This is a genomic window from Bifidobacterium catenulatum PV20-2 (assembly GCF_000800455.1).
Taxonomy (GTDB): domain Bacteria; phylum Actinomycetota; class Actinomycetes; order Actinomycetales; family Bifidobacteriaceae; genus Bifidobacterium; species Bifidobacterium kashiwanohense_A.
Window position 1 is genome coordinate 2,301,884 of record NZ_CP007456.1, and the last position, 57,671, is coordinate 2,359,554.

Annotated in this window: 39 protein-coding genes, 1 tRNA gene, 3 rRNA genes and 2 pseudogenes (2 of these 45 running past the window's edge); 20 read left to right on the forward strand and 25 right to left on the reverse strand. The window is 56.8% G+C overall.

The window, feature by feature from the left end:
* Together AH68_RS09780 and AH68_RS09785 are read left to right on the forward strand one after the other, a co-directional pair.
* On the forward strand, nucleotides 1–453 hold the 3' portion of the coding sequence (locus AH68_RS09780; protein WP_039199541.1) for a LytR/AlgR family response regulator transcription factor. The gene continues 264 nt to the left of window position 1, outside the view; 453 of the gene's 717 nt are visible here — the last part of the coding sequence; its start codon lies beyond the left edge, outside the window; it ends in the stop codon at nucleotides 451–453.
* A gap of 89 nt (nucleotides 454–542) precedes the next feature.
* Nucleotides 543–1,886 (forward strand): sensor histidine kinase, encoded by a 1,344-nt coding sequence (locus tag AH68_RS09785; RefSeq protein WP_039200103.1) that lies wholly within the window; start codon nucleotides 543–545, stop codon nucleotides 1,884–1,886.
* A gap of 42 nt (nucleotides 1,887–1,928) precedes the next feature.
* Here AH68_RS09785 and AH68_RS09790 read toward each other — a convergent pair whose 3' ends face one another.
* Complete coding sequence (locus AH68_RS09790) at nucleotides 1,929–3,269, reverse strand: chloride channel protein (RefSeq protein WP_052189226.1); 1,341 nt, start codon at nucleotides 3,267–3,269, stop codon at nucleotides 1,929–1,931.
* A 318-nt stretch (nucleotides 3,270–3,587) separates the two neighbouring features.
* On the opposite strand from AH68_RS09790, the gene AH68_RS11130 reads away from it, so the two are divergent.
* Nucleotides 3,588–4,208: a helix-turn-helix domain-containing protein gene (locus AH68_RS11130; RefSeq protein ID WP_236682417.1), complete on the forward strand. Its 621-nt coding sequence runs from the start codon at nucleotides 3,588–3,590 to the stop codon at nucleotides 4,206–4,208.
* On the forward strand, nucleotides 4,162–4,944 hold the full coding sequence (locus tag AH68_RS11135; protein ID WP_236682418.1) for an IS3 family transposase: 783 nt from the start codon (nucleotides 4,162–4,164) through the stop codon (nucleotides 4,942–4,944). Before AH68_RS11130 ends, AH68_RS11135 begins: the two co-directional genes overlap by 47 nt.
* Before the next feature lie 244 nt (nucleotides 4,945–5,188).
* Here the strand turns inward: AH68_RS11135 and AH68_RS09800 are convergent, their stop codons facing one another.
* From AH68_RS09800 to AH68_RS09810, 3 genes are all read right to left on the reverse strand, one after another.
* Nucleotides 5,189–5,746: a GtrA family protein gene (locus AH68_RS09800; protein WP_039199545.1), complete on the reverse strand. Its 558-nt coding sequence runs from the start codon at nucleotides 5,744–5,746 to the stop codon at nucleotides 5,189–5,191.
* Nucleotides 5,739–8,168 carry a beta-glucosidase GluB gene (gene gluB, locus AH68_RS09805; RefSeq protein WP_039199547.1) on the reverse strand — a complete coding sequence of 810 codons (2,430 nt, stop codon included), beginning with the start codon at nucleotides 8,166–8,168 and terminating at the stop codon, nucleotides 5,739–5,741. The genes AH68_RS09800 and gluB overlap by 8 nt, the downstream gene beginning before the upstream one ends.
* Nucleotides 8,169–8,432: 264 nt before the next feature.
* A complete protein-coding gene (locus tag AH68_RS09810; RefSeq protein ID WP_039199549.1) occupies nucleotides 8,433–9,134 on the reverse strand; it encodes a phosphatase PAP2 family protein in 702 nt (233 codons plus the stop codon).
* A gap of 213 nt (nucleotides 9,135–9,347) precedes the next feature.
* On the opposite strand from AH68_RS09810, the gene AH68_RS09815 reads away from it, so the two are divergent.
* A complete protein-coding gene (locus AH68_RS09815) occupies nucleotides 9,348–9,785 on the forward strand; it encodes a GNAT family N-acetyltransferase (RefSeq protein ID WP_080755314.1) in 438 nt (145 codons plus the stop codon).
* A 245-nt stretch (nucleotides 9,786–10,030) separates the two neighbouring features.
* Here the strand turns inward: AH68_RS09815 and AH68_RS09820 are convergent, their stop codons facing one another.
* The 5 genes from AH68_RS09820 to AH68_RS11370 form a co-directional block, all read right to left on the reverse strand.
* Nucleotides 10,031–10,666 carry an ABC transporter ATP-binding protein gene (locus AH68_RS09820; RefSeq protein ID WP_039199550.1) on the reverse strand — a complete coding sequence of 212 codons (636 nt, stop codon included), beginning with the start codon at nucleotides 10,664–10,666 and terminating at the stop codon, nucleotides 10,031–10,033.
* 12 nt (nucleotides 10,667–10,678) lie between these two features.
* On the reverse strand, nucleotides 10,679–11,902 hold the full coding sequence (locus AH68_RS09825) for an ABC transporter permease (RefSeq protein WP_039199551.1): 1,224 nt from the start codon (nucleotides 11,900–11,902) through the stop codon (nucleotides 10,679–10,681).
* Nucleotides 11,899–13,266, reverse strand: coding sequence for an ABC transporter permease (locus AH68_RS09830; RefSeq protein WP_039199552.1), 1,368 nt, complete (start codon nucleotides 13,264–13,266; stop codon nucleotides 11,899–11,901). The genes AH68_RS09825 and AH68_RS09830 overlap by 4 nt, the downstream gene beginning before the upstream one ends.
* A gap of 286 nt (nucleotides 13,267–13,552) precedes the next feature.
* Entirely contained in the window at nucleotides 13,553–15,070 is a 1,518-nt protein-coding gene (locus AH68_RS09835) for a glycoside-pentoside-hexuronide (GPH):cation symporter (RefSeq protein WP_039199554.1), read from the reverse strand.
* 100 nt (nucleotides 15,071–15,170) lie between these two features.
* Nucleotides 15,171–15,290, reverse strand: coding sequence for a hypothetical protein (locus tag AH68_RS11370; protein WP_472924262.1), 120 nt, complete (start codon nucleotides 15,288–15,290; stop codon nucleotides 15,171–15,173).
* A 94-nt stretch (nucleotides 15,291–15,384) separates the two neighbouring features.
* Between AH68_RS11370 and lacZ the strand changes: the two genes are divergently transcribed.
* Complete coding sequence (gene lacZ / locus AH68_RS09840) at nucleotides 15,385–18,450, forward strand: beta-galactosidase, LacZ type (protein ID WP_039199556.1); 3,066 nt, start codon at nucleotides 15,385–15,387, stop codon at nucleotides 18,448–18,450.
* A 369-nt stretch (nucleotides 18,451–18,819) separates the two neighbouring features.
* Here the strand turns inward: lacZ and AH68_RS09845 are convergent, their stop codons facing one another.
* The 8 genes from AH68_RS09845 to AH68_RS09880 all read right to left on the reverse strand — a co-directional run bounded on the left by AH68_RS09845 (nucleotide 18,820) and on the right by AH68_RS09880 (nucleotide 28,484).
* The gene (locus AH68_RS09845; protein WP_039199558.1) at nucleotides 18,820–21,171 is read right to left on the reverse strand and encodes a glycosyl hydrolase family 95 catalytic domain-containing protein; all 2,352 of its coding nucleotides are present in this window, start codon (nucleotides 21,169–21,171) and stop codon (nucleotides 18,820–18,822) included.
* 26 nt (nucleotides 21,172–21,197) lie between these two features.
* On the reverse strand, nucleotides 21,198–22,091 hold the full coding sequence (locus AH68_RS09850; RefSeq protein ID WP_025299929.1) for a dihydrodipicolinate synthase family protein: 894 nt from the start codon (nucleotides 22,089–22,091) through the stop codon (nucleotides 21,198–21,200).
* A complete protein-coding gene (locus tag AH68_RS09855; protein ID WP_039199564.1) occupies nucleotides 22,088–22,909 on the reverse strand; it encodes an amidohydrolase family protein in 822 nt (273 codons plus the stop codon). The genes AH68_RS09850 and AH68_RS09855 overlap by 4 nt, the downstream gene beginning before the upstream one ends.
* 10 nt (nucleotides 22,910–22,919) lie before the next feature.
* Nucleotides 22,920–23,711: an L-fucose dehydrogenase gene (locus AH68_RS09860; protein ID WP_039199566.1), complete on the reverse strand. Its 792-nt coding sequence runs from the start codon at nucleotides 23,709–23,711 to the stop codon at nucleotides 22,920–22,922.
* Between the two features lie 15 nt (nucleotides 23,712–23,726).
* Nucleotides 23,727–25,004, reverse strand: a complete 1,278-nt coding sequence (locus AH68_RS09865; RefSeq protein WP_033501881.1) for an enolase C-terminal domain-like protein — start codon at nucleotides 25,002–25,004, stop codon at nucleotides 23,727–23,729.
* 91 nt (nucleotides 25,005–25,095) lie between these two features.
* Nucleotides 25,096–26,481 (reverse strand): ABC transporter substrate-binding protein, encoded by a 1,386-nt coding sequence (locus AH68_RS09870; protein WP_039199569.1) that lies wholly within the window; start codon nucleotides 26,479–26,481, stop codon nucleotides 25,096–25,098.
* Nucleotides 26,482–26,595: 114 nt separating this feature from the next.
* Nucleotides 26,596–27,573 (reverse strand): carbohydrate ABC transporter permease, encoded by a 978-nt coding sequence (locus tag AH68_RS09875; protein WP_039199571.1) that lies wholly within the window; start codon nucleotides 27,571–27,573, stop codon nucleotides 26,596–26,598.
* The gene (locus AH68_RS09880) at nucleotides 27,573–28,484 is read right to left on the reverse strand and encodes a carbohydrate ABC transporter permease (RefSeq protein WP_039199572.1); all 912 of its coding nucleotides are present in this window, start codon (nucleotides 28,482–28,484) and stop codon (nucleotides 27,573–27,575) included. Before AH68_RS09880 ends, AH68_RS09875 begins: the two co-directional genes overlap by 1 nt.
* 356 nt (nucleotides 28,485–28,840) lie before the next feature.
* On the opposite strand from AH68_RS09880, the gene AH68_RS09885 reads away from it, so the two are divergent.
* From AH68_RS09885 to AH68_RS09895, 4 genes are all read left to right on the forward strand, one after another.
* Nucleotides 28,841–29,884 (forward strand): LacI family DNA-binding transcriptional regulator, encoded by a 1,044-nt coding sequence (locus AH68_RS09885; RefSeq protein ID WP_039199574.1) that lies wholly within the window; start codon nucleotides 28,841–28,843, stop codon nucleotides 29,882–29,884.
* Nucleotides 29,885–30,113: 229 nt separating this feature from the next.
* The gene (locus AH68_RS11200; RefSeq protein WP_260847210.1) at nucleotides 30,114–30,236 is read left to right on the forward strand and encodes a hypothetical protein; all 123 of its coding nucleotides are present in this window, start codon (nucleotides 30,114–30,116) and stop codon (nucleotides 30,234–30,236) included.
* A gap of 239 nt (nucleotides 30,237–30,475) precedes the next feature.
* On the forward strand, nucleotides 30,476–30,787 hold the full coding sequence (locus AH68_RS09890) for a type II toxin-antitoxin system RelE/ParE family toxin (protein WP_033501891.1): 312 nt from the start codon (nucleotides 30,476–30,478) through the stop codon (nucleotides 30,785–30,787).
* Nucleotides 30,781–31,074 (forward strand): addiction module antidote protein, encoded by a 294-nt coding sequence (locus AH68_RS09895; protein WP_033501886.1) that lies wholly within the window; start codon nucleotides 30,781–30,783, stop codon nucleotides 31,072–31,074. The genes AH68_RS09890 and AH68_RS09895 overlap by 7 nt, the downstream gene beginning before the upstream one ends.
* Before the next feature lie 65 nt (nucleotides 31,075–31,139).
* Here AH68_RS09895 and AH68_RS10810 read toward each other — a convergent pair whose 3' ends face one another.
* From AH68_RS10810 to AH68_RS09925, 7 genes are all read right to left on the reverse strand, one after another.
* Nucleotides 31,140–31,328, reverse strand: coding sequence for a hypothetical protein (locus AH68_RS10810; protein ID WP_158333004.1), 189 nt, complete (start codon nucleotides 31,326–31,328; stop codon nucleotides 31,140–31,142).
* A 52-nt stretch (nucleotides 31,329–31,380) separates the two neighbouring features.
* On the reverse strand, nucleotides 31,381–33,147 hold the full coding sequence (locus AH68_RS09900) for an FAD-dependent oxidoreductase (protein WP_039199576.1): 1,767 nt from the start codon (nucleotides 33,145–33,147) through the stop codon (nucleotides 31,381–31,383).
* Between the two features lie 103 nt (nucleotides 33,148–33,250).
* Complete coding sequence (gene ahpC, locus AH68_RS09905) at nucleotides 33,251–33,814, reverse strand: alkyl hydroperoxide reductase subunit C (protein ID WP_033501889.1); 564 nt, start codon at nucleotides 33,812–33,814, stop codon at nucleotides 33,251–33,253.
* A gap of 373 nt (nucleotides 33,815–34,187) precedes the next feature.
* Nucleotides 34,188–34,305 (reverse strand): 5S ribosomal RNA (gene rrf / locus AH68_RS09910).
* Nucleotides 34,306–34,508: 203 nt separating this feature from the next.
* Nucleotides 34,509–37,589 (reverse strand): 23S ribosomal RNA (locus AH68_RS09915).
* 447 nt (nucleotides 37,590–38,036) lie between these two features.
* A 16S ribosomal RNA gene (locus AH68_RS09920) occupies nucleotides 38,037–39,565 on the reverse strand.
* The 16S, 23S and 5S rRNA genes sit together here, the layout of an rRNA operon.
* 768 nt (nucleotides 39,566–40,333) lie before the next feature.
* On the reverse strand, nucleotides 40,334–43,270 hold the full coding sequence (locus AH68_RS09925; RefSeq protein ID WP_039199578.1) for a glycoside hydrolase family 3 N-terminal domain-containing protein: 2,937 nt from the start codon (nucleotides 43,268–43,270) through the stop codon (nucleotides 40,334–40,336).
* 473 nt (nucleotides 43,271–43,743) lie between these two features.
* Between AH68_RS09925 and AH68_RS09930 the strand changes: the two genes are divergently transcribed.
* From AH68_RS09930 to AH68_RS09960, 7 genes and pseudogenes are all read left to right on the forward strand, one after another.
* Nucleotides 43,744–45,807 (forward strand): serine/threonine-protein kinase, encoded by a 2,064-nt coding sequence (locus AH68_RS09930; protein ID WP_039199580.1) that lies wholly within the window; start codon nucleotides 43,744–43,746, stop codon nucleotides 45,805–45,807.
* Between the two features lie 167 nt (nucleotides 45,808–45,974).
* Entirely contained in the window at nucleotides 45,975–46,958 is a 984-nt protein-coding gene (locus AH68_RS09935) for a DsbA family protein (protein ID WP_039199582.1), read from the forward strand.
* 153 nt (nucleotides 46,959–47,111) lie between these two features.
* Nucleotides 47,112–47,185, forward strand: a tRNA-Thr gene (locus tag AH68_RS09940).
* Nucleotides 47,186–47,461: 276 nt separating this feature from the next.
* Nucleotides 47,462–48,963: pseudogene (locus tag AH68_RS09945) on the forward strand (aggregation-promoting factor C-terminal-like domain-containing protein).
* Between the two features lie 74 nt (nucleotides 48,964–49,037).
* Nucleotides 49,038–49,967, forward strand: coding sequence for a 16S rRNA (adenine(1518)-N(6)/adenine(1519)-N(6))-dimethyltransferase RsmA (gene rsmA / locus AH68_RS09950; protein WP_052189230.1), 930 nt, complete (start codon nucleotides 49,038–49,040; stop codon nucleotides 49,965–49,967).
* Nucleotides 49,964–50,872: a 4-(cytidine 5'-diphospho)-2-C-methyl-D-erythritol kinase gene (locus AH68_RS09955; RefSeq protein ID WP_039199584.1), complete on the forward strand. Its 909-nt coding sequence runs from the start codon at nucleotides 49,964–49,966 to the stop codon at nucleotides 50,870–50,872. Before rsmA ends, AH68_RS09955 begins: the two co-directional genes overlap by 4 nt.
* A gap of 43 nt (nucleotides 50,873–50,915) precedes the next feature.
* Nucleotides 50,916–51,539 carry a LytR C-terminal domain-containing protein gene (locus AH68_RS09960; protein ID WP_039199586.1) on the forward strand — a complete coding sequence of 208 codons (624 nt, stop codon included), beginning with the start codon at nucleotides 50,916–50,918 and terminating at the stop codon, nucleotides 51,537–51,539.
* A gap of 105 nt (nucleotides 51,540–51,644) precedes the next feature.
* Here the strand turns inward: AH68_RS09960 and AH68_RS09965 are convergent, their stop codons facing one another.
* Nucleotides 51,645–53,066 (reverse strand): CCA tRNA nucleotidyltransferase, encoded by a 1,422-nt coding sequence (locus AH68_RS09965; RefSeq protein WP_039200109.1) that lies wholly within the window; start codon nucleotides 53,064–53,066, stop codon nucleotides 51,645–51,647.
* 73 nt (nucleotides 53,067–53,139) lie between these two features.
* Between AH68_RS09965 and AH68_RS09970 the strand changes: the two genes are divergently transcribed.
* From AH68_RS09970 to AH68_RS11375, 3 genes and pseudogenes are all read left to right on the forward strand, one after another.
* A complete protein-coding gene (locus AH68_RS09970) occupies nucleotides 53,140–53,802 on the forward strand; it encodes an NUDIX hydrolase (RefSeq protein WP_003833496.1) in 663 nt (220 codons plus the stop codon).
* Entirely contained in the window at nucleotides 53,766–55,928 is a 2,163-nt protein-coding gene (locus tag AH68_RS09975) for a DUF6049 family protein (RefSeq protein ID WP_052189231.1), read from the forward strand. The genes AH68_RS09970 and AH68_RS09975 overlap by 37 nt, the downstream gene beginning before the upstream one ends.
* A pseudogene (locus AH68_RS11375) lies at nucleotides 55,925–57,671 on the forward strand (lipid II flippase MurJ) (it continues 2,035 nt past the right edge of the window). The gene AH68_RS09975 and the pseudogene AH68_RS11375 overlap by 4 nt, the downstream one beginning before the upstream one ends.

A 57,671-nucleotide genomic window follows, 5' to 3' on the forward strand; every position in this document is an offset into this window, starting at 1 on the left:
GCCCCGCAGTATGCAATCAGCGGGTATGAGGTGCGTGCGTTGTCGTACTTGCTTAAACCTCTACCGTGGTTCGCGTTTTCGCAGGAGCTCAAGAAATCGATCGACATGGTGCGACGCAATGGCGACGATTCCATGCTCATCGAAACCGGCAACGGGCAGATGCGTCTGAATCTTGCCGACATTCTGTATCTTGAATCGATTCGGCACACCATCGTCATCCACACGCTGGAAGGCAAACTGTCGATCAACGGAACGCTCAAAGACATGGAAGCCAAGCTTGCCGACCATCATTTCTTCCGCTCGAATTCCTGCTATCTGGTGAACCTCAAGCATGTGACGGGCGTTGCCGACCAGGATTGCGTGATGTCGAATGGTGAGCAGCTGCGCGTGAGCCGCCCACGCAAGAAGGCGTTCATGGCCGCACTGACTGACTATATGGGAGGTGGCAGGTGATCGGCACAGTATTGCCGAATATGCTGGCCGGATTGGCAAACGCACCTTTCGTGTCTTCCGCTGTGGTAACCGTGCTTTCGGTGCCGTCGATGACGCCGATCACCAATGCCCTGCCCGACATTCCCCGTTCATATACGGCGATCTGCGAATGGGCCGCCTGTATGGTGTATATCGCGGTGCTGTATCGGCGCGTTCCACTCCAGCGGTCGATCATCGTCAGCGCGGCCGGGCTGCTGCTGCTGACTGCAGTGCAGTATTTTGACGGCAGTATGCCGATCTGGTTTTGGATTATCGGCATGCTGCTCGCCTTCGCCTGCATGTATGCGACGATTCTGCTTGGCGCGGGCACCGGCAAGCGCGAGGGCCTGTACATTACGGCGCGCGCGTTCGTGTTGGCGGAATTAGTAGCGTCACTACATTGGCAGATCGTTACGTTCATTGGCATGCGCGATGGTTTCACCGATTACGATTGGCGTGCGATCGCGCTGCTGGTCGTTACGTATGCATTGTGCTTCAGTTTGGCTTGGCTGGTTGAACGCGGCAATTTCAGCCAGACCGCGCCGACTTTGCCGACCGCTTCCGCCGCGATTGCGACGATGGCCATCATGATCGTCACATTCGCCATGAGCAATTTGAGTTTCGTATCGACGAACACACCGTTTTCCGGTTCGGTCGGCCAGGAGATCTTCTACATTCGCACGCTGGTTGATTTCTGCGGTTTCGCGATTCTGTATGCACAGCAGGAGCAGGTGCGCCGCATCGAAGCGAATACGGAACTCGCGTCGATCAACGCGCAACTGGAAAGCCAGCATCAGGAATATCTGCAATCGAAGGAAAACATCGAATCGTTAGGCCGCCTTGCGCACGATCTGAAGCATCAAATCACCGCATTGCGTGCCGAAGTCGATCCAAAGCATGCCGCAGCCGGCTTCGAGCAATTGGAGAAATCCGTGCAGCGCTACAGCGCGCAGCAACATACGGGAAATCCCGTGCTTGACGTTATTCTGACTACGAAAGAGCGCACGTGCGCCGATCGCGGAATCACGTTCACCGCGGTCGCGGACGGATCGCTGTTAAGCGGCATGTCGTCGATGGATATCGCGTCGCTGTTCGGCAACGCGCTCGACAATGCGATCGAAGCGACGTCGAAACTGCCGAAACGTGAACAACGACTAATCAAACTTGCGTTATACGAGCAAAATCACTTTATCGTCATCCGTGTTGAAAATTATTACGATTCCCGACTGAAGAAAGATGCGGAAGGCAATTTGCGCACCACCAAGCGCGACGATCAGCACCGGCACGGATTCGGCGTAAAGTCAATTCGTCATATCGCGCAACAGTATGGCGGCGAAGTGACGATCCGCACCGAGGACCACTGGTTCGTGCTGACCGCTCTCATTCCGCGAAAAACCGGCCTTATGGCCATGTGAGGATGGTGTCCATGTGAGGATTGCGAGCCGGCACTGCGAAGGCTAACGATCTACAGCCTTCACCCACGGCAGATGCCAAGCGGCAAGCGGTTTGGCCAGACGGGAGGAGGTGAACGCGCTGACGGCCACCGCGAGTCCGATTGGCACGAACAGGTTAATCGGAGTGTCAGCCAACTCCATCACCAGGCAGATCGCCATCAACGGCGCCTGCTGAGAGGCGGCGAGCAGCGCGCACGCACCCAGCAGAGCATACATGCCAATCGAATTCGTGTGGAATACCTGCATCCACAGAATGCCGAGCAACGCACCCCCCGAAGCACCGAGCGCAATACCCGGTTGCAACACACCGCCGGAAGCGCCGGAACGGATCGTCAACAGTGTGACAATCGCCTTCGCAAGGAATGAAACCAACAAAATCGGCAGCACAGCCAAATCAACGTCGGATGAGAAACTCAACTGCGCGGTGGCGCGACCATTGCCCATAACCTGCGGCACCCAAATCGCCACCACACCGGTCAGCAAGCCAACGATCGGCAGCATCCACAGAATGCCAACGCCCGACGGCTTGGATTTCTCAGCCCACTGCGAGCCGCGACGGAACAGCGCGCCGGCAACGCCGAGAATCATGCCGGCAACCAGTGCGAACGCCATGTAATCGGGGGTAAACAAACCGTCGGTTTCACCGATCAAATAGAACGTGTGCGTGCCCTTGACCAGCGACGCCACCCACGAAGCCAGCGCGGAACAGGCGAATGCGAGCGTCACCGTTTCGAGGGTTATGTCGGCGAGCAGAATCTCGACCGCGAAAAACGTGCCCGCAAGCGGCGCGTTATACACGCCCGCAAGGCCAGCCGCAGCCGTGATCGCCACCAGCATGCGAGTGTCTTTCGCATCAAGATGCACCCAACGCGCGAACCGTTGACCGAACATCGCACCCAACTCGCGCGGCGCCACTTCTCGACCAATCGACATGCCCGTACCGACAATGAAAATCTGCAGCAGCACATGCACGACGGTCTGCCAAATCGGCATAATATCGCCATTTACCGCCTTTTTAACGGACGGCACTCTCGTGCTGCGCGTACGCAACAGCCACCAAATCACGGCCGCAATGGCCGCACCCGCGGTCACGGAAATCAGTCGACGAATCACAGGAACGTTGAACGGGCCGGATTCCTGCGAATTCTCAACATAGCCGAGCGCAAGATGCTCGACGCCGTACAGCATCAACGTCAGCAGACCAGCGGCCGCACCAATGGCCACTCCCACAATCACCACCGCCGCAATCAACGCCGGGATTCTGCCAATCTTTGGCTGCGTTCCGTGAGAATTCTGCGACTCCTGCGATTCTCGTGTTTTTTGCGATTCCTGCGATTCCCGCATCTGCCGCACTCCTTGCACACCGTCTCCTTCGTTCAATCCACCCCCAATTGTCCCACCTGCCGCAACGTCCATTTGTTACGCCCCAAGCGTGGCGATCGGCAGCACCACCGAGCCACATCCATAATGCCCGTCTTGTTTCTGGAAGGTGCAAATTCGCCTTCAAAAAGTTTGCCGAGGCTTACGCTTCCTGTTGATTCACTGGATTCAGCCAAGCTCATCGGACGCATATGAAGTCTCGCAATGCGAGATGATATTCCGCCATTTTTAAACCACGGGGCTGCGGACGTTTTCTTGGAGACCGAACGAAAGGATTTTCGTATGTTCAGTCCCGAGGAACGACAGCGCGCGGTGGAGCTGTACTTCACCACGCCGATGACAACGGCCCAGGTGGTGAGGCATCTGGGATACCCGACCAGGCAGTGCCTGGAACGCTGGCTGGCGAAGGATTCCCGGTATGCCGGCCATATGGCCAAACCCATCATCCCACTGGAGACAAGGACCAAGGCGATCGAACTGGTGCTGGGCGGCATGCAGCAGAAGCAGGCCGCCCGACAGCTCGGCGTGAGCATCGGAGCGGTCCACAACTGGGTCAAGGCGTACCGTGAGGGCGGCATGGCCGCGCTGCGACCCAGGAACAGGAACGCCGGCCAGGCCAACAAGCCAGCGCCGCGACGAAGCCGGAACGCCGGAGCCGTCTGCGATGACGCGGAGGCGTTGCGTCGCAGGGTCGAGGAGTTGGAGCTGGAGAACGCGTTGATGCGGGAGGTGGTGGAGGTCATAAAAAAAGACCCAGGCGCCGACCTGCGGCGCCTGTCGAACCTGGAGAAGACGCTGCTGATCGACAGGCTGCGCCCGACGTATTCACTCAACTCGATGGCATGCTTGCTCGGCATTGCACCGAGCAGCCACCTACTGCCACCACGCCAGGCTCGGGGCTGACAAATACGCCGGTCTGCGCGTCCGAGTGGCCGAGGCGTTCGCCGCCTCCAAGGGCAGGTACGGGTACCGCCGCGTCAAGGCCGCGCTCAGGACCCGCGTCTCGGAGAAGGTGATCCGCAGGATCATGAAGGAAGACGGTCTGACGGCGCATGTCCCCAAAAGGCGCAGGTACAGCTCCTACGAGGGCGAGACCACGCCGGCTCCCGACAACCTCGTCAACCGCGACTTCACCGCCAAGTCCCCGAACGAGAAGTGGCTCACGGACATCACCGAGATCAAGGCCCGGGACGGGAAGGTGTACCTCTCGCCGATGATCGACTGCCACGACGGCAGGATCGTCGCGTACACCGCCGGTTTCAGCCCCAACGCGGAGCTCGCCAACAGGATGCTCGTCAAGGCCGCGGAAACGCTGCCGGAGGGGGCGAAGCCCTTGGTGCATTCCGACCGCGGCTGCCATTACCGGTGGCCCGGATGGCTGGACCTCATGGAACGGTACGGCCTGACGCGCTCGATGAGCGCGAAGGGCTGTTCGCCGGACAACGCCGCCGCGGAGGGGTTCTTCGGCAGGATGAAGACGGAATCCGTCTATCCCGAGCATTGGGAGGAACGTACCCGTGACGAGGTGCTCGTCCTGATCGGCGATTACATCCGCTGGTACAACCACGAGCGCATCAAGCAATCACTCGGTTGGATGAGTCCGGTACAATACCGTCAGAGCCAAGGAATGGCTGCGTGATCATCTCCAAGAAAACGTCCGCAGCCCCCACTCATCATTCCGCACTTTCGATTTTACGCCAATTGTATTTTCGATTTTACGCTGTTTTGACTTTCGATTTTACGCCGACAGCACTGCTGACGATTGCATTGCGATATTGAGAAATCACGAGAAAGCAGCAAAAGTCATAAGAAAACCCGCCCGGGAAAAGGAGGAAGACCGGGCGGGTTGAGGAGAGGAAGAAAGGGAAGTCAGCTATGAAGGGTTACTTGGTGGCCTCCTTGGAGTCCTTGCTCTTCGGCATAACCCAGAACTTGAGCAACGGGTAGCTCACGATCACGGCGAGCAGGGTGTTGACCACGGAAGCGATGGTGCCGGCGATGCCAGCGCCCATGCCCCAACCCTGGCACAGACCGGTCACATAGCCCGGCAGCACGAGGTTCACAACCACGATGATCACGGCGAGAATCACATACTTCCAAGCGGCGTCCTTGAAGCTGGAGTCAGACTTGAACACCCACTTCATCTGCACGAAGAAATTCACCACCTGGGCGAGCACCTCGGCAAGCAGGAAGGTGAGGAAGCCGCCCAGACCGTTTCCCTGGGTGTCGTAGTTGAAGATCAGTAAGTGGAACGGCTGAGTCAGGCCCATGCCGCTGATGAAGATGGCAGTGCCGATCCACGTCACCACAAAACGGGTGATGGTGGAGATGTTCGACAGCAGGTTGAACAGGATGAATTCCCAGATGTTCGGATGATCCTTGATCCACTGGCGGATTGGACCGACCTTCCTGGCCGGCTGCGTTGCATTGTTATCAGTCATTGTTCAGCCCCCTTGCAGTGCGCTTGTTTGCGGATTGGTTGCGGAAGAAGCCGGCGATAATGCCGCCCAATCCGCGGAAAGTGTGGCCGTTGGCGATTTTGACGATGGCGTCGACCATCGCGGAATCGACCATGCCTTGGGTCATCTTGCTCATGGCTCGCGGAGGCATGTTCAGGATGAACAGGGTATTAAGGTCCGGAGCACCAGTCTTCTGGCGGATCTTGGCTTCCTGCTTGGTGAGCGTCTTGGCGACGGTACGCGCCACGAAGCCCTTTGAATCCACCCAAGACATAATCGGATCGTTCACATCGAACGTCACCGGCTTGCCCGGAGCCGCAACCTCATGGCCGAACAGAACGGCCATTTCAGCATCGGTCACTTCCTTGACGTGACCGCTGAGGTAATGTCCGAGCGCAACATCTGCGGCAGCGGGCTCGATATCACCGGTAACAGTGAGTGGAATCGAAAGCGGCAGATGCTCAGCGTTGTCGCCCACCATCAGCGTCCACTCGCCGGATTCCGTCTTCCATTCGTTGCAGGCAACGTCGAAGTGACGGAAGGTGTAACGATCGAAATCAATGTGCACGCTCTTGCTTTCATGAGCAGCAAGCGAGACCTTGGCGAAGCCCTTGAGTTCGCGATCGGGGCGCAGTACGCCACCCTGCGGACCGCGCACATACAGCTGCACGACGGTCGAACCGGCAACGTCAGAATCGTTGCAGACCATCACGTCAACGCCCTTCTCACCGGCAGTTGCGGCGCTGTAGGTGAACTTGGAATAGCTCAGGCCATAGCCGAACGGGAAGCGCACCGGCACACCAGCGGTTTCGTAATAACGGTAGCCAACGAACGGGCCTTCGCGGTAGATCGCATCGCGGCCGATTGCCGGATACCAACCGGAGCTCGGGCAATCCTCGTAACGCACCGGCCAGGTTTCAGCCAAATGGCCGGACGGATTGACTTCGCCGGTCAGCGCACGTACGGTTGCGGAAGCACCGGCCTGACCGGACAGACCCACGTAAAGCACTGCGGCAACATCATCGATCCACGGCAGTTCCACCGGAGAACCGGCGACAAGCACGATCACGATCGGCTTGTCAATACCCTTCAGCGCCTCAACCAGATCGTTCTGCACCTGCGGAATCGCCATGCTGGAACGGTCAAGACCTTCGGATTCGCTACGCTCATCAAGACCGACGACCGCAAGCACCACATCCACATCATCCTTACCGGCCAGTGCGACGGCGTTTTCCACAAGCACGCGATCAGCCTTGCCTTGACGGTCGTAGCCCTGCTCGTAACCGGCAAGCACCAGACCTTCAGCGTTCTTGACTTCCTCAAGAATGTTCTCTTCCTTGGTGGCGTTCACCTTGGAGGAGCCGGATCCCTGGTAACGTGCGGTTGCCGCCATATCGCCAACCACGGCCACGCGAGTACCAGCCTTGAACGGCAAAGTTGCGTTATCGTTCTTCAACAGCACACTGGAGCCTTCAGCCACCTTGCGTGCCACCTCATGATGGGCCGCTGCGACTTCGTCCTTGAGCAGGTCGTTGCGTCCGACGCCGACCAGCTTGGTCGCTGCGGCGATCTTTGCGACTTCTGCGGCACGAGCGTTGATGTCGGCTTCAGACAAAGTTCCAGCCTTGACCGCACCTTCCAGCTCACGTACGGAAGTGAAGCCCGGAGACGGCATTTCCAGAGAACCACCGGCCTTGACTGCTGCGACCGCGGAGTTGGATCCACCCCAATCGGAGACGACCATGCCGTCAAAGCCCCATTCGTCGCGCAGAATCTCCTGCAGTAAATGCTTGTTTTCGTGCGCGTAGACGCCGTTGATCTCGTTGTAGGAGGTCATGATGGTCAGCGGCTTGGCTTCGCGCACTGCGATTTCGAAACCGGTCAAATACAGTTCGCGCATGGTGCGTTCGTCGACCACGGAGTTGCTGGCCTGACGGCGCAGCTCCTGGCTGTTGACTGCGAAATGCTTCGGGCATGCGGAAATGCCGTTGCTCTGAATGCCGCGAATCAGGCCTGCTGCCATACGTCCGGCGACAATCGGATCTTCGGAGTAGTACTCGAAGTTACGTCCGCACAGCGGGTTGCGCTTGATGTTCAAGCCCGGGCCGAGCAGCACGTTCACGTCAAGATCGTGCGCTTCGTTGCCGAGGGCCTCGCCCATTTCTTCGGCGAGCGCCGGATCCCAAGAATTAGCCACGGTTCCTGCGGTCGGGAAGCAGGTGGCCGGCTTGGATGCGCCAATGCCGAGATGGTCACCTTCGCCGAGCTGGCGGCGCACACCGTGAGGGCCGTCACTCATCACGAAGCTGGGGATGTCTGCACGGTCGTTGCCCCGCGAATCCCATTCGGATCCGCCGGAAAGCATTGCGGCCTTTTCAACGACCGAAAGTTCTTCGAGTTTCATTTGGTTCTCCCTTGCACTAAGCACGTCGCAAACCCGCTTTGCCAAGCTTGCCCTGCTTAGCTCGCGCTGTTTTTCTTGCGATTTCCCGCTGCCGCACCGCGCCGCATCGTGCCGTGCCGCACGCAGGTTTTTGCCGCTAGTTTGATTGAACCAGCTTTCGTCACACCACTACCGCTGTATTACACAACCTGTCGTTTTGCCCGCACAATCGGATATTTCTAAACTGATTTCGGAATCAAAGGAACTCACATGGCAGATACGTTTTTACCGCTCCGCCGCGCTTTCGTATGCGTTCCATACACACCATACGGCGTAGGAAATGAGCGGACAGATGGTGGCGGAAATAATCACGTCGGTCGGATAGTGCAAGCCGAGCAGCAATCGCGAACAGGCGACCGCCACGACAAGCGCGACAGCGCCGATGATCGTCCTGCGGAGAAACACCCGTCTTCCGTGCGCACACCCGCCATCTTCTCCATCGGGGAAGCATTTGCGCGCGAAATTACGCACGGTAAGAATCATCATGACCGATACGATCACCGCAGCTGCCGTGTGACCACTCGGAAAACTTGGATCGCCCGGCAACAGACCATTGCCAACGGACGTGATCGGACGGGGGCGTTCGACCAGCCATTTGACGCCGGTCACGTACAGTATCGGCGCCGCCGACACGACGACATCGCGGATGACGACGCTCCTACTGCCGGTAATACGCGAATCGACAGCGGCGAGCGCGGCGACGATTACGATGCAGCCTACCGTTGAAAACAAGTACGCAAGTACCGTGGAGCAGTCGCGCAACCCTTCTGGCAGCGCCGCTAAAGCCTGCAAAATATTGGTTTCACGCATTGTTGCGATTGCCGAATTGCGCAATGCGACGCCAATCATAGGCACAATGCCGCACAATATGGCGGTTGCGATTACCACAGCCGCCGCTCTCGCGATCCTTCTGTTCTTCATATGCATAATTCCAGTTAAGCATAGTTCACCGTGCCGTTGCCATGTGTTCACATCCGGTGTATCCCCGAAAAACGACGGATTGTCCTTCAAGGTACTTCCACGGCTTCCCCGACACGCACGCCACGAACGACCGCGCAACGCAAATATGGCATACCCGCACAGAAAATACCGGAACGATGCGAGAATCGAAGTTGGCGTTCAAAAAGAAAGGCAAGAAATATGACCGAACCGACAGCACTGACCATACGCCATATGAAAATCGAGGATTATCCGCTGGTATACGGACTGTGGACGCGATGCACAGGTTTCACTATGAGGGATATAGACGATTGCAAGGATGCAATAAAGACGTTTCTCAAACGCAATCCCGACACCTGTTTCGTAGCCGAGGACGATGGAGGAAGAATCATTGGTGCGATTCTTGCCGGCCACGACGGAAGACGGTCGCGCATCTACCACACGGCGGTTGACCCCGACGCGCGCGGTAGGGGCATTGGCTCGATGTTGGTGGGCCGTGTGGTTGAAACGCTTCGTACGATCGGTCTGCCGAAAGTCGCTGTCGGAGTGCCCGCAGACAACGATGCCGGCAACGATTTCTGGGAACGGCAGGGCTTTGCAGTCCGTGACGATTTGGTTTATCGGGAACTGCCGTTGTAATAACGAACCATCCACGATGCCGTGCACGTCGCCTCAGCCCACGTTGTTCGCGGACAGCGAGTAGAAGCCGCAGCATGCCGCCCCGCCCATGGACACGTAGGCAACGACGGCGGTGCCGCGGCCCAACGCGTTCATCGCGTGGCGCAGCAGCCACGCGTCAAGAGGGCCCCTGCCGCGATGGAAGTCCGAGAGGCCATCGATGGTGAATCGCTATTCGGACAGAAGACGCGGTCTGTGCGAGCGAACTATGCTTTGGCTAGCTTCTTGTGCCTGAGAGTGTAAACGGCATCGGCGGAATCGGCGACACGCTTGGAATGCGTCACCACAATGACGCATTTACCGAGTTGATGAGCGGCCTGCCGCAAAAGATCAATCACCTCATCAGTCATTTCCGGATCCAGGCTGCCAGTCGGTTCATCCGCCAGAATCGCGCGGCCGGGCGCCACTAGGGCGCGGCCGACCGCCACTCGCTGACGTTGTCCGCCCGACAGGTGCATGATGTTGCGCTTCGATTCCTCACGGCTCAGTCCCAAATCCTCGAGGATCTTCATATCGGCCTTGGGATTGACCAGGCGCAGATTCTCTTCGGGAGTGAGATAGTCGATCAGATTATGGTCCTGGAACACCAAGGACACGTGCTCGCGACGGTGCTTTGAATAACCCGTCGTAGCTATATCCTCGCCCTCGAAACGGACCACTCCATCAGAGGGGGCATCCAGACCGGCCAGCAGGGACAACAAAGTGCTCTTTCCCGCTCCCGATGGGCCGGTTATCGCATACATCTTTCCGGATTCGAAATCTGCGTTCACGTCCGAAAGAGCACGGATCTTTGCCGCGCCATATGAGTAATTGACATGGTCCAATTGCAGACAGATAGTCATGATTAATATCTCCTAACGCATAGAGGAAAGAATGGATTTCGGGGATTTGGCTAGCACTGCGGCGCACGACACGGCGAGCGCGATCGCGATGACCGCGCATCCGAGCAGCAGGATGAGCAGCGTCTGTTCTGGCGGCAGAGCCTCCACCTGCAATGATTCAAGAGGCGCGACTCCCGAATCGTGCAGCAGGAGCGAGGACACGTATCCAGACAATAGGGAGCCCGTGCCCAGCGAGCACAGGGCGGCGACTACAGCCATGAGACCGGTTTCGATTGCGAACTGGGCGATAATCTGCATCTTGCCGATGCCGAGAGCCAGAAGGGTGCCTATCTCATGGATACGTGAGCGAATCCAGAAGACAAGCGCCATGCCCAGTACCAACACATCAGCCAAGCAAACGGACAGCAGCACCATACGGACCAGATCGCGCACCGTTTCCACCGACTGCAGCACGCCGGAAAGACGCGCCGAGTCATCGGTGACGTCATACTTGCTTCCAGCGATTTTTTTTGCTTGGGCCACTGCAGTGGAGAGAGCCTGCGGATTATCCGAGAGGCACCGGATCGTGCCGACCCGTTCCTCTCCAGTCAGCGCGGAAACCACTTGGGCACCCGCATAGATAAGATTCTCCGATGCGTCCGATGGCATAGGGCTCTGTGCCTGCACATTGCCAGAGAAGATTCCGGCCACGCGAACGGTGGAATCGCGGTCTTCCTGACTGAGCCGGAGTGTTGATCCCACCGATAGCCCATTCTCACGTGCGAAATCCCGGTGAATCAGTACGTTCCGGCCGTTACCTGAAATGTGGTGTCCTTGTTCCAACCGGTACAGACCGCTTTGGAACTCTTCGGACAACGAGGAGTCAGTGGTGCCCAGCACGCTGACCTGCGTGGATAGACCGGAATCCAGCCGAGGACCATGTTCGGGGACAACCGGATGCGCTCCATCCACCCCTGCCAAGGTCTTACGCTCGTAAACGGTTTTTCCTACGCCGGGGATGCGCGAGAACCGGCTCGCTTCCTTTAGACTTGCAGGATTCTCGCCTGTGTCGACGGTAAAACCTATTCCCATGCTTCTGCCGATATCGTCGGACATTTTCTGAAGTGCCGTTGACACTCCGACCTGAGCCACAAGACTGGTGAAAACCATCAGCATCAGCAGTCCGATGATTCCGCTGCGTACCGGTTTACGCACGATTGCCAGCGTGGCACGATTCCACACGTTCATGCCCGTCATCGCAGCTCCGACAGGCTTCGCGGCGACTTGCGCAGCATCGGTATGCACGATATGGCGACGCATACCAGCATCACCGCCAGCAGACCAAGCGATACATACAGCACGGCGGTTGTGTCGATTGATACCGTGAGCGAATCCAAGGTACGAACCGACATATTGGACTCGAGATCGCCGCCAACCTGTCCCATGCTGCTCAGCTCCTTCGCCGCGGAGGCGTTCACGGAACGGAGGGCCGAAGTGCCCAGCCATTGGGCCACTCCTTGTGCGCACAACCATCCGAGGACCAAGGACGGCAGGCCGATCAGAATCATCTCGGTTAGATATTGGGCGATCAGGGATGGCTTGCCGATGCCGAGGGACACCAATACGCCCATCTCCTGACGTCGGTCGTTCATCCACAGCAAGAGCATGAGACTGAGAATTATCACGGCTGAAATAGTCACGCCGATCAAAGCGCTGCGCATCATGGAACGCACACCTCGGGCGGCATTCAGCATGCTCGACGTATATTGGTCATTGCGCGTGATCTGGTAATTGTTCCAATCCACTGGAAGCTTCTTCGCCGCTTCCATGGTTTTCTCCACGTCGACACCCTTGTCCAGAACGAAAGTGGCATCCTGGTATATTTCCTTGCCGGCCTTGTACTGGTACAGAGTACTTGTAGTGTCCAAATCGGTGTACACAGTGTTGGAGGTGAGTTCCGCGCGGCTGGCTACCTTCCTGTCGCTGTCTCCTTTGAATATTCCAACGATGGTGGTTTTGACAGTCGCCGTCGAATGCGACTCATTGTCGGCATCATATGGATTGGCTTTAAGTGTGAGGGTATCGCCGACTTTAAGACCATTGGCTTTGGCGAGATCCTCATGGATCATCGACATATGCTTATCGGATGCCTTTAGATGGCGTCCTTCGACCATGCCGAGCGTGTGCGACGTGAACACATTGAGTTTTGACGAATCGTTTGTGCCCATGACGTTGGCCGCATTGCCGAACTGCTGTTCTTTCTCCGCATCATAATCATCGCCGCCAGGGACCTTCACCACGCTGGCTCCCACGAGATCGGCGGTGGCGTTCTGCCTGACCATGTACGAGTCAACCCCGGACAGCTTCGAGATTCGTTGCACATCAGCGGGACGAACCATTCCGCCTCCGCGAGGTGTCAGCATGCTGCCTTGCAGGTTACTAGCCAGCACGAATCCGCCGACCGCCTGTTTCTCAATCTGTCCGGCCTCATGTTGCGCTGCCCGAGAAACTGCGGTTGCGGACAGCATACTCGCCGTTATGATGGTCAGTACAATGAACAGCACCGCGGTGCGTACTCGTTTTCTGAGCACATAGCGCGCCGCTCGTGAGATGAATGTCATTAATACCCCCTGTAAAGCTGGGACTTTCTCATCCGAGACAATGAAATCTAATTCGATTCTTCGATTGGTCATTCGCTAAAATACATGGTTCACCTCGGAACATGGCAAGATATGCCTTGAGCGAAAAAGCGAAACAACATTGGTTGCATTATGCTCCGGGACATCGTTCGTTTTGTTCATTTGACAAACTTTGAACGGCTATAAAACAGTGCATATACCAATGGAGGCCCCAATCGAAATTGGGGCCTCCATCAGAGAGAAAGGAAGGATGTCAAGTATTGGTTATTTATTCGGTCAGCTTGGCCTTCTCGTTGACGGCTTCAACCGTCTCGACCGTCTTGGCTTCCTCATCGGAGACCTCACCGGCCGCGAGCTTGGCTTCGAGCTGCTCGACGATTTCGGCGTGCATCTTCTCGTTGATCTTCACCTTGAAGGTGAACACCAGCAGGCTGAGCACAATCAGAATGAGCGGCACATAGAAGGCGCAGACTTCGAAGGTGTGGATGTTCGCAGAGGTCATATCGGCTGCAGTGGCGTTGCCGGTCATACCTGCCGCAACGGCGATGAAGCCGGTGATGCCGTTCGACAGGGCGCCACCGATCTTGTCGAGCATCGGGCGGACGGACAGGGTGACGGCCTCGTTACGCTTGCCGTTCTTCAGCTGGCCGTATTCGATGGAGTCGGTCAGGGAGAGGATGGCGGTCATCTGGATGAGAGTGCCCGGTATGTAGAAGAGCACCAGTGCGATGAACACCACGACGATGTTGGTGGAGAAAAGACCCAGCAGAACGTAAGCGACAATCATGGAGATCATGCCACTGATGTACAGGTAGCGGCGTGGGATGCGCTTATTCAGAATCGGGTACAGCGGAGCCATGATGAGGCCGGCCACCAGTGCGATGACACCGGTCGCGGAGTAGGCAGCCTGGTTGTCGAGCACGAACTTGAACAGGAAGAGGAGCACGCCGGTAGTGGCCACGTTGGCGATGGCGTACAGCAGGTAGGACAGGGCGACCCACAGCAGCTGGTCGTTCTGGAACAGTGCCTTGAACGCCTCGAGCGGGTTGCCGTTCTTCTGGGCCTTGGAACGCAGGGCGCTGGTGCTTTCCTTAGTGCCGAAGGCAACGGTCCAAGCAGTGAGGATGCCGAGCAGCATGACGATGATGCCGAATGCGGTCCAGCCGCTCTGGCTTTCGGCATTCTTGCCGGTAAACATGTAGCTGAAGTAGGTGACAATCGGGATGACGAAGATAGTGATGCCGTTGTAGCCGATGGAACCGGTGAAGGATCCCAGAGAGGTGTAGGTGGAACGCTCATGGGAGTCGGAGGACAGCGCCGGAATCATGCCCCAGTAGGAGATATCACGCAGGGAGTAGAACACGTCGAGCACGACGAAGGTGATGACGAACAGCACGATGAACAGCGTGGTGTTGACATTCACCAGACCGAACATGCCGCTGAAGACGATGGCGAGCAGCACGGCCGAGACGGCACCGCCGATGAACTGCCAAGGACGGAAGCGTCCCCACTTGGTGGTGGTGTTGTCGACGATGTTACCCAGCAACGGGTCGATGAAGATTTCTGCGATACGGATAATCACCACAAGGCTGGTGATGACGCCGATAAGCTTGGCCGCCAACGCCTTGTCGACGCCGGAGAACAGGCAGCTGGTCACGTACACAACAAAGTACGTGCTCATAGCGTTGTAGAAGGCAGCTTGACCCAAGTTACCGCATGCGTAGGCAATGCGCTGACCGAGCTTTCCCTTGCGGACTCCACCGTCCGCGGCTGTTGCGTTGCTCATTTTTTTCTTCTCCTCTAAGATAGTTGGAGCCGAGATCACCCATTGATCTTGTATTGCAACTATACGCCGTTTTATAAGCAGAAGTAAAAAACATTAGTAATCAAGGCTTTTGCCGGCGTGTTGCAACAGTTCCCATAATGCAAAACCTATCCGTCACCGACTTAAACACGTTTAACGGGAGTGCTTGAAAAACAGAGGAAACCGTGGCGGTAAATACGATTTGCTTTTTCGGTAAAAAACATTTATCCTTACTAGTAAAGGAAGTTTAGCTTCCGCATCATTCACAACGAAGTAATGAAAGAAAGCAGGGAAACATGACAAATCGTGTTGAGCATGCATCCGAGACGTGGCTGACCGACGCGACTGTGTTCGAGGTCAACCGCACGCCGGCCCATTCCAACCACAAGTGTTTCACGCATGATCCGCAGAGTGGTGAGTACTCCGATCTCACGCAAAGCCTTGACGGAGAATGGCGCGTCGAGATCGTACAGGCTTCCGACATCGACTTCAACGAAGAGCCATTCGTTGCCGAAAACTTCGATGATTCCGCTTTCTACCGCACCCAGGTTCCGGGCCATCTGCAGATGGCAGGCCTGCTGAAGAACAAGTACGTGAATATCCAGTATCCGTGGGACGGCCACGAGAATCCGCTGGAGCCGAATGTTCCGGAAAACAATCACGTGGCGCTCTACCGCAAGAAGTTCGTTGTGTCCAAGCGTCTTGCGGACACCAAGGAGTCCGGAGGAAGCGTCTCCATCGTCTTCCATGGAATGGCAACCGCAATCTACGTGTGGGTCAACGGCCTGTTCGCAGGTTACGGCGAGGACGGTTTCACTCCCAACGAGTTTGACATCACCGACCTGCTGCATGACGGAGAGAACGTTGTGGCGGTCGCTTGCTACGAGTATTCCAGCGCATCCTGGCTTGAAGACCAGGACTTCTGGCGTCTGCACGGACTGTTCCGCTCCGTCGAACTGACGGCGCAGCCCCACGTTCATGTCGAGAACATGCAGCTCGAAGCCGATTGGGACGCCGAGTCCGGCACCGCCTCTCTTGACGCCGCATTGTCCGTGCGCAACGCCTCCGATGCCGCTACCATCTCGGCCACGTTGAAGGATTCCGAAGGCAACGTGGTATGGGAGGCCTCGACCAGCGCCGACGCCAATACCACGTTCGCAAGCGATTCCTTGCAGGGCCTCGAGCCGTGGAGCGCCGAAAGCCCATCTCTGTACGAACTTGAAGTCAACGTCATCGACCAGGCCGGCAACATCGTCGAGGCCGTCGTTCAGAAGGTCGGCTTCCGTCGTTTCCGCATCGAAAACGGCATCATGACCCTTAACGGCAAGCGCATCGTGTTCAAGGGCGCGGACCGTCACGAGTTCGACGCCAAGCGCGGCCGTTCCATCACCGAGCAGGACATGATCGATGATGTGATTTTCTGCAAGCGCCACAACATCAACGCCATCCGCACCTCGCACTATCCGAACCAGGAGCGTTGGTACGATCTGTGCGATGAGTACGGCATCTACCTGATCGATGAGACCAATCTCGAAACCCATGGCAGCTGGTGCCTGCCTGGCGACGTGGTCACCGCCGAGACCGCGGTTCCAGGAAGCAAGGCACGTTGGGAAGGTGCCTGCGTCGACCGCGTCAACAGCATGATGCGCCGCGACTACAACCACCCGAGCGTGGTCATTTGGTCCCTTGGCAACGAGTCCTACACCGGCGATGTGTTCCGTGCCATGTACAAGCACGTGCACGACATCGATCCGAACCGCCCCGTGCACTACGAGGGTGTGACGAAGAACCGCGACTATGATGATGTGACCGACATCGAAACCCGCATGTACGAGCACGCCGATGTGGTTGAGGAATATCTCAAGAACGATCCGCAGAAGCCGTACATCTCCTGCGAGTACATGCACGCAATGGGCAACTCGGTCGGCAACCTGGACGAATACACGGCACTGGAACGCTACCCGCACTATCAGGGCGGCTTCATCTGGGACTTCATCGACCAGGCGATCTATGCCACCCAGCCGGACGGCTCCACCCGTCTGTGCTATGGCGGAGACTTCGGCGATCGTCCGAGTGATTACGAGTTCTCCGGCAACGGACTGGTCTTCGCCGACCGTACTCCCGCGCCGAAGGCCCAGGAAGTCAAGCAGCTGTACTCCAACGTCCATATCGACGTGACCGATCGTTCGGTGTCCATCAAGAACGACAATCTGTTCATCTCGACCGGCGGATACCAGTTCGTGCTGCGCATCCTCGCTGACGGAGAGCCGGTATGGCAGTCCGAGCGTCGCTTCGACGTGCCCGCCGATTCGGCATGCACGTTCGATGTCGAATGGCCGGTGGATCTCTATCGTGCCAATGCCGATGAGCTGGTGCTTGAAGTGTCCCAACGCCTCGCCGAGGCGACCGATTGGGCTCCTGCCGGGTACGAACTCGCCTTCGGCCAGACTGTTGTGGCCGGAACGAAGGCAGCCGAAGACGCGGCTCTGCCTGCGGACGGCATCGTCACTGTTGGCCGTTGGAATGCCGGTGTTCAGGGTTCCGGACGAGAGATTCTTCTTTCTCGCACTCAGGGCGGCTTGGTCTCCTACACGTTCGACGGTCACGAATTCGTGCTGCGTCGCCCGGCGATCACCACATTCCGCGCACTGACGGACAACGACCGTGGCGCAGGCCATGGATTCGAGCGAGCCCAGTGGATGGCGGCCGGCCGTTATGCCCGTTGCGTGGACAATGTCATCGAACAGGTCGATGAAGACACGCTCAAGGCCGTGTACACGTATGAGCTGGCCACGCCGCAACGCACCAAGGTCACCGTCGGATACACCGCCGATACCACTGGCCGTCTGAACCTGCATGTGGAATATCCGGGCGAATCCGGCGATCTGCCCACCATTCCTGCGTTTGGCATCGAATGGACTCTGCCGGTCCAGTATTCGAACCTGAGGTTCTTCGGCGCTGGTCCCGAGGAAACGTACCAGGATCGCAAGCACGCCAAGCTGGGCGTGTGGAGCACCGATGCGTTCAAGGACCATGCTCCGTATCTCATGCCGCAGGAAACGGGCAACCACGAGGAAGTCCGTTGGGCGGAGATCACCGATGAAAATGGACACGGCCTGCGAGTCAGCCGCGCGAACGGTGCCGCACCGTTCGCTGTGAGCCTGCAGCCGTATTCCAGCTTCATGATCGAAGAAGCTCAGCATCAGGACGAGTTGCCGGCTCCGAAGCACATGTTCCTCCGTGTGCTCGCCGCGCAGATGGGTGTCGGAGGCGACGATTCCTGGATGTCTCCGGTCCACTCCCAGTATCACATCCCCGCCGATCAGCCGGTCAGCCTCGATGTCAATCTCGAACTGATCTGACGATCGGATAGCATGCCGCGTCCTCTGCTCATATCAGGAGAAGAGGCCTGATGTCCAGCCCCGAGGGCTAGGCATCAGGCCTCTTTCGTATGGTTTTCATAAAGATGGCACGAAACTGTCCCTGACCACCAATTTTACGGAAAGCCTCACGTGCAATCGTAGGAGCACATTCTTCTCAAACGGTGCCGGACCGATTGAAATAAAACCAGCATGCTTGCTCTTATTCTTGATGAGATCGTTCACATTACGATACTCAGTTACATGCATGCGCTCATCTTCCGCATGCTGGTAGCAAAAAAGATTGCGGACCGCCCTCCCCTATTAGGAAAGACGGTCCGCAACATTTCGTAACGGATATAACGCAATACGTTAACGCCGGATGGATCCCTTGAATGGCTTATCCGGAGACAATGCGACACATCCCATATCAGTCCCTAGAACGTTCAGCGTAATTTCCGTGGGCTTCAGACAGCGCAACGTGTATTCCACTGTCTGATCCGTCCATGTCGCATCCACTTGGATTCCACCTCTTGCACGGAGCGCATGGAAGCTTCCCTCATGCCAATCCTCCGGCAGGGCCGGAAGAATGCGAATCCAGCCATCGTGGCTTTGGACAAGCATCTCCGACAAGGCCGCCGGGAATCCAAGGTTCCCGTCGATCTGGAATGGCGGGTGAGCGCATAATCCGCTGTCGTACACGCCTCCGCCCAGCAGATTGGTTTCAGCGTTCGCATCCACCGGCCGCAGGAACATGCCTATGATTCGTTTGGCATGCTCCGCATCACGCAGACGTGCCCACATGATCATGCGCCATACGATGCTCCAGCCGGAACCATCATCGCCACGCACTTCGAGGGATTTCCTAGCGGCTTCCTCCAGGTGCGGAGTCTGAGACGTGATGCCTGCACCAGGATGCAGTTCGTAAAGGTGGGACAGATGACGGTGCTGTGGATCGGATTCGATGAATTCGTCGTTCCATTCGAGGATTCTTCCATCAGCTCCCAATCGCGTTTCAGCTAGTTGGGAACGGACGGATTCCGCTTCACGGACCAGATTTCTGTCCTCTTCGTCAAGGTTTTCCAGATCGTGAGAAGCCTGAATTAAATCATCAAGCAGATTACGCACGATGGCCGTGGCATTCTCACTGCTTTGCGCAACAGATACCGGTTCTCCGTTCACCAAGAAACAGTTCTCTGGTGATGTTGCAGGGGACGGGGCCAGTCCATGCTTTGTCTCCGATAGGAAATCCATGCAGAATCGCGCGTTGTCCCGCATGATCGGCCAGATGCGGACCAGGTACGATGCATCCTGGTTGAACAAGTATTCATCGAACAGGTTCCGGCACATCCATGCCTGACCGAACGGCCAGAACGACCACATCGGGTCGCCGTTCGCAGGAAGGGCCCTGCGCCAGAGATCGACATTATGGAAGACCGCCGATCCTCGGCAGCCAAGAATCCTGTCAGCGGCGTCGTGCCCCGGCGCTAGCAGCTCCTCATTCATGGAGACGAGCGGCTCGATGAGTTCTTGGAGGGCACATGGGCCTGTCATCCAATAGTTCATCTCGACGTTGATGTTCGTCGTGTAGGCGCTGTACCAGTTTGGGAAGTCCTTATGGTTCCAAATCCCCTGCAGATTCGCCGGCTGGGTGTGTGGCCTGGACGAGGAGATAAGCATATACCGGCCGAAATCGAACATTGCCTCCGCCAGCATCTCCAGACGATGCGGTTCTTTGTTCTCATCCGAGCGAAGGATCGCCGAGAACGGTAGTTCCGTATCGTCATCATGGGCTGAACCGAGATGGATGGCCACCCTGTCGAAATATCTGCGGTAGTCCGCGATGTGGCGGTCGAGCATGGTCTGCAGGTCGGTCGACCACTCGTCGATGGTTTTCTCCAGATGGTCGGCGATAACCGTCATGCTTCGTTCCGGTTGCTGGTCGCTTCCCTTGAATCCGCTCATACTGCGGAAGCGGAGCGATAATCCGGTGATGTGCGAACATTGCAGACTGTTGTCGTCCACGTTGATGTCGCCACCTGTGACGGTAAGGGAGAACGCACCGGCGTACGCCATTCCGGTTCCGTCCTGCTCATCTTCCCAAGGATTTTCGGAAGGATGAGGGAGGAGCCCGATGTTGAGTCCAGGCATCCGGCCCATGACGACGAGTGTGGCCCGATGACCGTCGGATACCGTTTCCAACGAGGCGCGCGACTGTTTGAGGAAAGTGCCGGCGACACTGATGTTCACATCAACCGGCGCATCCGATGACATCCTGTAGACCAACAGGTCATCAGGCTCGCTGCACCATGCGTCGACATGAACGTTGGCATCACCCATCTGGAATGTTTCACCGGCGAGCGCCCTTGCAAGATCCAGTTGGCGTTTCATGCTCTCACGTCCGCTGGCAGGGGTCGAGTACTGAATACGGGCCGTTCCGAATGGCTCGTAAATCTGTTCGTCCTTTTCCTGCAGTGTGGCTTCCTTGATGATTCGCGTGGCGGCGGTGTAATCGTCGCCGAATGCCGCCTGACGTGCCTTGGCCACAATCTCTGGCGTCACCGGCGAGGTTTCCGCGTGTGGATATCCAGACCAAAGGGTGTCGTCGTTGAGATACAGCACATCGGTTTCCGGTTCGGAGCACAGGACCGCTCCCATGCGTCCATTGCCGAGTGGGATACCTTCTTCCCAGCACGAAGAGATTCCATCGAATGTGAGTTTCATGCGTAAAGTCTCCTTGGCAGATTTGCTTATTTGAGAATGCTCTGGATATTGCGGTACTGCTCGTCGGTCAGCTGCACGGCGGGTTCATGGATGGACGTGTCGATTGGCAGTCCCTTCGCCTTGACCGCGCCCTTGATGGCGCTGATGAACAGGTCGGCAGTGTCGTACAGGCGCATCAGATAGGAAATGCGTTCAGCCGATTTGATGGCCGTGGCGTAATCACCGGACTGCCATGCATGATGCAGGCTGACGAAAGTCTCCGGCTCCACATTGGTCAATCCGCATAGCACGCCATTGCCGCCGCTGATTCGGTTAACGGTGTAGTACTCGTCGAATCCGGACAGCACGCTGAACGATGGATTCACCTTACGAACGGCAGCGATGACCTTTCTGGTGTGGCTGATGGTGTCGACGGTGTCTTTGATGCCGATGATGTTCTGGTTCTCCGCTGCGAGATCCGCTACCAGCTCGGGTGTGAGGTCGTTGCCTGTCCTGGCTGGGAAGTTGTACAGAATGACCGGCAGCGTCGTTGCCTTGGCCACCGCAGAGAAGTAGCGCTTCGCGCAATCCGGGGATGGTCCGAAATAGTACGGGGATACTGCAACCAATGCATCGGCTCCGGCTGCTTCGCTTTCCGCCGCCAATGTTCTCACATTGTCTAGGTTGGTGTCTCCTACTCCGACGAGCACCTTCATGCGTCCGGCGACTTTCGAGACTGCGAAACGCACCGCTTCCGCCTTCGTCTTGACGTCGATGGCATAGAATTCTCCGATACTGCCGAACAGCAGCACACCGTCGATGCCCGCGTCGATGAGATGATCAAGGTGCTTGCCCCAATTGTCGTAGTCAATGGTCCCATCCGCGTTCGTGATGGTGATGGAGGGGCAGAACACGCCTTCGAATTGGGCGTTGCAAGTCATGATATTTTCCTTTCGACGATATGGTAGGCGTTCCGCGCATTATTGAAGAAGAAGTCGTCATCCCCCGCGAAACGATTGAGCAGGATTGACAGATGACTGTCGAAATCGGCATATAGACCAACGACAGGCCAATTCGACGCGTACAGCAACCGCTTGTTCGAGAACGCGGCTTGTGCGAGATCGAGCAGGGTTGAGACGAATCGTAGGTCATCGGTGGGATACCCCGATACCTTGACGTACACGTTTGGCAGCTCTCCGAGCCTATGCAGGGCATCGGATGAGGATTCGAGATTGTGAAGATCGGATATGTTGCCCATATGGTCAACGATGACGGTTGCTTCGGGCACCTGCTCACAAGCCTGAGCGAGATCGTCAAGTTCATCCACCCGTACGCATGCGTCGAATGGCATGTTCTTATCGGCCATAAGCTGCAAACCGCGGATGAAGTCATCTTGCAGGCACCGTCCCCGCGGCGATGCCGGCGTATGCAATGGCTCACGAATGCCATGCGCGTACAGCGGCACGCGCATGGCCGGCCCGACGGTGGACCGCATAGATGTTGCCAACAGCAGAGGATCATGGTTTTCGGACAGCAGCCGATCTTCCAATGACGTATCGTCCGTGTCGACTTCCACATACACACCGCCGATGAAATTGACCGCAGCGTCTGGGTGTTGCTCATTATATGAGGCATAGGCGCGTTTGAGGCAGTCCATGTCGTAACGGCGGGTGATGGACCCATCCGTACCGTCAAGCCATGAAAGTGGTTGGACGGATGGGTCCCAGATATGGAAATGCGAGTCGATGATCCTCTGCATGTCGCGCGTCCTAGTCGAGTGCCCTATCGAGGTGGACGTATCCGCCGTCGGGGAAGACCCATTGTCCGGTGGTGTGCGAAGACCTGTCGGACAGAAGGAAAGCCACGGTGTCCGCGATTTCCGAAGTCTCGGTCATGCGGTGGCCGAGAGGAATCCTGTCGGTGATCTTCGCCAACTGCTCACGCTGCGCCTGCTCGTCGCCGAACGTCTTGATCCATTGCGCGTACAGCGGTGTCCACGCTTCGGCCACGACGACGGCATTGACCCGAACCTCGTCCGGGGCGAGAGCGGCGGCCCACTCGCGGGTCAGGCCCAGAATCGCACCTTTTGCCGCGGCGTAGGCACTAGTCTTGCCCTGACCAGTCAATGCGGTCTTGGAACCGATATTGACCACTGAGCCCTTGCTGGCCTTGAGCGCTGGCACGCACTGATGAACCAGCTCGTAATAGTGGGTCAGATTGCCGTGAAGAGACTCCTCGAACTGACGCCATGACGTGGTCTCAAGCGCAAGATTGTCGTTTCTTCCGGCATTGTTGACCACACCATCGATATGACCGTATTTCTTCATGACCGATTCAACAATGGGGGCGATCTCGTCGGTGTTGTTCAGGTCAATCAGATAGGTGTCATACGAATCGGTGATCTGTTCGATATCCTGTCGGAATTCGTCGTCGGCACCATCCGAACGATTCAGCACCACCGGAATGGCGCCTTCTTCGGCCAGTCGCAGCGTTATGCCCTTGCCGATGCCTTTGAATCCTCCGGTGACAATAATCACCTTGTTCTTAAGATGCAGGTCCATCTCAGGTCCTTCCGACTAGTCCTTGTGCAGGTACTTCATGCATTCGTCGAGCTTCATCTCCGTACCGTTGCCCGGAGCGAGCGGTGCAACGTATCGTCCGTTCTTGATGACGGTCGGATGCACGAAGTACTCATGCTGGTTGTCCACGTATTCGACGACGCGGTCCTCCATCTCGCCAGAGACGGACACATAATCGAACATCGCAAGTTGGCTGATGGCTTCGCACAGGCCGACACCGCCCGCGTGAGGGCAGACCTTGACGCCGAACTTCTTGGCGAGCAGGTATTCGAGGACGATTTCCTGGGGGCCGGCGACTCGGGTCGCGTCAATCTGCATGACCTTGAAGCTGCCAGCCTGCAGGTACTGCTTGTACATGACTCGGTTCTGCATCTGTTCGCCGGTGGCCACCGGAATTGGATCGATGGCCTTCTGGATTGCAGCATGTCCAAGCACGTCATCCGGGCAGGTCGGTTCCTCAACCCACGCGAGATCGTAGTCATTGAATTTGCCGATCCATTCAATGGCCTGTGGCACATCCCAGACCTGGTTGGCGTCTACGGCGATGGCGATGTCCGGGCCGACCGCTTCACGGGCGAGCTTGAGCCTGCGCAGATCGTCTTCGAGGTTTTGACCGACCTTAAGCTTGATTTGCTTGAAGCCCATGACCTCGGTCTCTTGCTTGGCCAAACGGACCATCTTCTCGTCGGAATAGCCGAGCCATCCAGCTGCGGTTGAATATCCCGGATAGCCGACTTCCTTGAGGTGGGCGATGCGTTCCGCCTTGCCTTCCTGGGCGGCACGCAGAATCTCGATGGCTTCCTGCGGAGTGAGAGCATCGGTCAGGTAGCGGAAGTCGAGAGTCGCAACTAGCTCTTCAGGCTCCATCTCGGAAAGGAGCAGCCAGAGCGGCTTGCCGGCGCGCTTGGCTTTGAGGTCCCACAGAGCCGAAAGCACGGCACCAATGGCCATATGCTCGACACCCTTCTCAGGGCCAAGCCAGCGTAGCTGCGAATCGCGCACGAACAGATCCCACGCGAGACGCATGTTGTCGAGCAGTTCCTCGACGTTACGGCCGATAAGGGTTTCAGACATGGAGTCGATGGCTCGGACGACGACATCATTGCCGCGGCCGATGGTGAAGACGAATCCGTTGCCGGAATCACCGGCATCCGTGGCGATGACAACATAGGCAGAGGAATAATCCGGATCGGGGTTCATGGCGTCGGAGCCGGAGAAGGTGGCCGATGTCGGGAATCGGAAATCATAGGTGGTGACTTTGGTAATAACGCTCACGATGCGCTTCCTTCTTTGGAAAAATGTTTAATCTCAAAAAGGGAGGGCGGCCATTCGGCCGCCCTCCCTAGCGGTGGCGGGCAACCGGATGTCAGTCGGCGTCAGTGGTGACCTTAAAGCCGTTGTCTTCCGCGTATGCCTTGAGCTTCTGCTGAGCCTTGGCCATGGCGCCTACCAGATCGCCGTTCTCATTCATCTCCGGCACGATGACGTCATTGAACACGACCTCCACCTGAGACATGAACGGGAGATACTCCCAATCGGTATTGACGTTATCCATGGAATCGAAATAGACCGAGTTAACGTCCGTATTCGCGAAGTATCCATCGGTTTCTTTCTTCTCGCGCACCGTCTTATCGTCCTGATAGACGGAAGCCGCCATGAAGTAATTGCCGCTGTTGGTATCCTGCCAAGACTGGATGGCGTCCGGAGCGGAATCGAGCCAGTTGATGAAGGCAAGGGCTGCTGCTTGCTTTTCCTTCGGGCATGCCGCAGCAACGCTCATCATGGAGCCGACGGAGGAGGACTGGAAATGCTGGTTGTTCCAGGATGGCGGAGTTGTGACCACCATCTTTCCCTTGAGGCTCGGGTTCTGGTCCTTATACATGTTGCCCATCCAGTTTTCGCTGATGAAGGTGGCATAACGGCCATCGTTGACCGAACGGTTGAACTCGTCAGTGTAGACGGTACCGCCTTCAAGGACGCCATCCTTCAGGCACTTCTGCAAGAATTCCGTGAATTCCTTTGCTTTTCCGCTGTTCATAGTCAGTTCGACGTCGTTCACGGAATTAACCTTCCACAGACGCGCTCCAACGGAGCGGTAGAGGTTGGTGAAGATGGAGATGTCAGATCCCAGGATTCCCATATACTTGTTGGAATCTTCTTTGTGGAGCTTCACGCCCTCGTTGTAGATATCTTCCCAGCTTTCTGGCACCTGCAGGTTATGTTCGTCCAGGATATCCTTTCGCACATAGTTGGCCAATGGCGTGGCATCCTGTGGCACACCGTAAAGGCCGCCGGCGTAATGCACCTGAGCCCATGCAGTCTTGGTGTACAACTTGCTCCATGCCTTGTCGATGCTGTCGTTGGCAAAATTCAGCAATGCGCCCGAAACCGCAAACTGCTGGAATTTATTAGCGCTCATCTGTACAACGTCGGGGATGTCTTTATTGGCCTGAACGACATTCTGGAACTTGGTGAAATGGTCGGCAGCGGCACCGGTGTTGACAAATTTAATCTTGATATGCGGATACTTCTCCTTGAATGCCTTGACGGTGGGCTCCATCTGCTTGGCGGAATAGGCCCAAACGGTCAGCTCGACGTTCTTCGACGTATCGGTCAGAGCGCTTTCCACTTCCTTCGCGGTCACTTCGCTCTTGGCCTGGCTTCCGTTGGTGTCGGAACCACATGCCGAGATCCCGGCCGTCATTGCCAGCGCCGCGATAGCGGCCACAAGCCTGACACTCTTCTTCTTCATGATTACTCCTTTGTGTGTCATGAATTACTATTTTGTTGTTTTTTCAAAAGGACGGATGCCGCACGGTCACCAAGGCAACGAATGGGTGATCGTAGGGACCGTGCGGCCGAGGGTTCACTGCTTGACAGAACCGGCCGCGAGGCCAGACTGCCAGTACTTCTGCAGGAACATGAATGCGATGATCAACGGAACAACTGCGATAAGCGAGCCCGTGATGATGAGGTTGTTCGGAACCTGACCGTTGGCAGTTCCCTGGGCACCCATCTTCAGCCACATGTTCAGACCGACTGTCAACGGGTAGTCGTTGGTGTCCGAGAGCATAATCAGCGGCAGGAAGTAGTTGTTCCAGACGCCAACCAGCGTGAACAGCAGTACAGTGACGAAACCTGGAGACAGCAGCGGGAAACCGACCTTCCAGAAGATGGTCCAAGTGCTTGCACCGTCCAGTTTCGCGGCTTCGATCAGCGAGACCGGAATCGAGGTCTGCGCATAGATGATCATCAAATACAAGCCGAACGGCGTAGCCAGCTGCGGAATAATCACGGCCCATGGAGTGCCGACCAGCCCGATCTTCGAATACATGAGGAACAGCGGCACGGTGATTACCGTAGAAGGAATTGACATGAATGCCAGAGTGACGGCCAGCAGGGCGTTACGTCCGGGGAATCGCATGGTGGCGATGGCATACCCAGCGAAAGTGGCAATGATGGTTGCACCAACACCTGCTACCGCTGCGTACATGATCGTATTGAACAGCCAGCGGGTATAGGCGCCATTCTGGTAGGCGAATGTGTCTTGCACGTTCTGCCAGAACACATTCTTGTCATCGAACCACAGACCAAAAGAGCTGAAGATGCCCTCACTGGTCTTTGTGGAAGAGAAGATGACCCACAACAGCGGCACGAGGCAGTAGATGACCATCAAAGCCATAATGATGTGCAACAGCCAGTTGAGCACACGCTGCTTACCAGTCAGTTTCGGAGCCGGCTCACGCTGCTGCATGCGCTTGTAACGCTTGCTTGCCTTGAGCGCCAGCTTGGCATCCCTGCGCTGGAGCGACTTGGCACGAGGTTTTGCGATTGCTTCACTCATCACTTGTTCTCCCACTTGTTGCCGATGATCTTAACGACGGCGACCAAGGCCATGACGATGATGCCGACGACCAGAGAGACGGCAGCAGCATAGTTGACGTTCTGACCATTGAATGCGAGGTTGTAGGTGTAGATGTTCGGCGTATAGCTGCTGTTGATCACGTCCGGGGCAGAAGTACGCAAGATGTTCGGTTCGTTGAACAGCTGGAGCGTACCGATTACAGAGAAGAGGACTGTCATCACGATGGTGCTCTTAATCTGAGGAATCTTCACGGACCAAGCGATGCGCAGCTCCGAAGCGCCGTCAATACGGGCAGATTCGTACAGGTCGTTCGGAATGCCGATCAGTGCAGAATAATAAATCAGCATGTTATAGCCAAGGAAGCACCAAGTGCAGATGTTTGCGATGGCGAATAGCATGAGCTGCTTCGACAGCATATTAGGAGCCGTTACGTCAAGCATGCCGGCGATTTGTCCAAAAAGACCATACTTATCGCCGTAAATGTATCCCCACATCAGCGCTGCAATGACGCCTGGGACGGCATAAGGCAGGAACAGCAGGATTCGCGGCACTGCGATATGGCGAATTCTCTGGGAGTCCAAGATAAGCGCCGCTACGAGGGACAGAATCAGATTCATCGGAATCTGAATCGCCGCGTAAATCAGCACATTCTTAAAGCCGCCCCACAAAGCCTCATCCTTGAATGCTCGGATGAAGTTGTCGAAGCCCGCGAATGTGGTGCCGCCGAGAAGGGACTGCTTGAAGAAGCTGAGATAAAGCGCGTAGAACATCGGGATGATCATGCCGAATAGGAAGACCAACACGTATGGAAGACAATACAATATGCCTATGTACTCGCGCTTCGGCTTGCGCATCCCGGAAGTATCCGGTTTCGCCGTTGCATTTGTCATAGTTTTTCTCTTTCTTCTTAACCCGTCTGAATGAGCCTGCCAACAACATCGTTGCCATTGCCGTTTCATCCATCGGTACGTTCAATATACAAGGTTCTGCAAAAAAGAGCAAATAAAACTTCGCTGCGCGTGGCGAAATTTTCTTTATCTTGTTTTTCCACCTTAAAAAGGGCTTTATTGCAACGATATATGCATATCATGCCCATCAAGAAAACAGCGGGCAATCGATGTTCGCGATACCCATTTCCGCTATATAGGTAGCAACACGCCGATAAAAAATCTATTCTAAAGTAACGAAAATTTCGCTATTCTATAGGTAACGTTTTTGCAGCGTCGCGTACGAAAAGAGAAGGGTCATGACCACGATCAAAACAACAAACAGACCGAAGGTCTCCGATATCGCCCAAGCGGCGGGAGTATCCCCCGCCACCGTGTCCAAGGTCATCAACGGCCGTGATGGAGTCTCCGACGAGACCCGCGATAGGGTGGAACTGCTCCTCGAGGAAGCCGGGTTCCGTAAAAAACTTCCCACAACCAAAACCATGCGGTCAATCGAACTGGTCGTCAGCGAAATGACCAACAACGGATCCATGGAGATGGTCAAGGAGACAACTTCATACGCCAGAGAGTTTGGCATCGGCATCACCGTAAGCTGCGCCAGACCGGATTCCGAGGAATACTCAACAAGAAACGAGGCCAGCAGCTGTCTCCGTAACGCCATCGAACGCAACCCACTAGGCGTCATACTTCTCTTATCAAATATCTCATCGGCCGAGGAATCGCTACTGCAGACGAGGAACATCCCATATGTAATTGTCGATCCGGTCGGCCAGGTCTCCGCTGACGCATTGGGGGTGGGCATTGATAACTGGACCGGAGGAATGCTCGCCACGCAATATCTCATATCATTAGGGCACCGACGAATCGCCGTCATCACCGGCCCCACCAATTCACAATCCTCGCAAGCGCGACTTAGCGGATACATGGCGGCGCTGCAGAAAAACGGCATCAGCGCGGATCCGCATCTCATCAAGGTTGGCGACTACGTATCCGACAAGGCATACAAGGCGGCATGCGATCTCCTGGAAATGAGGGAGCAGGACCGACCGACCGCCATCTTCGCGTTCAACGATCTCGGCGCGATCAACGTCTATCGCGCCGCCCGACAGCACAGCATCAGTCTGCCCGAACAGTTATCGATCATCGGTTTCGACGATGTCTATCCTGCGGCAAGCATGTGTCCATCCCTGACGACCATCAGGCAGCCATTCGATCTCATCGCCAGACAATGCATCGATCTGATTCTCGAAGCGCGGGAAGGAAAGGTAGACCAGAATTACTTCATTCTTCCCACACAGCTCGTCGAACGTGAAAGCTGCACATCGCCATCACTGCTGTAACATGCAACGGCACTCAGAATCAGCTTCCGCGAAGCACCCATGCATATGCAATCCACCTCTGTCACAAGCATTTACTTCTGTTTACCAGATGAAAATACAAAAGAAGCGACGAAACCGGCGAAACCCCGCACCAGAGGGATGCTTACAATGAAGCCACAACGGAACAAACGGCTCCACACGAAGCATGAACCAACAAACGAAACGACGAGCCGCGTGAAAGGAAGAAAAAATGCAGAACAACACCTTCGACCAGATCGCCAACGCCAACACCGTTTCCATGGATGCCGGCCTCAGCCAGTTCGCTTTCGCCAAGGCCTCCTCCACCTTGTTTAAGAAGGCTTTCAGCAAGTAAGATTCCATAAAAGTCTTTATCAAACGCCTCGGCTGCTGTGATGAACCGGTCCAGCAGCCGAGGCGTTCCCATATACCTTGGACCGTCCGGCAACGGCGCACGGAACGGGCCTCGGATGATCGGAGGGAACATGGACGAGCCAGCGGATGGGCGCGGGAGCACCGGATTCCGATATGACAACAAATGGTTCGAGACCGCCACGCTTGCATTATTGTATCTTACAGGATACAATAATGCATATGGAAATCCAACAAACCGACCAGTTCCGCAAGTGGTTGCATAGGCTGCGCGACCATGCCGCCAAAGCGCGGATCACTGCCCGGATCAGACAGTGTGCACTGGCGGGACAACCGGTCGGCGATATGCACCCGGTCGGTAAAGGCGTGAACGAATTGCGTTTCTTCTTCGGCCCAGGCTACCGCGTCTACTTCGCCCAGAAAGGCAATCAGATCATGTTGCTGCTCGCCGGCGGGGACAAGACCGGACAGGACAAGACCATAAAAGAGGCACAGAAAATGCTCGAATCACTTATCAAGGAGGGACAATGGTAAGCATCAGCAATTTTGATGCCAGCGAATACATCGAAAACGAAGAAGACGCCATCGCATACCTCAACGCCGCCGCGGAAACCGGCGACCCGGCGCTTCTGCAGGCCGCCATCGGCGACATAGCCAAGGCGCGTGGCATGGGCCAAATCGCCAAGGAAGCCGGAGTCGGCCGCGAAAGCCTCTACAAAAGCCTCAACAAAGAAGGCAACCCAAGTTTCCGCACCATCGTCAAGGTCGTCGATGCACTTGGAGGCCGACTTGTCATCGAACCCGTGCCCGCCACGGCATGAAAGAATTCCATCATTTTTATGCTGCCTGTCAACTCTGGCAGTCATGCTGACTACCAGAGTCTTTGTTACTCATCTATGTAAATATTATTCTGATACTGATGCTCTTGCTCGTCCCACATGGGATCAGCCTTTGCAGCCCACACCGGAAAAACGATTCTGCAAACAGCATGATCCTGTAAATCATTAATCTCATCCTGTCCGCCGCGACCATGCTCGTCATTGCACCGTTGCTCATCGCGTTCTTCATTTTCCAACGTCAGTTCATCAGCAGCTTTATGATGTCCGGCATTAAATGATATCGAGTGCCTACGCGCCGACCAGTTCAAGCATCTGCGGAATGCTCTTCTTGCCGAACTCGACCCGCTGCGTGCCGTCGGCCCGTGTGATGACGATGCAGGGCACGCTCATCGCGCCATAATGGTCCCTAAGCTCGGGGAAGTGCGCAACATCGTAGGCCTCGACGCGCACGGCCGGGTTCAGCGAAGCGATACGCTGGGAAGCGAGCACGGTCTCCGGGCACATCGTGCAGGTGAGCGAGACGAGGATCATGATGCTCAATGGGTCCGTGATGGACCGCGCCCGTTCGATCAGATCATCGTCCAACGGCTGACCGGGACCGGCCACGTTGTACAGGCCCAGCACGAACGAATTGAATTCATGGCCGGAAGGCACACCATGGAAGGCAAGGCCGGTCGGCTCGCCGTCCACCACCATGCGCACACATGGGCGCGCGGCGGGCAGCACGCTGTCGACGTCGAACACCGCACGGCCCGTATCGTCCTTCTTGTACTCGCCATCAACCACCGTCGATTTCAGCTTGCCGCCGGACAACGCGACCAACGCATCAATGAATCCCCGCAGTTCCGTAGACAGCGGCGTATCGTCCAGCTCCAAAGCAAGCGTGACCGGCCGAGACATGCGGCCAAAGACCACGTTGAGCTGCTGTCTGGTGGCGTCGGAGAACAATTCGCCGGGTTTCCTGACGGCGTTCGCCGCGGCAGCGGCATCGGCGCTGCGTTGGGCGGGTGCCGGCGCGGGCGTGGTGCCGACCACCGAGGCGGCTTTTGTCTTCGCTGTGGACTGCTCATAGACGTAGGAGGCCGGACGCTGTGGCGTCAAGCCGGTTTTCTCGCTCATCCGCTTGGCGTACCGTTCCAACTCCACCGCGGCAATAGCGCCATCAGCGGTGGCAGTAACCACTTGCCGCAGGTTTTTGGCCCGCAAATCACCAGCCGCGTACACGCCCGGCACTGAGGTTTCGAGATAGCCGTGCGTAACCACGTAACCATAATCGTCCAGCTCCACCACGCCGCGCACCAAATCCGTGGCAGGCACATATCCTGCGAACACGAACACTCCGAACGTACCACCGTCAGCAGGTTTCCACGTTTCGGTCTGGCCGGTGACCCGGTTCAGGATCGAAGCTTCACGTAAGCCGCCTTGTCCAGCAGTGACGCCTTGCAGCTCGACTTGGTAACGCACGTCGATTTTCGGATTGTTTTTGGCTGCGGCGGCCACCGTGGCGTCGCAGGTGAAGTCCCGTTCCCGCACGAGAACGGTGACTTTGGAGGCGTATGTGGTCAGGAACACGGATTCCTCGGCTGCTGCGAACCCTCCGCCGACCACCAGTACTTCCTTACCGGCAAAGAACTCGCCATCGCAGGTGGCGCAGTAGGCCACACCGCGGCCAGCATATTCGGACTCCCCTTCGAACCCTAGTTTACGTGGGCTGGCACCGGTGGCGATGAGAATACCAAAAGCCTTCAAGTCACCACGCGAGGTATGCACGGTTTTGACGTCACCATGCACGTCAAGGCCGATGGCTTCGGCGGATAGGAATTCAGCGCCGAAGTCCTGCGCCTGCTGACGCATGGTCTGGGTAAGTGCACGGCCAGTGGTGCGGCCGACGCCCGGATAATTGACTACCTCATTGGTGATGGTGATCTGTCCGCCGAAATCGTCTTTCTCGAGAATCAACACGCGATATCGGGCGCGAGCCAGATACAATCCCGCCGTCAAACCAGCAGGACCGCCGCCGACGACTATAACGTCATACAAATCATTTCGAGACATAACGACTCCCTTCGTGCCTTGCCCTGGCTGTTCAAGGGGTTGCCCGGAGGTTCTCCGGACAACCTTGTCGGGTTAGATTAACAATCCGTCCATCAAGCGACGATCACAGTTGTCCAACAAGATCGAGGCTAGGTTCGATGGTGTCCTCGCCCGGAGTCCAGTTGGCTGGGCAGACCTGATCGCCATGCTCGTGGACGAACTGAGAGGCTTGCACACGACGTAGTAGTTCTTCGGCATTGCGTCCTACGTTGGAGGAGATGACTTCATAGGCCACGACCTTGCCTTCGGGGCTCACGATGAAGTCACCGCGTTCGGCCATACCATCGACTTCGTTGTAGGTGTCGAGATCTTTGGCCAATAGAGCGGTCGGGTCGGCAAGCATCGGATATTGAATCTTGGCGATCTTTTCATTGGCGTCATGCCATGCCTTGTGCACGAAGTGGGTGTCGCAGGAGACGGAGTAGACTTCGCATCCAATTTCCTTGAACTTGGCGTAGTTGCGGGCCAGATCCTCAAGCTCAGTTGGGCACACGAAGGTGAAATCAGCTGGGTAGAAGAAGAACAGGGACCAGTGGCCGAGTACATCAGCCTTGGTCACCTCATGGAACTCGTTGTTCTGGAACGCGTTCACCTTAAAATCGGTCAGTTCATGCTGTAGAAGAGTCATCATCGGTCCTTTCGCTGATTGTCAATCATCAGGCTCCTGCCGTTCTCCATCGTAACGTGATTCTCTGGAACCCGCGCGGGCGTAACGCGTGAGCCTCATCACATCATTACTAACAGTCACGCTGACGGACCATGCGATGCGAGGGTGTTGTGGAATAAAAGCCTCCCGCGCGCCGCGGGAAACAAGAACCAAAAGACGAACAAGAAAAGGGTTCCCGGAATGTCACGCTCGGAAAGCCCCGGGGAACCGGGAGGCAAAACAAGAAAAGGGGGTTCCCGGAGCCTTACGCCCAAGGGAACCCCGTGCGAATAAAAGAAGAGGATCCTCCGGGAACCCCGCCACGGGGCTCGACCGGAGGATCCTCCGACGTTGAATGCGGCGGCGTGCTACTCTCCCACACCCTCTCGAGTGCAGTACCATCGCCGCGACCAGGCCTTAGCTTCCGGGTTCGGAAAGGGACCGGGCGTCTCACCTGGGCCATGACCACCGCAAAACCAAACACAACGGCCAACCACAAGGATCGGCCGGCAAACGGAACCAACCACGATTCCGATCGTGGCGGTCCGGGAACCGGACAACGGACGCGAACAAAACGCCTTACCAACATCATCATTGTGACCACAAGAAACAGCGTTCCCTGCCATCCAACGAGAAAAACCACCACAGGACGAGACCCAACCCACAAGGGTTGGAAAGTGTGCCGCGTTCGCCCGTTAGTACCGGTCGGCTCCACCCCTCGCAGGGCTTCCACCTCCGGCCTATCGAACACGTGTTCCACATGCGGGCTACAGACGCTCCGAAAAGCGTCAAGGAATCCTAATCTTGGAGCAGGCTTCCCGCTTAGATGCTTTCAGCGGTTATCCCTCCCGAACGTAGCCAACCGGCCATGCCGCTGGCGCGACAACCGGCATACCAGAGGTCCGTCCACCCAGGTCCTCTCGTACTATGGGCAGGCCTCCTCAGGATTCCAACGAGCGCAGAGGATAGAGACCAAACTGTCTCACGACGTTCTGAACCCAGCTCGCGTGCCGCTTTAATCGGCGAACAGCCGAACCCTTGGGACCTGCTCCAGCCCCAGGATGCGACGAGCCGACATCGAGGTGCCAAACCATCCCGTCGATATGGACTCTTGGGAATGATCAGCCTGTTATCCCCGGGGTACCTTTTATCCGTTGAGCGATGCCGCGCCCGTGCGCCGGCACCGGATCACTATCTCCGACTTTCGTCCCTGCCCGAACCGTCGTTCTCGCAGTCAAGCCCGCTTGTGCGATTACACTCGAAACCCGATTGCCAACCGGGCTGAGCGGACCTTTGAGCGCCTCCGTTACTCTTTGGGAGGCAACCGCCCCAGTTAAACTACCCGCCAGGCACTGTCCCTGAACAGGATCACTGTTCGAGGTGAGACGTCAAACGAGAACAGAGCGGTATTTCACCTTGCGGCTCCACACGGGCTGGCGCCCGCGCTTCGAAGCCTCCCGCCTATGCTACACAATCCGCGCCTAACGCCAATACCAAGGTATAGTAAAGGTCCCGGGGTCTTTTCGTCCTTCTGCGCTTAACGAGCATCTTTACTCGTACTGCAATTTCGCCGAGCTCCTGGTCGAGACAGTGGGGAAGTCGTTACGCCATTCGTGCAGGTCGGAACTTACCCGACAAGGAATTTCGCTACCTTAGGATGGTTATAGTTACCACCGCCGTTTACCGGGGCTTGAATTCACCGCTTCACCACAAAGGCTGACGGATCCTCTTAACCTTCCGGCACCGGGCAGGCGTCAGTGCATATACAGCGGCTTGCGCCTTCGCATGCACCTGTGTTTTTGGTAAACAGTCGCTACCCCCTGGTCTGTGCCACCCCCAAACGCTCCGAGGGCAAGCCTCTTCACGTCCGGGGGTCTCCCTTATACCGAAGGCACGGGAGTGATTTGCCGAGTTCCTTGACCAGGATTCGCTCGATCGCCTTGGTATTCTCTACCTGACCACCAGTGTCGGTTTGGGGTACGGGCGGCAACGCCCCTCGCGCCGAGGCTTTTCTCGACGGCCTGGACCACCGGATATCGCGTCCGAAAGGACGCCCATCATCGCACCTCACCCTGCATGTCCCACGGATTTGCCTATGGGACGGGCTGCGTGCTTGACCACGGAAAACCACCTCCGCGGCCGGCTCCCATTCCGTGTCACCCCTGTGCGCTAACCTACCAGGACTACGCTCCCAACAGCCGCGAGCCCCGAACCCCGAAGGGAACGACGCCACGCGACCGGAGGTTAGTACTCATCCGTTCAGTTCGGACGGTTCGCTGCCGGTACGGGAATATCCACCCGTTCATCCATTCGACTACGCCTGTCGGCCTCGCCTTAGGACCCGACTCACCCGGGGACGACGAACGTGGCCCCGGAACCCTTGGTCATCCAGCGGACGGGATCCTCACCCGTCTCTCGCTACTCATGTCTGCATTCTCGCTCCCCCGAAGTCCACGGCCGGCTTGCGCCGCCGCTTCGCCCCTCGGGGGACGCTCTCCTACCCAACGGTCGAAAAGACCGTTGCCGCGTCTTCGGTGGTGTGCTTGAGCCCCGCTACATTGTCGGCGCGGAACCACTAGACCAGTGAGCTGTTACGCACTCTTTCAAGGATGGCTGCTTCTGAGCCAACCTCCTGGCTGTCTATGCGACTCCACATCCTTTCCCACTTAGCACACGCTTCGGGACCTTAGACGACGATCTGGGCTGTCTCCCTCTCGACGACGGAGCTTATCCCCCGCCGACTCACTGCCGGAATACACATCCACGGTATTCGGAGTTTGGCTGCTATTGGTACCCCACACGGGCCCGCAAGCATCCAGTAGCTCTACCCCCGCGATGCAATCAACCGACGCTGCACCTAAATGCATTTCGGAGAGAACCAGCTATCACGGAATTTGATTGGCCTTTCACCCCTAGCCCCAGGTCATCCCCCCGGTTTTCAACCCAGGTGGGTTCGGTCCTCCACGCGGTCTTACCCGCGCTTCAACCTGCCCAGGGCTAGATCATCCCGCTTCGGGTCCAGGGCACGCGACTCAAAACGCCTTTTGAGACTCGCCTTCGCTACGGCTCCCCCACGACGGGTTAGCCTCGCCACGCACCACTGACTCGCAGACTCATTTTTCGATAGGCACGCCGTCACCCCACCAGGGAGGCTCCGACGGATTGTAGGCGCACGGTTTCAGGAACTCTTTCACTCCCCTCCCGGGGTGCTTTTCACCTTTCCCTCACGGTACTGGTACGCTATCGGTCAGACAGGTATGCTTAGACTTACCCCACGGTCGGGGCCGATTCACACGGGATTCCACGAGGCCCGCGCTACTTGGGACGCATGATCGGAAGACGGCAAGCTTCCAGGTACGGGGCTGGCACCCTCTGCGGCCAGGCCTTCAAGCCTGTTCCCCTGGCAAGCCGTTTTATGACTCCCGCCCGGTCCGTCGGAACCGGGACACACGCTCCCACAACACCACGGACGCAACCCCCGACGGGTATCACGCGCCCATGGTTTGGTCTGATCCGCTTTCGCTCGCCACTACTCACGGAGTATCCCTTCCTGCAGGTACTGAGATGTTTCACTTCCCTGCGTACCCCCGGAACAACAAGGTTCCGTGCCGGCCCATGACGGCCGGCGGGTTGCCCCATTCGGAAATCCTCGGATCGAAGCCATGTTGGAGGCTCCCCGAGGCTTATCGCATCCTCAAACGTCCTTCATCGGTACTGTCTGCCAAGGCATCCACCATACGCCCTTCAGGGCGGCACACGCCCCGAAAAACCTGATAATAGCTTTTCTACGCCAGACGACAGATCATCACACTGTAAAAAATGATCACAAAACGATCGATCTCGAAACCAGACTCCAAAAAAAGAGCCTGGCGAAATCGCGATAAAGCAAGCAGGACAACAATCCTGCATTGCTCGCGTCCACTATCCAGTTCTCAAACCACCACGCGCCCCGACAAGACCCGGCCCGCGGCCCACAGACCCACGGCGTCCCGCCAGGGGCATCCGGAAAACCGCACGCGACCAAACGTCGCGGGTGGCGGTCCGGGAACCCAAAAGCATACCCATACCACTCCCCGCAGGCCCCCAACGGAACCCGCGAAGCCCACGATCTCTTCCACACCAGCACGCCCACACCCTCCGAAGACTCTCTCCGGCATGCGGGCCACACTACGGACGCCGACCGGCGTCCTGAAAAACTCCGTAGAAAGGAGGTGATCCAGCCGCACCTTCCGGTACGGCTACCTTGTTACGACTTAGTCCCAATCACGAGTCTCACCTTAGACGGCTCCATCCCACAAGGGGTTAGGCCACCGGCTTCGGGTGCTACCCACTTTCATGACTTGACGGGCGGTGTGTACAAGGCCCGGGAACGCATTCACCGCGGCGTTGCTGATCCGCGATTACTAGCGACTCCGCCTTCATGGAGTCGGGTTGCAGACTCCAATCCGAACTGAGACCGGTTTTCAGGGATCCGCTCCACGTCGCCGTGTCGCATCCCGTTGTACCGGCCATTGTAGCATGCGTGAAGCCCTGGACGTAAGGGGCATGATGATCTGACGTCATCCCCACCTTCCTCCGAGTTGACCCCGGCGGTCCCCCGTGAGTTCCCACCATCATGTGCTGGCAACACAGGGCGAGGGTTGCGCTCGTTGCGGGACTTAACCCAACATCTCACGACACGAGCTGACGACGACCATGCACCACCTGTGAACCCGCCCCGAAGGGAAGCCCCATCTCTGGAGCGGTCGGGAACATGTCAAGCCCAGGTAAGGTTCTTCGCGTTGCATCGAATTAATCCGCATGCTCCGCCGCTTGTGCGGGCCCCCGTCAATTTCTTTGAGTTTTAGCCTTGCGGCCGTACTCCCCAGGCGGGATGCTTAACGCGTTAGCTCCGACACGGAACCCGTGGAACGGGCCCCACATCCAGCATCCACCGTTTACGGCGTGGACTACCAGGGTATCTAATCCTGTTCGCTCCCCACGCTTTCGCTCCTCAGCGTCAGTAACGGCCCAGAGACCTGCCTTCGCCATTGGTGTTCTTCCCGATATCTACACATTCCACCGTTACACCGGGAATTCCAGTCTCCCCTACCGCACTCAAGCCCGCCCGTACCCGGCGCGGATCCACCGTTAAGCGATGGACTTTCACACCGGACGCGACGAACCGCCTACGAGCCCTTTACGCCCAATAATTCCGGATAACGCTTGCACCCTACGTATTACCGCGGCTGCTGGCACGTAGTTAGCCGGTGCTTATTCGAAAGGTACACTCACCCGAAGGCTTGCTCCCGATCAAAAGCGGTTTACAACCCGAAGGCCGTCATCCCGCACGCGGCGTCGCTGCATCAGGCTTGCGCCCATTGTGCAATATTCCCCACTGCTGCCTCCCGTAGGAGTCTGGGCCGTATCTCAGTCCCAATGTGGCCGGTCGCCCTCTCAGGCCGGCTACCCGTCGTAGGCTCGGTGGGCCGTTACCCCGCCGACTACCTGATAGGACGCGACCCCATCCCATACCGATAGAATCTTTCCCAGCCCACCATGCGGAAGGCTGGAGCATCCGGCATTACCACCCGTTTCCAGGAGCTATTCCGGTGTATGGGGCAGGTCGGTCACGCATTACTCACCCGTTCGCCACTCTCACCACCAAGCAAAGCCTGATGGATCCCGTTCGACTTGCATGTGTTAAGCACGCCGCCAGCGTTCATCCTGAGCCAGAATCGAACCCTCCACAAAAAACCTTTGCAGAAAGCCAACATGTGACCCTCAAAAAAAAGAAACCGACATCCGTTTATCAGGAAAACGGACTGTCCGCAAAAACCCCGTCCCGTTTGACCGGCCTCCCGGCACCCACACGCCAAACGCGCGGGCCGTAAGACGGACTGGCAATCATTGACTATAAAGAAGTAGTACAAATACGCTCTTGAGTTCTCAAACCACCACCACTCACCCACCTCACGGAACCCCGACCGGGGAACCACTCGCCGAGCGGCAGCGAAGAGTCAATCTACACGAAACCGACGATCCACGCAACCCGGGCATGCGAAAACCGTCGGGAAACGTTGGAAACACAACGATTCCTCGGCGTGTCGAAAACGGCCTCCGAACGGCCGCACGGCCAGTCTAGAACACGAAAACAACGACCACATGAACCAAAAACAAACACCAAACGGCGTGTCGTCGCCGCAACACCGCATACACAACCGACTCATCAGCCAACCAGCCATGTATTGGCCGAGAAAAATCCCAGACAAAACAGAACGATAAGGAAACAGGAGAAGACGAAAACAAGCAAACACAACCAGGCCACGCAACGCATGCCCGGATTCAATCTCACATAGCAAAGTTTGATTCCAAAAAACGGAGATACAGCAAAGACCTATATAAACCTGACTGTGGTTGCTCTGAAATACGGCGAGGGCCGCCGACTGGGGTGAGTCGACGGCCCCTGCTGCTGTTCAGTTGTCATTCAATTATTGATTGATCCATGAAAAGGAAGCCATATCAGGCGGAGATTTCAGCCTTAGCCTTCTTGTGATCCATGTAGCGCTTGATAGTCAGAGCCTCAAGTGCAATCACCAGAACAGCGGTCACGCCCCAAGCCACGTACATGGCAGTCTTCCAGATCGGGGTATCGACCTTCGGCTCACCATCTGCATACTGCCAGCTGTTGGCGGCGGTGTACAGAATGTTGTGAGCAGCGGTACGCATGGCCTTCACGGAGGTTGCGGACTTGTCGGTGATGTGGTTGGTGATCTTGGTGGTGGCCAGCATGGAATCGTTACCGTTACGAATCTCCTGATCGGCATTCTGGTAGCCGTAGCCGCCGAAATAATCGGTCAGGACGAAGCCCTTGAAGCCCCACTCGTCACGGAGCACGGTGTTCAGCAGGTTGTTAGAAGCGCCGGCATAGGTGTAACCGATGTAGTTGAAGGAGCTCATCACGGCCTGTGCGCCGCCTTCTTTCACGCTCATCTCGAACGGCTTGAGGTAGATCTCGCGGATGGCCTGCTCGTCCGCCCAGGTGCACACCATGTTGGTACGGTTGGTTTCCTGATCGTTCAGAGCGAAGTGCTTCATGAAGGAATACACGCCCTTCTCCTTGGCGCCGGCGATCTCGTTGGATGCCATAACACCGGAGAGCAAGGAGTCCTCGGAGAAGTACTCGAAGGTACGGCCAGAGAATGCGCCACGGTGGATGTTCATAGCCGGAGCGTACCAACCAGCAACATGCATGTCGTGAGCCATATCGCCGATCATCTCGCCGAACTGCTTGGCTAGATCCTTGTTCCAAGTGCAGGCGAATGCGGTGGAAGCCGGGAAGCCGATGGAGCCAACGCCGGTGAAGTTGTTGTTCAGCGAGGCCGGGCCGTCAGCATCGGTGAGCTGGATCTTGCCGACGGAGGAAACGGCCGGGGTACCGTAGCCACCGTTGGCGATGAGGTTGTCCATATCATCGAAGGTCAGCTGGTCAAGCAGCTTCTCCCAATCAGCATCGTCGTAATCCTTGCCGTACATGTCAGCCAAGCGGAGATCATTCTTGGCACCGGTGGTCGGCATTTCGTCGGAATCATCGTCATACTTGGTCGGATCATAGTTGCCATTGTTGGTGAAAGCAGCCTTGACTTCGTCGCTCATGGAGAAGTTGGTCGGGGCTGCGGTGGCTTCAGCGTAGTTCGCGAAGTGGTTGGCACGGGACAGATAAGTCACATCGCCAGCGGCATAGTCGAACTGGTTGGTGGCCACGGTCTGATCATCGTTGTGGATGTTCGACTCGGAATCGTAGGTGATGGTGTCAGCAACGTTGATCTTCTCGGAATCGATCACATGATGGGAATCGGACTGGATGGAGATGGTGTAATCGCCCTTCTCCAGCACCCAAGCCTTGGCACCCTTGTTGTCATAGGAAGCCATATCGTCATCATCGAACTCGATCTTCACAGTCTCAGAGGCGCCCGGCTCAAGCTTCTCAGTCTTCTCGAAAGCGACGAGGTTCTTGGAAGCCTTCTCGATATCTCCATTGGTGTACGGCGGGTTGTAGTAGACCTCAACAACGTCCTTGCCGGCGGTGTCGCCAGTGTTGGTGACGGTCACATCAAACGTGACCTTGCCATCCTTGTAGGAAACGTCACCCATCTTCTGCTCGAAACTGGTGTAAGACAAGCCGTAACCGAATGGATAGATGACGGTGTCATCGTAGTTGATCAGACCTTCATCGGCTGCAGTCTCATAAAACTTGTAGCCCACATAAATACCTTCGACATAGTTGACGAAGGACGGAAGCACGGTATTTTCCTGACCGGTGAAGCCGGTGTACTTAGCAGCCAAATCGTCGACATTATCGTAGACGAATGCACCATCGGCACCAACGGAAGATGAGCTGGCAGCAGCAGCGCCATCAGTGTTGTTGAACACTGGGGTCTTGGTCAGATTCTTGACGAACGTGTCGGAAGTCTTGCCGGACGGGTTGGTTTCGCCAGCGAGCACGTCACCGAGTGCGGAGAAACCGGTCTGGCCTGCAGGCGGGCACCACAGCACGGACTTGATTTGCGGATAGTTGCTCAGGAAGTCGAACTGGAAAGCATTTGCACCGTTATAGACGAGCGTGACCTTGTCGAAGTTCTTGGCGACCAGGTCAATCATGTCGCGCTCAGTCTTGCTCAGCTGCAGGAAGTGCTCACCATCCTGGAAGTCATCATAATCCTTGGAGTTGTTCTTGTAGGTAATGGTTTCGGCCTTCATGTTGGTCGGCAGATCAGCACCTTCGCCACCGACGCGGGTGATCACCACAACAGCCTCATCGGAGAAGCTCTTGGCGTCAGAAATCAGCGAATCGGAATACTGGTCGGCCGGAACCTCAGGCAGGGTCCAATCCTGGGACCACATAGCAACAACCGGGCGGTCCGCACGGTAATCGGTGTACAGCTTGCTCAGATCGGCGTTGGTTTCAAGACCAGCTTCCTTCATGCCATCAAGCAGGGAAACGGTGTCGTACTGATCAGACATGGAGCCGGAGCCGGTGCCGCCATAAACCGGATTGGTGGAGCCCCAACCGAACACGTTGACCTTCTTGTTGATCAACGGCAGGTTGGAATCATCGTTCTTCAGCATGGTGATAGCTTCCGACTGCACTTCCTTGGCCAGCTCATTAGCCTTGGAAACAGTAGCGTCAGACAGCGTGTACTTCGTGAGGGTCGCGTTGTTGAGCAGCGTCGCCAGCGGACCGGACAGCATCATGGAAACCGCGACGACAATGCCGACCAGCGCCACAAGCCAAGACTCGGAGTGGATGATCTTACGGGTCGCGACTTCCTTCACCGTCTTCTTATTGACGGCGAAAGTGATGATCAGCGCAAGCACAAATAGCACGCCAATCGCAATCAGGTACGGCGTCAACGAACCGATAACGTTCATGACGTCAGCCATGTTGATTTGCAGCATGGTCTGCCTCCTCCTTGATTCTCATAACCAAACGACATGCAGGCCCCGATTTCCTCATCGAAACCAAAAATCACGTAACGCTGCCCCGCGCCGCATGATTTCCAGAAGTGAAGACACTTCTTCATGTCGATATCTCGATTTCACCAAAATCCGCGGAAAAAGTACTCTGATTTTTCCCAGCCTGTCGTTTCGCGTGCATAATCTGCATACCACTTGCGCATGCAAAACGACTGTTCGTGCGCATATGATTCCGTTACACGCATGCATATGGAACAATATGCGTTCTTTCGCGGATTGACCGTCAATCGTTGATTTGCCTACTGTCGACCGCTGATTTAATAACCGGATATCGTTGCCATGTTACGGAAAAAACGTCGCCCTAATTGCGACTCAACTACGCAATCGCGTTTTTATGATGATTTTTGCGCACTGAAGCGAGCTGTTCTAACAACAACCTGCATAAGGCAAGTACCATGGGTTCCATGAGCGACTTAAGCGCATTGAATCTGGAGGCGGGCAGCCTCGTTGGCGGATATACGTTGATTTCACGGCTTGGATCGGGAGCAATGGGATCGGTATGGCGTGTGCGCGATGACGGCGGACACCAGTATGCGATGAAAATTTTGCGCGATTCCCTTGCCGAGGAAGATGCCTCCGGCGAACGTTCCCGTGATCAGCTGACCGCACGCGAGCGCCTGCGCAGGGAGGCTATGGCGCTGCAGAAGGTGCGTCATCCGGGCGTGTGTGGCATTGTGGATATGGAATTGGATGATGCTCTGGCCTTCATTGTGACCGAGTTGATCGAGGGCAAGAATCTGCGTGAGGATGTGCGAGCCAACGGTAGGTATGTGGGCGACGATCTGGAGCGGTTGGGGCGCAAGCTGATCGAGGCGGTGAAGGCCGTGCATGCGGCTGGTATTGTGCACCGCGATATCAAACCGACGAATGTGATGGTGTCGAATACCGGACCGGTGTTGGTGGATTTCGGTATTGCCATGGGCGAGGGCGAAAGTCATGTGACGCGCACGGGTTTGGTTATGGGCACGCCGGGATTCATCGCACCGGAGATCATTGATGGCGTGGAATCCGATGAGATGAGCGACTGGTGGTCAGTGGCGAGCGTGCTGGCGTTTGCCGCTACCGGCGAGCCGGTGTTCGGCACGAAGCCGATGATGGCCGTGTTGGAGCGTGCCGCTGCGGGAAGCGCGAATTTGGCCGGGCTTCCGGCGGGAACCATGGCCGCATTCCGTTCAGCGTTGAATCCGAATCGTACGAAACGTTGCACGCCCGACGAATTGTTGCAGGCGATTGCGTTGGATGCGTTGAATCCGAAAGCTTGGGATGCTGCGGACACTGCTTCGGATTCGGGTTCCACTGCCGACATATCGGAGGCGATGCCCCCTTTTGCTGAATCGCCTGACAATCCACGAACCCTGTGGAGGTCGTTGGATCAAATAACGGGCGAAGACGCTATAGGCACACGCACCTTGCCGCAGTTCGTTGAGGCCACGCAGGCAATCGGTGCGACCGGTATTGCTGACATAACCGATACCGTTATTGCCGATGCGCCCGATGCCGGCACCTCGGTCATGGATATCAACGCGCATACCACGACGATTCCTCTTGGCACCGGCACGCGCGTGCTGCCTGCCATGCTGCCTGTCGATAGCAGAGATACCAGCGTGCTGCCGCAAGATACACCACAGGACGCACCGCAATCCACGCGGGTGATGCCGTTTCAGGATGCGTGGAACCCCACTCAAGAAGCCACGCAAATCGATCCGGCCATCAAACCGGCGTTGCAACGCATTGCCAACCAGCGACCACCGGCGGTAATACCGAATGCGTCGGTTGAAATGGCGCAAAACGTGCAGGCGCAAGACATACCAACGTCCACTATGCCAGTTATGCCGGCCACTCCGATCACGCCGACAGCCCCGGCAACCCCGCTCAACCCGAATGCGCCGCAACCGCCTAATCCGGCCGACGTGCTTCGTGGCAAACTGTTGGGCCGAGGCACGCTCCTCTGCACGCTCCTGGCCATTCCTGTGGCGCTGTTCGGCTTGTTCTCGCCTTGGCTGGCATGGGCTGCGGGTGTACTGCTGGCTTGGCTGCTCGCCACCATCGGATTCAATATGGAAGCGCAGCTGGAGCGTGAAGGCCGCCGTGGAGGCAACCGAAAAGCCTCCGACTGGCTCGCACGCGCGGCCACGCTGCCTTGGCATGTGCTCAAAGGGTTGGGCTATGCGGTGCCACGCGCATTGATCGTGGCCACGATCGCCGCATTGGGATTGGCGATCGCCACAGTCGCATTGCAATTACCGTTCGCCATGGTGGATACCGCAATATTCGGATTCACGATTCCACTGCCGACTTGGATTGAAGGACCGGTTTCGCAAAGCGGCATCGTCCAGGCCGGTTGCTGCGCCATCGGTTGGCTGGTCTCCACCCTCACGCCGGGAGCTCTGGTGTTGCGATTGGGAGCTGGAACGCTACGTGGTCGCCCGAAATCCAGCACTCCTGCGGAATCCATATGAAATGTAGTGAAAACCAAGAATCGGCAAACGTTGGCAATCCTCAGAAAAACGTCAGACAATCGCACGTAGTATGACAACGTAAGCTTTTACGAAATACTTCATTCAGCAATAACGCGCCCACACTACTATGGTGCGCAACAAACGATGAAACATCGAAAGGAATGTGGATGGCCCAGAACAATAAGGATGCGCAGAAGCGCGCCAGCCGCGCCGAGCGTAGGGCCGCTGAGGCCGCGGCCATGAAGGCCCGCGCCGAACAGATGGAAAAGGAACGCAAGCAGCAGACCATCATCGGCGCCATCGTGGTGGCCGTGCTGGTGATCCTGGTGGCGATCGGCGCGTTCACCGTGTATCACAACATGCACAAGAATACCGAAGCCCAGGCTTCCACACAAACCGTGGAAGAGGCATACGACAAGCTGCAGAAGGTCAAAAACACGCCAAAGCTCGTCGACGACAAGGGCGGACTGCTGCTTTCGAAGAATGGTTACGGCAAGTCCGTCGACGGCGCTCCGACGGTCGCGATCTACATGGACTTCCTGTGCCCGGGTTGCGGCAATCTGCATCGTCAGCTTGATGCGGATCTGCAGAAGATGGTCGATGCTGGGCAGATCAATCTTGACTTGCATTTCATGGCGTTCATGGACAAATGGTCCACTGACGAATATTCAAGCCGTGCCGCGAATGCCGCAATCTACCTGGCCGAACATGACAGCAATCCGACGCATCTGATCACGTTCATGGAAAAAATGTACGCCGAGGATTTCCAGCCTGAGGAAAGCTCGAACTACAAGTCAGTCAGTGATGATCAGATCAAGGAACAGATGATCGCCTCGGGAGTTTCCGAGGAAGTGGCGGACAAGGCGTTCGGCCGCGACTACCAGGATTGGCTTGACGCCATCGACGCCTATACGCCGAAGCGTTCCGAACTGTGGAACACGTCCGGAACCTACAAAGACAGCATGACCACCCCAACGGTGACCATAAACGGCAAGTTCTGGAATATGAACCAGCTGAGCACCGCGCAGGAAACCATCAAGGAAGGCCTGCTGGAGGCCATCGGCATCAAGTCAGACGATATTGGAAAGGAAGGCGTAATGCCCTCCATCGGATCCGACAAGGATCCGATCTCCAACACTACTGGCGAGTGATCAGCCCTACTCAATCCTCATAATCGAAAAATAATACCCCCCTACTCGCCAGCGTGCCAGCCGAAGCGCAGTTCTAAGTTGACGGCATCGGGCACGCTGGTTATGCTATTCAATCGTTGCCGTTTTTATGCATTATGCTAGAAAGCGGCACAAGCCTCCTTAGCTCAGATGGCCAGAGCGGCCGCCTTGTAAGCGGCAGGTCGTCGGTTCGATCCCGACAGGAGGCTCGAAACCCGTTTTGACGGGCTTTAACCTCTTACCATGGGTAAGTGATCCAGAAGCCTTCCCCCAACTTATGGCTTCTGGCGACCGGACGAGGCTTCCCCCAACCTGCCTTGTCCGGACAGGGGGCAGGACATCCCCTTCTCTCCTGCCCCCTTTTTTCTTTAGTCCTTTTCCTCGAAAATGTGGCGGTATAGATAAAACCAGCGGAACCCATGCCATTCGTCCCGATCTGACCGTTACAATGACGGCGATGTAGGCAGCCGCTGGAAAGAGGACGTATGACGAGAAGGTGGACCCCCGGAGATTTGTGACGCTTCGGCGTGCTCGCGTTACGGCATGCGTGGTCTCGTTGACGCTCGCTTCGACGCTCGCATTCGGCGTAGGCGCGCGCAAAACCGTCGCTCTGACCATCGATGGTGAAACCACCACCGTAACCACATACGCGATGAGCGTCGACCGCCTGCTGCAGGAACGCGGCATAAAGGTCAAAACGCATGATCTTGTGGAATCCACCAGCCCCACCAACATGCTGAGCAACCATGACGTGGTGACGGTACGAAGCGCCTACCAGACCACCATCACCATCAACGGGCAGGAAGTGCCCTTCTGGACAGTGGCGACCAGCGCCGAACAGCTGATTGGCTTTTTCGAACAAAACGAAGCAGACGCGGCAAAAGTCACCGTCAACATCGACAACGTGTACAACAAACTCACCGGCGGACTGATCATCAACCAAAACGGGCCGGTCACCGTCATCGCAGACGGGCAAAGCTCCGAAGCACCAAATGGCAAACTGCCGGCGGCCTCCATTCTTGACTCCAAAGGCATCACGCTGAACAAGGAGGATCGCGTCAGCGTCGAAAAAGACAACGGCGAAACGATCCTGCGCGTCCGCCGCGTGACGCACGGCGAGGAGACACGCACGAAAGCGGTGCCTTTCGGCACGCAAACCATCGTCGATTCCAGCCTACAGCCCGGCGAAGTCGTGGTCCGGCAGGAAGGCGAGGAAGGCGAAATCCAGCAAACATACGACGTCACGTATGTGGATGGCGAGAAGGAAAGCGAGACGCTGACTAACGAAACGACCACGAAAATCGCCCTTGACCGGATCATCGCAGTAGGACCGGCAGCATCTTCCGACGATTCTGGTTCGGGTGGCGGATCCGGCAATTCCGGAGATACTGGCAATGCCGACAATTCCGGGAAAAATGATAATTCCGGAAAGAACGATAATTCGGATAAGAACAACAATTCCGATAATTCCGACAAGAAAAACGATTCGAGCAATAATTCCGATAATACGAACAATTCGGGCGACAACAAGAAAGACGACAGCGAGAAAGACGATTCCGGATCAAAAACGGACCCGGATCCGACGCCAACTCCAGACCCGACCCCCACACCGGATCCGACACCGACGCCCACCCCGACACCGCAACCTTCCGATCCTTCGGCAGGATGCCGCCTCTGCCACCCCTCCCCCGCGCAGGCACAGGCCTACGCAGCCGGAGCCGCGGCGCAATATGGCTGGACCGGGCAAAACTGGACCGATCTGGTAAAACTGTGGACGCGCGAATCAAGCTGGCTGTGGTATGCGGAAAACGCATCCGGAGCTTACGGCATCCCGCAATCGCTTCCAGGCAGCAAAATGGCGGCATTCGGCGCAAACTGGCGTGACGATGCGGCCGTACAGATCGACTGGGGTCTAAGCTACATCGCGCAATGCTACGGCAGCCCATCGAAGGCATGGGAGCATTCCGAGCGAATTGGATGGTATTAAACAACGTCGATCGCAACAATACGCAAACGTAACAACACACACTTTTTCGTACCAGTTGAACGGATAATGAGGTAATGACAGAAAACGCGAACGAAACCAACGAAATCGACGAAACTGTGCAAGGCCGCCTGCTGGGGGCTGCTGACATTCGCCGTATCGCAGCCGAGGCCGGTATCAGCCCGACAAAAAAATTCGGGCAGAATTTCGTAATCGACCCGGGCACGGTTCGTCGTATCGTGCGCGAGGCGGGTGTGACCGCCGACGATCATGTATTGGAAGTCGGACCTGGATTGGGTTCGCTGACATTGGCGATTTTGGAAACCGGCGCCACGATGACCGCCGTGGAGATCGACCCGCCCGTTGCGGAACGACTGCCCGGCACCATCGCCGAATTCATGCCGGACGCGGTGGATCGTTTCCGTGTAGTCAACCGTGACGCACTGACCGTAACGCCGGAAAATCTGCCTGATTTCAATAATGACGATTCGTTCACTCTCGTAGCAAATCTGCCATACAACGTGGCCACGCCGATTCTACTGACGTTGCTGGAACGTTTTGACAATCTCGGAACTTTTCTGGTGATGGTGCAGAAGGAAGTCGCGGACCGACTGAGCGAAAAGCCCGGTTCAAAGATTTACGGCACTCCAAGCGTGAAGCTCGCATGGTACGGCACCGCGGAACGCGTGGGCATTATCGGACGCAATGTGTTCTGGCCGGCGCCGAATGTGGATTCCGCGCTGGTGCTGTTCAAACGATACGAGGGCGGGCACACGCCTTCCGCCAACAATCCCGACGGTTCCGTGGTGGACCGCACAACCGTGTTCCGTCTCATCGACGCCGCATTTGGGCAGCGCCGCAAAACCCTGCATGCCGCGTTGAAGAAAATCGTACCTTCCGAAGCGTTTGAGCGGGCAGACATCGATCCGACGCGACGTGGCGAGACGCTTACCATCGACGAATTCGTGGCATTGGCACGAGCCATGGGCGAGGTGTCGGCGGCATGAGCGGCAACGGCAACGCAATCAATGAAGTCAGTGTGGACTGCCCTGCAAAAACGAATCTGACCTTGCACGTGGGGGCACCACGCAGCGAATGGGGCGGCCGGCACGAGCTGGACACCATTTACTGCGCCGTCGGCGTATACGACACCGTCACCGTCAGCCGTAAAAAGCCCGGAGCCGGTTTCTCCTTGAATCTTGATGGCGCATATCTTGGCGATCTGGCCTCATCCGGCAGTGACATGCGACGCAACCATGCAGTGCTCGCCCTATTCGCCATGGCCGAAGCGAGCGGCCATAAACCGGACGTGGCGTTGAACATCGAAAAACGCATTCCCGTCGGCGCAGGCATGGCGGGTGGTTCCGCCGATGCGGCCGCCACGATTCTGGCGTTGAACACGCTATGGAATCTTGATTGGCCCATAGAACGGTTGCAACAGGTCGCCGCCACATTGGGCGCGGATATGCCGTTCTGCCTGACCGGAGGCTACGCGCGAGGCACAGGCTTCGGCGAGCAGATCGAACAGCTCAGCGAGCACAGCAACGACGTGCGCGAATTGACGAAACAGGGTTGTGCGGGCCGTCTCTTGGTCGGCGCGTATCAGGCGGAACTGCGCACGCCGGAAGTGTATGCCATGTTCGACCAAATCGGCACCGGAGCAGGAGACAACAATCATCTGCAACAAGCGGCGATCTCACTGCACCCACGCAGCGGACAGGCGATCGACGAAGCGTTGCGGGCGGGCGCAAAGCAAGCGTTCGTCTCCGGATCCGGCCCTTCCGTAATCGCATTCGTACCAACCGACGAAGCCGCACGCGCCGTGCAGTCGGCATGGCGGCAAAACCGTTGTGTCGACCGCATCATCGCCTCCAAGGCACCGGCCCATCCGATTGTGCATATCATCGCGTAACAGTAAGGTTGAAGTCAACCGTTTTTTGGAGAAGGACTCGTACATGACTCAGGCTAACGACGAGCGCGCCGCGCGCAAACAGTACATTCGCCGCCGTCAGAAGGTGGCGTTCACCATCACCGGCGCCATTTTGACGGTCGCATTGGTGATTTCCTTGCTGTTCTTCTTCCATGTTGGAGGATTGGGCAAAGTCAATTCGGCTGCAGTACAGCCGAATTACGGCCAGCAGGCTCCTTGCGCCGCCCAGGAACAGGACGGCAGCAAAGGCAAGTACGTGGAGAACCGCAACATCACCGTGCGCGTGCTCAACGGCACTGAATTCTCCGGCTTCGCACAGGCCGTCAGCAGCGCGCTGCAGAATCGCGAGTTCAACACCCAGGCCGCTGGCAACTACACCAGTTCCAAGGTGGAACGCACGATGATCATCTTCGGCAAGAATGCCATTAATCAGGCGTACACGGTGAACAGCAACTTCACCGACGCAAAAATGGTGATGGACGATCGCGAGGATATGCTGATCGACGTTGTGGTCGGCGCGACCTTCGACAATCTACAGAATCAGAAGCAAGTGCCGACCGCCGGCAAGGAGATCGAAAGCTTCGAAGGATGCGTTACCGTCGACAAGATGACTGACGTACAGAAGGCCCCCGAACACGACGCAGTTTGATTTGTAGAGTTTGTGAATTTGCAGACTGACCGCACGACTTCATTTTTCGTTCGAAAATGCAAATCGTGCGGTCAAAATATTGAAATCGTGAGATCAGCAGGCAGATTATTCGGCCTGCTGCTCCTCATACCAGCGATTCAGCTCGGCAACAGCGACATCATGCTCGACCGGGCCGTTATCGAGACGATATTCCAGCATGTGCTTGTACGCCTTGCCAACCAGCGGTCCCGGTTCAATGCCGAGCAGCTGCATGATTTCGTCACCATTCAGATCAGGGCGGATCGCGTCGAAATCCTCCTTCTCCTTCAGATCGCGCACGCGCTGTTCCATCTCGTCCATCGCCGACGAGAACACCATGGCCTTGCGCTTGTTCTGCGTGGTAGCATCGGCACGCGTAAGACGGTTCAGACGCTCGTACAGCGGGCCTGCGTCTTTGACGTAACGACGGACCGCGGAATCCGTCCACGGCTCCTCCACGTAACCATGGAAGCGCAAGTGCAGATTGACCAGCTCGCTGACGTCCTCGACCATGTGATGGTCGAAATGCAATGCCTTAAGGCGCTTGCGGGTCATTTTCGCGCCGACGGCATCATGATGATGGAAACTCACCTTGCCGCCCGCCTCGAAACGACGGGTCTTTGGCTTGCCGATGTCATGCATGAGCGCGGCCAAACGCAACGTCAGATCCGGAGCTGGCACAGGGCCGTCCGGGCCGGTTTCGAGAGCGACAGCACGATCAATGACGATCATGGTGTGCTCGAATACGTCCTTATGACGATGATGTTCGTCAATTTCGAGCTGCAATGCCGGAATTTCCGGGAAGACAATATCCGCAAGACCGGAATCGACCAACGCTTCGATACCTGCACGCGGGCGATCGGACAGCAGCATTTTGACCAGTTCGTCGCGTACGCGCTCGGCGGAAACGATTTCGATGCGATCGACCATGTCAGTCAGCGCTTCGGCGGTTTCAGGTTCGATGCGGAAGCCCAGTTGTGCCACGAAACGCACGGCACGCATCATGCGCAGCGGATCATCGTCGAACGACTGGCGAGGATCGACCGGGGTGCGCAACACGCCCTTGGACAAATCGTTCGCGCCGCCGAACGGGTCGACGAATTCCAGTTCCGGCACACGCAACGCCATGGCGTTCACCGTGAAATCGCGGCGGGAAAGATCACCTTCCAGCGTGTCGCCATAATTGACTTCCGGCTTGCGCGAGTCGGGGTCATACGTGTCGGAACGGTAAGTCGTTACCTCAACCTGCACTTCCGTGCCATCCTCACGACGACGCATCGCGCCCAACGTGCCGAATTTGCGTCCCATATCCCAAAATCCGTCACGCCCGAAACGGCGCAAAATATGTTCAAACTGCTCAGGACGCGCCGATGTGCAAAAATCCAAATCATGCGATTTGCGATGCAACAGCAGGTCCCGGACAGGACCTCCCACCAACGCCAATTCATAGCCTTCTTCGGCGAACATACGCCCTAATTCAATGGCCTCTGGCCACACTTCGAAGTTCACGCCATCCCTTTCCGGCACCACAAGTTTCTGCCCTACCAGCATACCGTTACCCCACCTGCACACAGAATTGAGTATGGTTGGAATCATGATTACGCCCGCAGACCTTGCACGCATGCTTGCCCATGCTGCGGACGACCATACCCAAAATCCGATGGCACCGGACAAACTGCTATACACATCGCAGTCCGTTTCCTTGCGGCAAGAGACCATCATCACGCCTAGCGCACCCACCCCAGCAATGATGCCGCAGCGGCGCGCCACAGACGGTCCGACCACCTTCGCCTCGCTCGACGCGCAGGAACTGCCGGTGGTACGCGAATATTCGGCGGGCGGTCTCGTATTCGACGACAAGGGGCGTGTGGCGATCATCGCACGTCATTCACGCAGCGGGCATTTGGAATGGTGCCTGCCGAAAGGTCATATCGAAAAAGGCGAGACACCGCAGCAAACCGCCGTTCGCGAAGTACATGAGGAAACCGGCATTTTGGGTGAAGTGGTCGATTCCATCGCCACCATCGACTACTGGTTCACGGGAACCAGCCAGCGCGTACACAAGCTGGTGCATCACTTCGCATTGCGCCAGATCGGCGGCGAGCTGACGGTGGAAGGCGACCCGGACCATGAGGCAGAAGACGCGATTTGGGTGGATTTTGCTGATTTGGACGACGTTCTCAGCTACCCGAACGAACGAAAGATAGCATGGTTGTACGCAAGGAAACTCAACAGACAGGCGTGAAGGTGAATCAACCCGCACAACGGAACGTTCCGCACGGCATACGTGCTCTTTCGGCAATCCTCGCCATGGTCATGACCATGGCGTTGATGTTGTTATACGCACCTACGCCACATGCCAAAGCCGAAGAAACACAGGAAACACAATCGGGAGCCATGCTGTCGATCGACTCCTCCACAGCCGTGCTGACAGACACTTCCGGCTATCATCTGAGCGCAACGGTGACCAACACCACAGATCAGGAAATCCCATCGGGCACGCTGACCCTCGCCATGAACGCCTTCTACACGTTCGTGTCGCGCAACGATATCCAGGAATGGTCGGAAGGCACCGGGCAGATCCCAACGCCCGATATCGTGGGCCAGAGCGAGGTTCCCGCGCTTCAACCGGGAGCTTCAGCGAACGTGCGCATCGACGCGGAATCAAGCCAAGAGGCACTGGCATCCATTAACTCCTGGGGTCCCAAGCCCATCACTCTCAGCTATGAGGCCGGCGGAGTCCAGCAAGACAAAGCACACACTTTCGCAACACGGACCGGAGCTGGAATCAATACCCCCGACACGCCCGCGATGAATATCACCATCGTACAGCCGCTCGAAGCGCAAGGATGGACCACCGACAACACCATGCTGGAACAGCTCGTCAACAAAGGTGGTGTCACTTCCGCAGAACTTTCGAAAATCGCCGTTCCCGGCAAAGAAGACGAGGCACGACTCAAGTCGCTGGAACAGACGTTCACCAAGCATGACAAACTGCAGGTGGTGGCCGATCCAACCTATCTGAAGGCGATGCCAATGCCGACGCAAGTCGACGGCATCACGCAACCGGCCCTATTCGACATCACCGCCTATTCCGCGCTGAACGACAGCAAAACCTATGATTCGGCAAGCGTCGGCACCTCGCAATGGAACGCCAAACAGGCCTTGAAAAACTATCAATTGGCGTTGGGCGACCCGAACGCGAGTATGACCACGTATGCATGGCAGGGCACCGGCAATTGGACGATCGAGGCGCTCACGAAAGCCAAGCAGCAGGGGTACGACACCGTCATCGCCACGCATGATTTCGAAGAGAACGATGCGGCCACCGCGGAAACAGGCAAGGCCATAGTTGCCACCGACGCGGGCAACGTCACCGTGCTGACTGCGCAAAGCGTGCTTTCCAACCTTGCACAAGGCAAGGCGACCAGTGCCAACGCTGAAGCGGATGGCGAGGGTACAACGGCCGGGCGTCTCGCACGATTCGTCGCGCAAAGCGCGTTCTACCAAATGGAACAGCCGTATGCGGAACGCAACCTGCTGGTCTGCCTAAGCGACAATTCCGACCCAGCCGTCGTGGACGCGCTGATGACGGACGTCGAACAATCGCCATGGCTGAACATCACCGATCTGAACACATTAAGCAACGCCGACCCCGCCTTGAGCGGCGACGATGCGGCCGCGATCGTGCCGCAATCCGACGGAATCAATGATGCGACGCAAGCCAATCTCAGGCAGACGCTCAACACGCTGGCAGCCTCGACAAACGACATCAAACGATTCAATGCGTCCATCCTCACCGACGTCGCCGACGATGCCAAGCAGGCCCCCACAGGCCTCAAAGCGTGGCGCAGGCAGCTCGTCAACGCGCACGGCATCATGGCCCTGCACGCGCTAGGCGGCGAAAACCCAGCCGGAAGCACCATGGTGGAAGGAGCCGGGCAACTGGCGTCCCTGCTCATCAACGGCGTGGCCATCACACCGACGGAAAACGTCAACGTGGTCAGCGAAACCGCGCAAATGCCCGTTACCATCAGCAACAGCCACCCCTATCCGGTCACGGTAAAAGTCTCATCGTTGACCAACTCCATGCAGATCGTCACTTCGCGTTTCGACACCGTGGAAGTGCCCGCGCACGGCGAAGCCCAAGTGGCGTTCACCATCCGCGTGGCCACCTCTGGCACCGCGGATGCCACGCTCAGCCTGCAGGACAGGCAGGGCATCACATTCGGAGCGACACAAACCACCCACATCACCAGCGCATTGCAGATCAGCGACAAAACCGGCTTCATCATCATCGGCATCGCCGTGCTGCTTGGAGCTTTGGGACTGTGGCGCCAATTCCACCGTAAGAAGGATCCCGACGAATGAGTTCTTCCGTTGGCCGTAATTCACTAATCATGGCCTCCGGCACCGCGGCCTCGCGCGTGACCGGGCAAATCCGTACCATTCTGCTCGCTTGGGCTTTAGGCACCACCGGCTATGCGGCAAACGCCTATCAAGCCGGATCCATGATTCCGCAGGTCATCTACACTCTGGTTTCCGGCGGTATCTTCAACGCCGTGCTCGTACCGCAGATCGTGCGCACGTTGAAGGCGAAAGACGCCGAAACCAAGCTCAACAAGCTCATCACACTCGCCATCACCATGTTGTTGACGGTGGCGATTCTGATGGCGCTGTGCACGCCGTTGCTCACCAGACTGTATGTGAACGGCGGCCCGGAAACCATGGCGTTGGCAACCTCGTTCACCCTGTGGTGCATGCCCCAAATCTTCTTCTACGGCCTGTATACGGTGATCGGCCAGATTCTTGCAGCTAAAGACCATTTCACCGCGTATGCGTGGAGTTCGGTGGGCGCGAACATCATCAGCTGCATCGGTTTCGGCACATTCATCGCATTGTTCGGCCGCGCCACGGAACATCCGCTTGATTTCTGGACCGCCGACAAAATCGCTTTGACGGCCGGAACATGGACGTTAGGCGTGGTATTCCAAGCATTGGTGTTGTTCATTCCGCTGACCAAAATCGGATTGAAATACCGCCCGCAATTCGGACTTCGCGGCATCGGCTTGCGTTCGATGGGTCCGGTCGCGGCTTGGAGCGTCGGCATTGTCGTAATCGACCAGCTCGCCAATATCGTAATCACGCGTACCTCCACTAACGCGCCGATGCTCGCGCAGCAGCAGTTCGGCATCAATCCGCTCGACGTGGCCGGCAATGCTTCATACCAGAACGCGTACACGATTTACATGCTGCCGTATTCGCTGATTGCCGTTTCGCTGGCAACTGCGATTTTCCCGAAAATATCCCGTGCGGTCGCCGACCATAATATCGCCGAAGCGCGCATCGATCTCAGCCAGGCGCTGCGTAATATGGGCGTAATCATGTGCTATTTCTCGGTCGCTTTCGTAGTGATGCCCGTTCCGATCATTCTCGCGTTGCTGCCGTCCGTAAGCGTCAAGGAAGCCATTCTCATGGCGGGACCGCTTATTGCACTTGGCGTGGGACTTCCCTTCGCCAGCGCATATCTGATTATTCAACGCACGTTCTACGCATTCGAAGACGGCAAATCGCCGTTCATTTTCATGCTGTTCGCCATGGGCATTCAAGCGATAGGCGTGATAATCGGCGCGAAACTACTCCCCCCTACTGAGTGGACGACAATGATCGGCACGGTAGGAGCCATAAGCTACATACTGCCGATTCCCATCCTGTATGTCATGCTGCGCAAACGATTCGAAAACAATATCGACGGTCTACGCATCGCCGTCTCGTATATAAAATCGATTGGCGCGGCAGCAACGGCCATGTTCATCGGCGTGACGGCACGCGACAGCATCTACCAGCTTGTCGGCGCCCAGATCGGAGCGGTGGACGGTCATATGAACTGGATTCAGGCAGTGTCGTGTGCCGCACTGCTGGCCATAGTGACCTTCATCGTTTACGTAGGCATGTTGCGGCTGCTGCGTTCCGAGGAATTCGATGAGGCGATCGCACTGATTTACTCACGTATTCCCGGACTTCGCAAGCCGACCAGCCCCAACGATAGACTGGGACAGGGCGACGCCGAAAACGGCGAGTGACCATAGGCAGAACAAACGTTTACAAAAAGTT

What these genes read in the sequence shown, in the direction of transcription:
- AH68_RS09890 (WP_033501891.1), top strand. Translation starts at nt 30,476, where the DNA reads ATGGAAATCCAACAAACCGACCAGTTCCGCAAGTGGTTGCATAGGCTG.
- lacZ (WP_039199556.1), top strand. Translation starts at nt 15,385, where the DNA reads ATGACAAATCGTGTTGAGCATGCATCCGAGACGTGGCTGACCGACGCG.
- AH68_RS09935 (WP_039199582.1), top strand. Translation starts at nt 45,975, where the DNA reads ATGGCCCAGAACAATAAGGATGCGCAGAAGCGCGCCAGCCGCGCCGAG.
- AH68_RS09970 (WP_003833496.1), top strand. Translation starts at nt 53,140, where the DNA reads ATGGTTGGAATCATGATTACGCCCGCAGACCTTGCACGCATGCTTGCC.
- AH68_RS11200 (WP_260847210.1), top strand. Translation starts at nt 30,114, where the DNA reads ATGCAGAACAACACCTTCGACCAGATCGCCAACGCCAACACCGTTTCC.
- AH68_RS09875 (WP_039199571.1), bottom strand. Translation starts at nt 27,573, where the DNA reads ATGAGTGAAGCAATCGCAAAACCTCGTGCCAAGTCGCTCCAGCGCAGG.
- AH68_RS09850 (WP_025299929.1), bottom strand. Translation starts at nt 22,091, where the DNA reads ATGACTTGCAACGCCCAATTCGAAGGCGTGTTCTGCCCCTCCATCACC.
- AH68_RS09930 (WP_039199580.1), top strand. Translation starts at nt 43,744, where the DNA reads ATGGGTTCCATGAGCGACTTAAGCGCATTGAATCTGGAGGCGGGCAGC.
- AH68_RS09815 (WP_080755314.1), top strand. Translation starts at nt 9,348, where the DNA reads ATGACCGAACCGACAGCACTGACCATACGCCATATGAAAATCGAGGAT.
- AH68_RS09855 (WP_039199564.1), bottom strand. Translation starts at nt 22,909, where the DNA reads ATGCAGAGGATCATCGACTCGCATTTCCATATCTGGGACCCATCCGTC.
- AH68_RS09785 (WP_039200103.1), top strand. Translation starts at nt 543, where the DNA reads ATGACGCCGATCACCAATGCCCTGCCCGACATTCCCCGTTCATATACG.
- AH68_RS09870 (WP_039199569.1), bottom strand. Translation starts at nt 26,481, where the DNA reads ATGAAGAAGAAGAGTGTCAGGCTTGTGGCCGCTATCGCGGCGCTGGCA.
- AH68_RS09810 (WP_039199549.1), bottom strand. Translation starts at nt 9,134, where the DNA reads ATGCATATGAAGAACAGAAGGATCGCGAGAGCGGCGGCTGTGGTAATC.
- AH68_RS09825 (WP_039199551.1), bottom strand. Translation starts at nt 11,902, where the DNA reads ATGACGGGCATGAACGTGTGGAATCGTGCCACGCTGGCAATCGTGCGT.
- AH68_RS09845 (WP_039199558.1), bottom strand. Translation starts at nt 21,171, where the DNA reads ATGAAACTCACATTCGATGGAATCTCTTCGTGCTGGGAAGAAGGTATC.
- gluB (WP_039199547.1), bottom strand. Translation starts at nt 8,168, where the DNA reads ATGAAACTCGAAGAACTTTCGGTCGTTGAAAAGGCCGCAATGCTTTCC.
- AH68_RS11130 (WP_236682417.1), top strand. Translation starts at nt 3,588, where the DNA reads ATGTTCAGTCCCGAGGAACGACAGCGCGCGGTGGAGCTGTACTTCACC.
- AH68_RS09790 (WP_052189226.1), bottom strand. Translation starts at nt 3,269, where the DNA reads ATGCGGGAATCGCAGGAATCGCAAAAAACACGAGAATCGCAGGAGTCG.
- AH68_RS09895 (WP_033501886.1), top strand. Translation starts at nt 30,781, where the DNA reads ATGGTAAGCATCAGCAATTTTGATGCCAGCGAATACATCGAAAACGAA.
- AH68_RS09860 (WP_039199566.1), bottom strand. Translation starts at nt 23,711, where the DNA reads ATGGACCTGCATCTTAAGAACAAGGTGATTATTGTCACCGGAGGATTC.
- AH68_RS09925 (WP_039199578.1), bottom strand. Translation starts at nt 43,270, where the DNA reads ATGCTGCAAATCAACATGGCTGACGTCATGAACGTTATCGGTTCGTTG.
- AH68_RS09830 (WP_039199552.1), bottom strand. Translation starts at nt 13,266, where the DNA reads ATGACATTCATCTCACGAGCGGCGCGCTATGTGCTCAGAAAACGAGTA.
- AH68_RS09835 (WP_039199554.1), bottom strand. Translation starts at nt 15,070, where the DNA reads ATGAGCAACGCAACAGCCGCGGACGGTGGAGTCCGCAAGGGAAAGCTC.
- AH68_RS09975 (WP_052189231.1), top strand. Translation starts at nt 53,766, where the DNA reads ATGGTTGTACGCAAGGAAACTCAACAGACAGGCGTGAAGGTGAATCAA.
- AH68_RS09885 (WP_039199574.1), top strand. Translation starts at nt 28,841, where the DNA reads ATGACCACGATCAAAACAACAAACAGACCGAAGGTCTCCGATATCGCC.
- AH68_RS09820 (WP_039199550.1), bottom strand. Translation starts at nt 10,666, where the DNA reads ATGACTATCTGTCTGCAATTGGACCATGTCAATTACTCATATGGCGCG.
- AH68_RS09800 (WP_039199545.1), bottom strand. Translation starts at nt 5,746, where the DNA reads ATGACTGATAACAATGCAACGCAGCCGGCCAGGAAGGTCGGTCCAATC.
- AH68_RS09900 (WP_039199576.1), bottom strand. Translation starts at nt 33,147, where the DNA reads ATGTCTCGAAATGATTTGTATGACGTTATAGTCGTCGGCGGCGGTCCT.
- AH68_RS09955 (WP_039199584.1), top strand. Translation starts at nt 49,964, where the DNA reads ATGAGCGGCAACGGCAACGCAATCAATGAAGTCAGTGTGGACTGCCCT.
- AH68_RS09960 (WP_039199586.1), top strand. Translation starts at nt 50,916, where the DNA reads ATGACTCAGGCTAACGACGAGCGCGCCGCGCGCAAACAGTACATTCGC.
- AH68_RS09880 (WP_039199572.1), bottom strand. Translation starts at nt 28,484, where the DNA reads ATGACAAATGCAACGGCGAAACCGGATACTTCCGGGATGCGCAAGCCG.
- rsmA (WP_052189230.1), top strand. Translation starts at nt 49,038, where the DNA reads ATGACAGAAAACGCGAACGAAACCAACGAAATCGACGAAACTGTGCAA.
- ahpC (WP_033501889.1), bottom strand. Translation starts at nt 33,814, where the DNA reads ATGACTCTTCTACAGCATGAACTGACCGATTTTAAGGTGAACGCGTTC.